At 37.2% G+C, this 57671-nt stretch carries 45 protein-coding genes (2 of these 45 cut by a window edge); 25 read left to right on the top strand and 20 right to left on the bottom strand.

Going from position 1 to position 57671, the window contains the following annotated elements:
- Positions 1-438, bottom strand: partial view of a methylmalonyl-CoA mutase gene (gene scpA / locus K5G00_RS15110; RefSeq protein ID WP_238767017.1) — the beginning only. 1716 nt of this gene lie to the left of the window's left edge; 438 of the gene's 2154 nt are visible here — the first part of the coding sequence; it begins with the start codon at positions 436-438; the stop codon falls past the left edge of the window.
- A gap of 12 nt (positions 439-450) precedes the next feature.
- Complete coding sequence (locus K5G00_RS15115; protein ID WP_238767018.1) at positions 451-2313, bottom strand: methylmalonyl-CoA mutase family protein; 1863 nt, start codon at positions 2311-2313, stop codon at positions 451-453.
- A gap of 406 nt (positions 2314-2719) precedes the next feature.
- Between K5G00_RS15115 and K5G00_RS15120 the strand changes: the two genes are divergently transcribed.
- The gene (locus tag K5G00_RS15120; RefSeq protein ID WP_238767019.1) at positions 2720-3673 is read left to right on the top strand and encodes a fasciclin domain-containing protein; all 954 of its coding nucleotides are present in this window, start codon (positions 2720-2722) and stop codon (positions 3671-3673) included.
- Positions 3674-3717: 44 nt separating this feature from the next.
- Entirely contained in the window at positions 3718-4218 is a 501-nt protein-coding gene (locus K5G00_RS15125; protein WP_238767020.1) for a fasciclin domain-containing protein, read from the top strand.
- Positions 4219-4274: 56 nt separating this feature from the next.
- Here the strand turns inward: K5G00_RS15125 and K5G00_RS15130 are convergent, their stop codons facing one another.
- Positions 4275-4727 carry a hypothetical protein gene (locus tag K5G00_RS15130; RefSeq protein ID WP_238767021.1) on the bottom strand — a complete coding sequence of 151 codons (453 nt, stop codon included), beginning with the start codon at positions 4725-4727 and terminating at the stop codon, positions 4275-4277.
- Positions 4728-4950: 223 nt separating this feature from the next.
- On the opposite strand from K5G00_RS15130, the gene K5G00_RS15135 reads away from it, so the two are divergent.
- Positions 4951-5451: a monovalent cation/H(+) antiporter subunit G gene (locus K5G00_RS15135; protein WP_238767022.1), complete on the top strand. Its 501-nt coding sequence runs from the start codon at positions 4951-4953 to the stop codon at positions 5449-5451.
- Positions 5452-5547: 96 nt separating this feature from the next.
- On the top strand, positions 5548-6996 hold the full coding sequence (locus tag K5G00_RS15140) for a hypothetical protein (RefSeq protein ID WP_238767023.1): 1449 nt from the start codon (positions 5548-5550) through the stop codon (positions 6994-6996).
- Between the two features lie 122 nt (positions 6997-7118).
- Here K5G00_RS15140 and K5G00_RS15145 read toward each other — a convergent pair whose 3' ends face one another.
- From K5G00_RS15145 to K5G00_RS29795, 3 genes are all read right to left on the bottom strand, one after another.
- Positions 7119-7568: a GNAT family N-acetyltransferase gene (locus K5G00_RS15145; RefSeq protein ID WP_158867003.1), complete on the bottom strand. Its 450-nt coding sequence runs from the start codon at positions 7566-7568 to the stop codon at positions 7119-7121.
- 33 nt (positions 7569-7601) lie between these two features.
- Entirely contained in the window at positions 7602-9635 is a 2034-nt protein-coding gene (metG, locus tag K5G00_RS15150) for a methionine--tRNA ligase (RefSeq protein ID WP_238767024.1), read from the bottom strand.
- Between the two features lie 94 nt (positions 9636-9729).
- Positions 9730-11331, bottom strand: a complete 1602-nt coding sequence (locus K5G00_RS29795) for a hypothetical protein (RefSeq protein WP_262921372.1) — start codon at positions 11329-11331, stop codon at positions 9730-9732.
- 101 nt (positions 11332-11432) lie between these two features.
- Between K5G00_RS29795 and K5G00_RS15160 the strand changes: the two genes are divergently transcribed.
- The 6 genes from K5G00_RS15160 to K5G00_RS15185 are packed head-to-tail and all read left to right on the top strand — an operon-like array spanning position 11433 to position 15129.
- Positions 11433-12086, top strand: coding sequence for an HAD hydrolase-like protein (locus K5G00_RS15160; RefSeq protein ID WP_238767025.1), 654 nt, complete (start codon positions 11433-11435; stop codon positions 12084-12086).
- A 51-nt stretch (positions 12087-12137) separates the two neighbouring features.
- Positions 12138-13043, top strand: coding sequence for a S66 peptidase family protein (locus K5G00_RS15165; protein WP_238767026.1), 906 nt, complete (start codon positions 12138-12140; stop codon positions 13041-13043).
- Positions 13044-13061: 18 nt separating this feature from the next.
- Positions 13062-13424: a YraN family protein gene (locus K5G00_RS15170; RefSeq protein ID WP_238767027.1), complete on the top strand. Its 363-nt coding sequence runs from the start codon at positions 13062-13064 to the stop codon at positions 13422-13424.
- 56 nt (positions 13425-13480) lie between these two features.
- A complete protein-coding gene (locus K5G00_RS15175) occupies positions 13481-13834 on the top strand; it encodes an MmcQ/YjbR family DNA-binding protein (RefSeq protein ID WP_238767028.1) in 354 nt (117 codons plus the stop codon).
- Between the two features lie 9 nt (positions 13835-13843).
- Positions 13844-14923, top strand: coding sequence for a C1 family peptidase (locus K5G00_RS15180; RefSeq protein ID WP_238767029.1), 1080 nt, complete (start codon positions 13844-13846; stop codon positions 14921-14923).
- Positions 14923-15129 (top strand): RNA-binding S4 domain-containing protein, encoded by a 207-nt coding sequence (locus tag K5G00_RS15185; protein ID WP_238767030.1) that lies wholly within the window; start codon positions 14923-14925, stop codon positions 15127-15129. The genes K5G00_RS15180 and K5G00_RS15185 overlap by 1 nt, the downstream gene beginning before the upstream one ends.
- A gap of 311 nt (positions 15130-15440) precedes the next feature.
- Here the strand turns inward: K5G00_RS15185 and K5G00_RS15190 are convergent, their stop codons facing one another.
- Entirely contained in the window at positions 15441-16253 is an 813-nt protein-coding gene (locus K5G00_RS15190; RefSeq protein ID WP_238767031.1) for a mechanosensitive ion channel family protein, read from the bottom strand.
- A 235-nt stretch (positions 16254-16488) separates the two neighbouring features.
- Here K5G00_RS15190 and K5G00_RS15195 point away from each other — a divergent pair, with 235 nt between their 5' ends.
- From K5G00_RS15195 to K5G00_RS15240, 10 genes are all read left to right on the top strand, one after another.
- Positions 16489-17283: a LytR/AlgR family response regulator transcription factor gene (locus K5G00_RS15195; protein ID WP_238767032.1), complete on the top strand. Its 795-nt coding sequence runs from the start codon at positions 16489-16491 to the stop codon at positions 17281-17283.
- Complete coding sequence (locus K5G00_RS30070) at positions 17283-20198, top strand: sensor histidine kinase (protein ID WP_238767033.1); 2916 nt, start codon at positions 17283-17285, stop codon at positions 20196-20198. Before K5G00_RS15195 ends, K5G00_RS30070 begins: the two co-directional genes overlap by 1 nt.
- A gap of 482 nt (positions 20199-20680) precedes the next feature.
- A complete protein-coding gene (locus K5G00_RS15205) occupies positions 20681-21232 on the top strand; it encodes an RNA polymerase sigma factor (RefSeq protein ID WP_238767034.1) in 552 nt (183 codons plus the stop codon).
- A gap of 1 nt (position 21233) precedes the next feature.
- Positions 21234-21995, top strand: a complete 762-nt coding sequence (locus K5G00_RS15210) for a zf-HC2 domain-containing protein (RefSeq protein ID WP_238767035.1) — start codon at positions 21234-21236, stop codon at positions 21993-21995.
- 76 nt (positions 21996-22071) lie between these two features.
- Positions 22072-22863: a DUF4097 family beta strand repeat-containing protein gene (locus K5G00_RS15215; protein ID WP_238767036.1), complete on the top strand. Its 792-nt coding sequence runs from the start codon at positions 22072-22074 to the stop codon at positions 22861-22863.
- A 6-nt stretch (positions 22864-22869) separates the two neighbouring features.
- Complete coding sequence (locus K5G00_RS15220) at positions 22870-23520, top strand: DUF4097 family beta strand repeat-containing protein (protein WP_238767037.1); 651 nt, start codon at positions 22870-22872, stop codon at positions 23518-23520.
- A gap of 207 nt (positions 23521-23727) precedes the next feature.
- Positions 23728-26133 carry a hybrid sensor histidine kinase/response regulator gene (locus tag K5G00_RS15225; protein ID WP_238767038.1) on the top strand — a complete coding sequence of 802 codons (2406 nt, stop codon included), beginning with the start codon at positions 23728-23730 and terminating at the stop codon, positions 26131-26133.
- A gap of 77 nt (positions 26134-26210) precedes the next feature.
- The gene (locus K5G00_RS15230; protein ID WP_238767039.1) at positions 26211-27557 is read left to right on the top strand and encodes a sigma-54-dependent transcriptional regulator; all 1347 of its coding nucleotides are present in this window, start codon (positions 26211-26213) and stop codon (positions 27555-27557) included.
- A gap of 201 nt (positions 27558-27758) precedes the next feature.
- Positions 27759-28688: a Cbp1 family collagen-binding glycoprotein adhesin gene (locus tag K5G00_RS15235; RefSeq protein ID WP_238767040.1), complete on the top strand. Its 930-nt coding sequence runs from the start codon at positions 27759-27761 to the stop codon at positions 28686-28688.
- Positions 28689-28994: 306 nt separating this feature from the next.
- Positions 28995-30635: an AMP-binding protein gene (locus K5G00_RS15240; RefSeq protein ID WP_238767041.1), complete on the top strand. Its 1641-nt coding sequence runs from the start codon at positions 28995-28997 to the stop codon at positions 30633-30635.
- 38 nt (positions 30636-30673) lie between these two features.
- Here the strand turns inward: K5G00_RS15240 and K5G00_RS15245 are convergent, their stop codons facing one another.
- Entirely contained in the window at positions 30674-31495 is an 822-nt protein-coding gene (locus tag K5G00_RS15245; RefSeq protein ID WP_238767042.1) for a mechanosensitive ion channel family protein, read from the bottom strand.
- Positions 31496-31633: 138 nt separating this feature from the next.
- Here K5G00_RS15245 and K5G00_RS15250 point away from each other — a divergent pair, with 138 nt between their 5' ends.
- Both K5G00_RS15250 and K5G00_RS15255 read left to right on the top strand, forming a co-directional pair.
- Complete coding sequence (locus K5G00_RS15250) at positions 31634-32758, top strand: acyltransferase family protein (RefSeq protein ID WP_238767043.1); 1125 nt, start codon at positions 31634-31636, stop codon at positions 32756-32758.
- 20 nt (positions 32759-32778) lie between these two features.
- Positions 32779-33693, top strand: a complete 915-nt coding sequence (locus K5G00_RS15255; protein WP_238767044.1) for a TIM barrel protein — start codon at positions 32779-32781, stop codon at positions 33691-33693.
- Between the two features lie 298 nt (positions 33694-33991).
- Here K5G00_RS15255 and K5G00_RS15260 read toward each other — a convergent pair whose 3' ends face one another.
- From K5G00_RS15260 to K5G00_RS15305, 10 genes are all read right to left on the bottom strand, one after another.
- Positions 33992-34891, bottom strand: a complete 900-nt coding sequence (locus K5G00_RS15260; RefSeq protein WP_238767045.1) for a hypothetical protein — start codon at positions 34889-34891, stop codon at positions 33992-33994.
- An 80-nt stretch (positions 34892-34971) separates the two neighbouring features.
- Positions 34972-36231: a peptidase U32 family protein gene (locus tag K5G00_RS15265; RefSeq protein ID WP_238767046.1), complete on the bottom strand. Its 1260-nt coding sequence runs from the start codon at positions 36229-36231 to the stop codon at positions 34972-34974.
- 167 nt (positions 36232-36398) lie between these two features.
- Positions 36399-37115: a hypothetical protein gene (locus K5G00_RS15270; RefSeq protein ID WP_238767047.1), complete on the bottom strand. Its 717-nt coding sequence runs from the start codon at positions 37113-37115 to the stop codon at positions 36399-36401.
- 12 nt (positions 37116-37127) lie between these two features.
- Positions 37128-41852 (bottom strand): efflux RND transporter permease subunit, encoded by a 4725-nt coding sequence (locus tag K5G00_RS15275; protein ID WP_238767048.1) that lies wholly within the window; start codon positions 41850-41852, stop codon positions 37128-37130.
- 115 nt (positions 41853-41967) lie between these two features.
- Entirely contained in the window at positions 41968-45078 is a 3111-nt protein-coding gene (locus K5G00_RS15280; RefSeq protein WP_238767049.1) for an efflux RND transporter permease subunit, read from the bottom strand.
- 32 nt (positions 45079-45110) lie between these two features.
- Positions 45111-46169: an efflux RND transporter periplasmic adaptor subunit gene (locus K5G00_RS15285; protein ID WP_238767050.1), complete on the bottom strand. Its 1059-nt coding sequence runs from the start codon at positions 46167-46169 to the stop codon at positions 45111-45113.
- A 21-nt stretch (positions 46170-46190) separates the two neighbouring features.
- A complete protein-coding gene (locus K5G00_RS15290; RefSeq protein WP_238767051.1) occupies positions 46191-47672 on the bottom strand; it encodes a TolC family protein in 1482 nt (493 codons plus the stop codon).
- A gap of 33 nt (positions 47673-47705) precedes the next feature.
- A complete protein-coding gene (locus tag K5G00_RS15295; RefSeq protein ID WP_238767052.1) occupies positions 47706-51050 on the bottom strand; it encodes a golvesin C-terminal-like domain-containing protein in 3345 nt (1114 codons plus the stop codon).
- A 21-nt stretch (positions 51051-51071) separates the two neighbouring features.
- Positions 51072-51965: an ABC transporter ATP-binding protein gene (locus K5G00_RS15300; RefSeq protein ID WP_238767053.1), complete on the bottom strand. Its 894-nt coding sequence runs from the start codon at positions 51963-51965 to the stop codon at positions 51072-51074.
- A gap of 720 nt (positions 51966-52685) precedes the next feature.
- The gene (locus tag K5G00_RS15305; RefSeq protein WP_238767054.1) at positions 52686-53270 is read right to left on the bottom strand and encodes a hypothetical protein; all 585 of its coding nucleotides are present in this window, start codon (positions 53268-53270) and stop codon (positions 52686-52688) included.
- A gap of 365 nt (positions 53271-53635) precedes the next feature.
- Here K5G00_RS15305 and K5G00_RS15310 point away from each other — a divergent pair, with 365 nt between their 5' ends.
- Genes K5G00_RS15310 through K5G00_RS15320 form a run of 3 tightly spaced genes read left to right on the top strand, consistent with a single transcriptional unit; the run spans position 53636 to position 56690 of the window.
- Positions 53636-54781 carry an acyloxyacyl hydrolase gene (locus K5G00_RS15310; protein WP_238767055.1) on the top strand — a complete coding sequence of 382 codons (1146 nt, stop codon included), beginning with the start codon at positions 53636-53638 and terminating at the stop codon, positions 54779-54781.
- Positions 54781-55470: a 2-phosphosulfolactate phosphatase gene (locus tag K5G00_RS15315; protein WP_238767056.1), complete on the top strand. Its 690-nt coding sequence runs from the start codon at positions 54781-54783 to the stop codon at positions 55468-55470. The genes K5G00_RS15310 and K5G00_RS15315 overlap by 1 nt, the downstream gene beginning before the upstream one ends.
- Before the next feature lie 44 nt (positions 55471-55514).
- Positions 55515-56690: a MalY/PatB family protein gene (locus tag K5G00_RS15320; RefSeq protein ID WP_238767057.1), complete on the top strand. Its 1176-nt coding sequence runs from the start codon at positions 55515-55517 to the stop codon at positions 56688-56690.
- On the opposite strand, the gene K5G00_RS15325 is transcribed toward K5G00_RS15320, so the two are convergent.
- Positions 56691-57446, bottom strand: coding sequence for a LytR/AlgR family response regulator transcription factor (locus K5G00_RS15325; protein WP_238767058.1), 756 nt, complete (start codon positions 57444-57446; stop codon positions 56691-56693).
- Positions 57427-57671, bottom strand: partial view of a sensor histidine kinase gene (locus K5G00_RS15330; protein WP_238767059.1) — the 3' portion only. Its footprint extends 826 nt past the window's final position; only the last 245 of its 1071 coding nucleotides appear in the window; its start codon lies beyond the right edge, outside the window; its stop codon occupies positions 57427-57429. Before K5G00_RS15330 ends, K5G00_RS15325 begins: the two co-directional genes overlap by 20 nt.

Raw genomic sequence — 57671 nt, forward strand, 5'->3', positions numbered from 1 at the left:
CAGGATTTTCATATCCAAGATAGAATCGATAGCCACACCCGCTTTACCTACGTCGCCAATTACCCGCTGGTGATCGGAGTCGTAGCCACGGTGTGTAGCAAGGTCGAACGCAACCGACAAACCTTTCTGACCGGCAGCCAGGTTACGACGGTAAAATGCATTTGATTCTTCAGCAGTAGAAAAACCTGCATACTGACGAATCGTCCAGGGACGCATTGCGTACATCGCAGAATAAGGTCCGCGAAGGAAAGGAGACAAACCTGCCGCATAATTCAGGTGTTCCATTCCTTCCAAATCTTCTTTGGTATAAACCGGTTTTACCGGAATTTGCTCCGGTGTTAGCCAGTCTTTTTTGATATTGTTTTTCGCCATCCAGTCAGCGGTATCTGCTTTTGCTGAACCGGCTTTTATATTTATATTTTTAAAATCTGGTTTCATTTTTCCTGCTTTTTAGATTCCCAATTTAGTTTGATATGCCTTCAAGTCTTCCAGAATATTACTTTTCACGTGAATGAAATTCGTAATTCCCTTTTCCTGAAGTTCTGCCATACAAGCCGGAGCACCAGCAACAACCAGAATTCCGTTATCCATTTTTTCAGCAGCTTCGGGAGCAAGTTCTGCGTATTCGTCATCAGAACTACAGATAACAATGATGTCGGCATTTTTTGCTTTTGCAGCAGCAAGACCTTCTTCAATTGTTTTGAATCCGTTATTGTCGATAACTTCGAACCCGGCAACAGCAAAAAAGTTACAGCTAAACTGGGCACGCGCTTTACGGAAAGCAAGGTTTCCAATAGTAAGCATAAATGCAACCGGACGTTTGTTTTTCTCAGCGTAAGCATCTGTTTTCCGTCTCAGCAATTCAAAAACCTGAGCTCCACGGTATGGTTTCAATGTTTCAACTTCTGCACCTTCAACCGTATAATCAGCTGGAGTAAAAACAGCATCAGCCAATTCTTTTTCCATTTTTTCAGAGAAATTCGGGAATTGGTTGGTTCCCAAAATATTTTCGCGACGTAAAGCAATTTTCTGGTCGCGTTTGGAAGCCATTTCCTTAATTTCTTTCTGAATAAATCCTTCTTTTAAAGCAGCAACAAAACCACCTTTTTCCTGAATTTCAAGGAATAATTTCCAGGTCTGTTCTGCCAACGAATCAGTTAACGATTCGATATAGTAGGAACCTGCACCCGGATCTGAAATTTTATCGAAGTGAGATTCTTCTTTCAACAGTAACTGTTGGTTACGGGCAATACGTTCTGAAAATTCCGTTGAATCTTCGTAAATCGCATTGAACGGTAAAACAGTAATTGAATGTGCTCCACCCAAAACAGCCGACATCGCTTCTGTTTGTGTACGAAGCATGTTTACGTAAGGATCGTAAACTGTTTTGTTATAACTGTTGGTTTCACTGTGTGCAACCAGTTTGGCAGCGCAGCTACATTTCGATTCGTAAGCTTTCACTATTTTAGACCACAACAGGCGGGCTGCCCGAAGTTTGGAAATTTCCATAAAATAGTTGTTGCTGATACCAAAATTAAATTTGATGTTTTTGGCAACTTCGTCGATACTCAAACCAAGTTCAGTTAACTGAGTTAAGTACTCTGCCCCCTGAGCCAATGAAAAAGCCAGTTCCTGAACGATAGACGAACCACTGTTGGCAAACCATTTTCCGTTTACACCAATTACTCTGAATTTTGGAAGAACTGATGTTTTTTCAACAACAGCTTTCAAATTTTCAAAGGCTTTGTCACCCATTTTACCTTGTAAAACAAGTGCAGCAAGCGGGTCGATTGAAGACGAAGCAACAACTTTTGCATTGTCCCATTGGCCTTCCGAAACATATTCAGCAAAAACCTCTGCACAATTGCAATTGTCGCATCCGCAAACAAAGTTCACTTCAGCAGCTTCCAGACAAATGTCTTTTAACAAAACTGCCAAATCAGCTTTTGTCATCTCCTTACAACAATCGAAATAAAATCCGAGTGAGGTAATTCCTTTTCCTAAAACGGTAAGTGCCTTTTTATTTGCTACTTTGAGGTCTTTGACAAAAATGTCCTGACGAACGAACCAGTCGTTATTATTTTTATTGTTACCACGGACAAATGGAAATTCGCCTGGTAACGTCTCTAAATAGTTTAAACTTTCAAGGTTTTCCTGGCGATAATACGGGCGGACGTTAAATCCCTCGTAAGTTCTCCAAACCAGCGCCCTTTCATAGTCTTTGCCTTTTAAATCGGCATTGATTTTTGCCTCCCATTCTTCAGTAGTAACAGGTGGAAAATCGGTGAAAAGTTTTAGTTCTTTTTCTCCCATGTTGAAAATTGTTTAATAAAATCGAGGTGCAAAATTAGTGGATTAAAAACATTCGGCACCGGAAAAGTGCTTGTTTTTAATTGAATACCGATAAATTTTACATTAGGAAAAGATATAATCTACAGAACTGATTTTTGTCATAATAAAACCTGGTATCCAAACATCTTTTTTTCTATTCCCAAAATAGTATCAATACAATTGTTATTTATATTAACATTTATTAACTATTATCATAAATAAATCATTATCAATAATTTAAAATCTTAAAAATTGAATAATGTTTAAATATATACAATTAATACTAAACATTTTTTGTTTAAAGTTGTATTATTAAACGTAAAACAAAATGAAACATTTAGCAAGTGTACAGAAACAGAAAATGAAGAAACAATTAAAATTTCAAACAATGAAAACAACTAAAAACATGAAGACAATGAAATTAGGCTCAGGATTTTTACCATTGATCGTATCAATGGGATTACTCATTTTTACTGCATGTGAAAATGATAACGACGAACCAGTACCTCAACCCGATGAAAAAAACATTGTTGAGGTTGCACAAGAGGCCGGACAGTTTGAGACTCTGATTGAAGCTGCTCAAAAAGCAGGACTGGCTGATTTTCTCAGCACAGAAAGTAATTTAACGGTATTTGCACCAAGCGATGATGCATTTTCAGCTCTCTTAAGTGAATTGGGTTTATCCAGCTTAGATGACATTGACGCTGCATCTCTCGCTAATATTTTAAGATACCACGTAGTTGCCGGACAAGTCTATTCTGCTGATTTATCTACAGGTGCTGTTCCCAGTTTAAACACAGAATCTCCTGATGGAGAAGCAGTTTCTCTCTGGCTAAACACGGGAGATAATGTAACGATTAATAATGCTGTGGTGACTGCGGTTGATGTTCAGGCATCAAATGGCGTAATTCACTTAATTGATAAGGTAATGCTCCCTCCAACAGTTGTCGATATCGCAACTTACGCAAACGATTTTAGTTCGCTGGTTGCAGCAGTGGTGAAAGCAGATCTCGTTGAGACGCTAAACTCTGTTGGCCCATTTACTGTATTTGCACCAACAAATGCTGCTTTCTCAGATCTTTTTAGCGCACTCGGGATTTCGGGATTAGATGAAGTTCCGGTTGAAACGCTATCTTCTATTCTTACCTATCACGTTGTGGGCGACAACGTTCTTTCAACAGAACTATCAAATGGAATGGTGACAACTGTTTCAGGCGAATCGTTTGACGTTTCACTTGGCTCAGAAGTTTTATTAAATGGAGAAGCTAAAGTGATTGTTACCGATATTCAGGGAACGAATGGAATAGTGCATGTAATCGACCAAGTGTTACTGCCCGAATAGAATAAAAAGAGTTTTTACAGTTAACATTTATAAATTCAGAAATCATGAAAAAATCGTTTCAAAAACTATCATCAATAGTACTTATCATGGTACTTAGCTTTGGAATAAGTGTGAATTCCTTTGCAGCAAAAGATTCCGGCTCATCAACCGTAGTAGAAATTGCAGTGTCAAATCCCGACTTTTCAATTCTGGCAGATGCAGTAAAAAAGGCAAATTTAGTTGATGCATTAAGTGCAGATGGCCCTTTTACCATATTTGCGCCTACCAACGAAGCATTTAAAAGCCTGTTCGTCAAATTGGAGGTTAGTGGAATTGATGATTTAACTGCGGAGCAACTAACGCCAATTTTAACCTACCATGTAGTTTCGGGAAAAGTTATGTCAGGCGACTTATCGAATACAAGTGTAACTACATTAAATGGCAAAAAAATCAAAATCGATTTAACTGAAGGAGTTAAAATTAACGATAGTAAAGTTGTGGCAGCAGATGTTGAAGGGAAGAATGGAGTAATCCATGTAATAGACAGGGTTTTGCTGCCCAACTAAAACATTAAAATACGCCATGAAAATGCCGGCCACAATAAGGTCGGCATTTTTCTTGTTTACGATTTCTTCCCAAAAGAATACCTGATTCCCCACATATATCTGAGATTAACATACTCCTCAAAATAAACCTCCGGTGAAAGCTCAAACAAAAATGAAAAACGTTTAAACGACTGAATAGGGAAAACTTCTAAAGCCACAGGAACACTGAGCCATGCATCTCCTTCATACGGATCAATACCCAACCCTATCCCGGCATGAAACTGGTGAAAATCTCCGGCTTTAAAATGATAAAAACAATCCAACTCCAGATCAACATGTTTGAGCATTCCACGGTTGGGAAAAGTCTTTATTTCCGCACTGATTTTTTCATGTATCGGAGCAGATACTCCTAAAACATAGGTTGAATAACTGGTTACTTTTACCTGAGAAAATAACGATATCGAAAATGATAAAAACAATAGAGTAAAAAATACTTTGCCGACATTCAAAAATAATTTTCCTGATTTCATTTGTATTGAGAGCTTTTTATTTAAGATTCTAAAGTTAGAAATATAACTTCAATCCCCGGAAACAACATATATATTACAAAACATCTCCGCCTGAATCAATAATATGAAAAGCCGATAACGAAAGTTTACAAAAATTAACATTTTGGGTGTTTTTTGGATACGATTTGAGTTTACAGCCACAAATTATTTTCCTAAATTGCATCTCCTTAAAGAAAAAGTTGAGATGGACAAGTTGCAGTGGACAAAAGAAATTTTTGGTTCGAAACTGGAATTAAAAAGAGGGAACGAACAGATCGGGAAAATTCAGTGGGAGAATATGTTGAGCTCAAAAGCACAAGCCTTGATAAACGGAAAACTTTTTACACTAAACCGTGAATTTTTCCTGTCGAAACTAGAAATTTACGATGCCAACGATCAGTCGTTACTGGCTACGGTTATGGTTAATTTGTTTAACCCGAAAAGTGACGTTGTAATTAACGGAAAACGTTTCGAATTGGAAATAAACAACTTTTGGCAATCGCAGTGGTCGTGGAAATTTAACGGAGAAGAAATCATCAAATACAGTTCAAACGAATTTATCACAAAAGACAAAGGCGAAGTTGAAATTAATTCTCCTATGAATGAGGAAGTTGATATCCTTATCCTTCTCGGCTTATTTGTACGGAACCAGTTTGTGCTTTTTATGCTTTTGATTTTATTGATTGTATTTTTTGTCATCATATAGAAACAGACGAATCCGGGTACAATTTTCTCACATATTTTTATACTGTTTCCCCATACAATTTAGTTGAATTGTTTCGTTTGATTTGAAAAGCAGATCATGAAAAAAATTATACACTTCATCTTTCTAATCTTTTCAGGCGTTCTTATTTTTTCCTGTAATGAAGAGGCAATCACTACAAACCCAAATGTAAAACTGGAGTTTTCCACTGATACAGTTTCATTTGACACTGTTTTTACAACAATAGGTTCAACCACCAAATCTTTCAGAGTAAAAAACCCTGAAAACAATTCGGTAAACATTTCAAACGTCAGGCTTGCCGGAGGCGACAATTCCCCCTTCCGGCTGAATATCAACGGAGTGCAAACCAACAACGGTGATAATTTTACTATTTACGGAAAGGACAGCATGTATATCTTTGTAGAAGTAACAGTTGACCCTACCGGGCAGGATTTGCCGATGGTTGTGCACGATTCCATCGTATTTAGTTTAAACGGCAACACACAGGATGTTGATTTAATTGCTTTTGGACAAGACTTTCATCTTTTTGATGGTGAAACAATCAAATCGCAGCATTGGGCAAATGACAAACCTTATTTAATTTACAATTCGGTTCTTGTAGATTCGATGGAAACACTTACAATTGATGCCGGGTGCCGAATACATTTCCATGAGGGGTCGAGTCTGTTTGTTCAGGGAACTTTGCTCGTAAACGGAACTACTGGTGAACCTGTAAATTTTTTGGGCGACAGGCTCGAAGAAATATACAAAAATATTCCGGGGCAATGGGGCGCTTATACTACGCTTAGCAGCGGAAGTATTTATGTTTTTGGCGGGTTACATTTTCTTGCCGGAAGTACAAACAATCATATTAATCATGCAAACATCAAAAATGCAGAAAAAGGTATACAGGTCGACACGCTGGGTGCTTCAGATAATCCTGTGTTGACTTTACAAAACTCAGTAATCGAAAACATGACACTAAACTGTCTGGATGCGCGAACAACTTTTGTAAAAGCTTCAAACTGTATTTTTGCCAACAGCGGTTCATATACTGTTGCACTTCGATTTGGCGGCCATTATGAATTTAACCACAACACAATAGCAAACTACTACACCGGTAGTACCCGAACGGTTCCGGCACTCTTTTTAAACAATTACTATAAAATTGACGAACAAACTTTTGGTTTTGATCTGAATGCAGAGTTTAACAACTGTATTGTTTATGGAAGTGGAAATAACGAAGTTTCATATAGCATGGCAGAGAGTAGCCCGTTTATCGTAAATTTTAATACCTGTTTACTCAACTCTCTTTTTAATACCGTTGAAAACGATATGGTTTTTACAAATTCTCTGTTTAATAAAGACCCTCTGTTTGAAGATCCATACGATTATAACTATGCCATTGATTCATTATCTCCTGCCAGAGATATCGGAAATTCCGACATTGCCAATCTTTTTCCTTTCGACTTAAACGACAACTCTCGTCTTGCCGATGATGGCCCGGATTTGGGTGCGCTGGAGTGGGTCGTAAAGGAAGAGGAATAAAAAAACCGCTCTTGCGTACAAAAGCGGTTTATATATGTTGAGTAAGCGCCTACCCGATTTAACCCGGCAAGGCAACTTACGGAAAAGCACCAACAAGAGTTGATGCTTGTTACTCTTTGTTTCTATAGATGTTTTTCAAAACAAACACTATTTTGCATTGTAGCATATTGACCAAAATTCGGAATTTGCCGGTAGCCATTCTTTTTATAAAGTCTTACCGCTTCCGGTTGTCTTTTCCCTGTTTCAAGAATACACTTCGAAAATGCAAGCTCCTTTGCCCATTCTTCCAACTCCGCTAAAACGAGTGAAGCGATTCCTCTCCCCCGGTATGCCTCGTGTGTAAACATTCGTTTGACCTCCATCGTGTCCTTATCATACTTTTTAACCGCCCCACAGGCAACAGGGATTCCATCATCGTAGGCGACTACCACATATTTTATTTTATCAATTTTATTAAACTGATTATAAAAATCATGCTCACGTCCATCCAAAACTGAAAGCAAAGCATCCAAAGAGGAAACCAAATCGATAAAATCCTTATCCCCTGAATTGGTTCTTTGTGCAGTTATCATTCCCAAATATTAAAAAGCTCCCTCACTCCAAGGCTAACGAATCTCTGAACCACTTTTTACCTTTTTGTCAGGTTCCACAATCGACAATGAACCATCTGCATTTTCGGCACACAAAATCATTCCCTGCGATTCAATGCCCCGAAGTTTTTTGGGTTCCAGATTCACCAGGATTGACACCTGTTTCCCAATCAAATCTTCTGGTTTATAATATTCAGCAATTCCCGAAACCACCGTGCGTTTATCAAAACCAGTATCGATTTTCAACTTCAAAAGCTTTTTGGTCTTTGCCACTTTTTCAGCTTCCAAAACGGTTCCAACGCGGATATCTATTTTCCCGAAATCATCAAACTCAATACTATCTTTTGCAGGTTTTGCTTTTGCCTCGGCTAATTCGTTGGCTTTTTTGGTATCCATCAATTTTTTAAGCTGAAGTTCAATTATGCTGTCTTCAATTTTTTCAAAAAGTAATTCCGGTTTATTGAGTTTGTGGCCTTCCGGAATCAGATTTGTCCAGCCAAGTTTATTCCAGTCTTGTTTTGTAAAATTCAGAAAACCACGCAGTCTCTCCATACTAAATGGGAGGAATGGCTCTAAACAAATCGTTAGATTTGCGGAAATCTGCAAACAAATATTCAGGATGGTTTTAACACGTTCAACATCCGTTTTATAAACTTTCCACGGTTCCTCATCGGCCAGATATTTGTTCCCTAAACGGGCTAAATCCATTGCATTCTTTAGCGCTTCACGAATCCGGAAACTGTCAAGACTTTTTTCAACTTCAGCTTTTATTGCTGAAATAGATTTGAGAGTCTCTTTATCGTAATTTGTCAGTTCGCCCGGAGCAGGTACTTCTCCGTCAAAATACTTATGTGTAAGAACCAGTGCACGGTTCACAAAATTTCCAAGAATAGCAACCAACTCATTGTTATTCCGGGTCTGAAAATCTTTCCAGGTAAAGTCATTGTCTTTTGTTTCGGGCGCATTTGCGGTAAGAACATATTTTAGCACGTCTTCTTTTCCCGGAAATTCCTCCAGATATTCGTGCAACCAAACCGCCCAGTTTCTGGAAGTTGAGATTTTATCGTTTTCAAGATTTAGAAATTCATTGGCCGGCACGTTTTCCGGGAGGTTAAAAGTTCCCTCAGCTTTTAACATCGTCGGAAAAATAATACAATGAAATACGATGTTATCTTTCCCGATAAAATGCAACATTCGTGTTTCAGGGTCTTTCCAGTATGTTTCCCACTTCGGTGTTAATTCTTTGGTAGCCGAAATGTAGCCAATTGGTGCATCAAACCAAACATACAACACTTTTCCTTCCACTCCTTCCACGGGTACCGGCACCCCCCAATTAAGGTCGCGTGTAACGGCTCGTGGCTGCAAACCGCTGTCAATCCACGACTTTACCTGACCATATACATTGGGTTTCCATTCTTTATGCCCTTCCAAAATCCATTCTTTTAGCCAGGTCTCATACTGGTCAAGCGGTAAATACCAGTGTTTGGTCTCCTTCAAAACCGGCTGGTTTCCGCTAATCATTGAAGTTGGGTTTATCAGCTCTGTAGGGCTGAGCGAGGTTCCACAGCTTTCACACTGGTCGCCGTAAGCTTTCTCAAAACCGCATTTCGGACAGGTACCGATAATATAACGATCGGCCAAAAACTGATTATTCTCCTCATCGTAATATTGTTCCGAAGTCTTTTCAATAAACTTCCCTGTATCGTACAGTTTTTTAAAAAATTCAGCAGCTGTTTCGTGGTGAGTTTTAGAACTGGTGCGGGAATACACATCAAACGAAATCCCAAATTTCTGAAACGATTCTTTTATGATGTTATGATATCTGTCAACAATATCCTGCGGAGTTACTCCTTCATTTTTTGCTTTCAAAGTAATAGGTACACCATGCTCATCCGACCCGCCAATCATCAATACATCTTCATTTTTTAAACGAAGGTAACGGGCATAAATATCAGCCGGAACATAAACACCGGCCAGATGACCAATATGAATGGGCCCATTAGCATAAGGCAACGCGGTTGTAATCAGTGTACGCTTAAAGTCTGTCATTTTTGAAAAGCTTTAAAATTTCGTTTTGGGCAACAAAGATAGTGGAAATTTCTTGTGGTTACTTTTATAAATGAGTCTGATTCTTTTAATTCCTTTAATAAATACTTGTGTCAAACAGTGAAGTTTTTTCAGCAGTCGTTTCTTCAGTTGGCTGAATAATATAAAATTCGTCTGTTGTTTCCTTAAAAACTCTTCCTTCCGGACCACTTGATGCCCAACCAAAAGCAGAGGCCCCATCTGCTCCACAATACCCTCTTTTACCGCTGGGGTCTCCGAACCCGCCTCTTCCACCGGTACCACCTAGACCACCACTGCCATTAGCGCCACCGGAACCGCCATTATTTATCGCAGTAAATAAGTTTTCGAATACCCATCCGTCTTCGCTAAAATAAAAGTAGACATCTCCGCCAGCACCACCGGAACCGCCAAAACCACCACCTCCTCCATTGCCTCCATTGCCTCCGTTTCCCCCCGGTTCTCTGTTTTCCACAGTTATAACATGCCTTTCAACAACTTCAACATAGTAAACTTCATCAACCATCACCGTTTTTTCCACTTCTATTACATTGCCATCTTTGTCCTTTGTTCTCGTTTTAACTGTTTTTGCGACTTTCCTGGTACGAGGCTTTTTTACTTTTTGTTCCACGGTTTTATATGAAAACCACACATCCCCGTCAACACCTGTACCACCCTCACCTCCATCGCCACCGTTTCCTCCTCTGCCACCATCTCCGCCAACAGAAGAAACTGTAAAACTTCCGCCATCAGGGTTGATAAGATATCGAAATTCCTCTCCCGACTCAAAATTCTCCACAAATACGTAGAGCAAATAACCATTTATTATCGAATCCATATAAAGATCAGCCCAAACGCCAATATCCGGTCCCTTGTAACCCGACTCGCCGTTTTGGCCAAATTCCCCGCTCATCCCATTCCTTCCTCTTCCTCCATCTATTCCGTCACTTCCCGACATTCCTGAAAAACCCCATTGCCCTTTAAAATTCAATTTATAATGATGTTTATAGTCGAGCTTTATATTAAAAGTATCAGCTACCGACTCATTCCGCAACGACTGTACAATAAGTCCGGCCAAGTGGTTCTCAATATTCATAAAATCAGGATCAATTCTGAATTTCCCATTGATAAAACTACCACCAAACGCTGTAAATTGATATCTTTCAGCTTCCGTATTTTTGGCCAGCTTTTTTAAAACCCTTATTTTCCCATTGTCGAATTTTGAAACAATTTCCCCCTTAAGAACACTCCCTGGCGCTTTATCAAAATTACCAACAGGGCGAAACACCACCTCCGTTTCATAGTTAAGCGGAATCAAAATCTGTTGTATAAGTTTTGGGCGTCTTTTTGGAAAAACCTTTATTTCTACATACTTACCTTTTGAAGGCATCAATCGTTCATTTACGGTAATTTTACCCGATGAAAATGTTCCCCCCGTGACTTCAACTTCATAATGCCACCAAAACACAAAACCACCTTGCATCCCAAGTGTTTTTCTCACTTTCCCTTTTCGGTGATATGAAGTTACACCGAGATCAAACGATTCACCGGGGAGAATAAGTTGATCTGTATCAATTTCTATTTGAATGGAGTCGGGTTTAAAGAAAATTCCGGAAGCTTTGTTCGCAAAACTTGTTGTTAGCAAAAAAGCCAAAAATGATATTGCGAATTTTGTTTTCATCCTGTTTTGTTTACATAACTTATTTTGAGAATTACCAAAAACCATTCCGATGTTTTCAATTTTTTCAATCTATTGGCGTACCTTCGTATTTTTAAAAACATATGGCAAACTTTTCACACATTATTTTCGACCTCGACGGCACACTAACGGACAATACCCGCGGTATACGTAACTCATTGTTGTATGCTTTGGAGCACATGCAGATACATGGTTATTCAGAAGATGTACTTGATAAATTTATCGGTCCGCCTTTACAATGGGGATTTAGCCAGCTGTTTGGATTAAACGAAAGAAACACAAAACTGGCAGTTGAATATTTTCGCGATTATTACAGTGAAAACGGCTGGCACGAGAATGAACCATATCCGGGCATTTATCAGTTGCTGGAAGATTTGCACTTTGCCGGTGTTAAAATGTATGTGGCAACCTCGAAGCTTGAAAAATTTGCCCAACAAATCATCGAGCATTTCGAATTCGACAAATATATAATTCAGCTGAAAGGTGCAGATTACGGCGGGCACAGCGCGAACAAAACATCAATCATCTCTGACATTTTAACGGTACACCGGATTAAACCTTTCCTAAATGTTGCAATGGTTGGCGACACGGTTTATGACATTGAAGGAGGGAAAGCAAAGGGACTTACAACGGTTGCTGTAGCTTATGGTTTTGGCAAAGACGAAGATTTAAAAAATGCCAATCCCGATTACTATGTTGAAACCGTTGAAGAGTTGTACGAGGTTTTGATGGGGTAAATTTCATTTCGGCATTTCAATTTTGTAACTTTCCTTTTTTCTCGAAAACCAATGAAAACACCACCCTACATAAAACCCGGTTCAAAAATCCGGATAGTTTCACCGGCCGGTAAAATCGATAAAAAATATGTGCTCCCCGCTGTTGAATGGTTTCAAAAACAAGGGTATAAAGTTGAAATTGGAGAACATGCTTTTTCCCAACATTTTCAGTTCGCGGGAACGGATTCACAACGTTTGGAGGATTTGCAAAATGCTTTTGATGATGCGGAAACCGACGTAGTGTTGTGTTCCCGCGGTGGCTACGGGACAGTAAGGATTATTGACAAACTAAATTTTGAAAGTTTTCAGAAAAAACCCAAGTGGCTGGTAGGTTTTAGCGATATTACGATTTTACATTCCTGCCTTAATAAATCAGGTTTTGCAACGATACACGGAGCAATGCCGCGTTACTATTTTGATGAAAACGGAGAACCTGCCGCAAATCTGAATTCGCTCATAAAAATCCTGTCAGGTAAAAAAGTTGCATACTCATTCAAAAACGGGGAACATAACAAGGGAGGAAAAGTTGAAGCAGAATTGGTCGGAGGAAACCTTTCGATTATTTCCAGCTTACAGGGTACGAAATATGAATTGGAAACCGATGGCAAAATTCTTTTCCTCGAAGACATTGATGAATTTTTATATCACTCCGACCGGATGATGCACCAACTTAAGCTCGCAGGTAAACTGGACAACCTCATCGGTCTGATTCTGGGAGATTTTACGGATATGAAAGATAACGAATCGCCATTTGGAAAAAATATTTATGAAATTATATCGGAAACTGTTCAGGAATTTGAATATCCTGTTGCATTTGGATTTCAAGCGGGCCACGACAAAAAAAATCTGGCGCTCGCTTTTGGAAAAACCTGGCAACTTGACGTTTCTTCTGTAAATTCAACATTAAAACTTCTTTAAATACCCAAATTTGAACAAATGGTCTCGCAACGTGAAATAGGAGAAAAAGCTGAAGGAATTGCAGAACAGCATTTAGCTAAACTCGGCTACACGATTTTGGATAAAAACTGGCATTACGGACATTTGGAACTTGATATTATTGCCCGCGATGGTGAACAGCTGGTTATTGTAGAAGTAAAATCGCGCAATGGCATCCGTTATGAACACCCTTCAGAAGCTGTTACCAACTCAAAAATGAAACGTATTGTTGAGGCCGCCGATGCATATATCCTCAAAAAAGATATTGATTTGGAAACCCGCTTTGATGTTGTTACGATTATTTTCTTTAATCAGCGGTATGAGCTGGAACATTTTAAAGATGCTTTTTATCCTACGCTTTAAATTTTGATTTCAAAAGGAAAAAATTACTTTTAACCCGTAATTCTAATTTTACAAACATGAATATTGAGGAGTTGCGGGAGTATTGTCTTTCATTAAAAGGCGTATCAGAAGAATTTCCCTTTGGTGAAACTACCTTGGTTTTTAAAGTAGGTGGCAAGATGTTTTGTCTCACCAGTTTAGAAGGTGACTTATCGATAAGTGTCAAAAACGACCCCGAAAAAAACATTGAACTTCGTGAAGAATATCCTGCAATTATACCGGGATACCACATGAACAAAAAACACTGGAACACCATTTCTGTTGATGGCTCGATTTCTGACGACATGATAAAAAACTTTGTTGATGAATCGTATGATCTGATTGTAATGGGATTGACGCGTAAACAACAACAGGAAATAAAAAATTCATAAACATTCAGAATGAGAAAAGTTACGCTGTATTTTATCCTGATTTTTTTTCTGTCGGCACAAGTCCCGGCACAGGACAATCAGGAAGAATTTGAAATTATCAAGGAATTAAAACATACTCCGGTTATAAGCCAGGGAAGTACAGGAACCTGTTGGAGTTTTGCCACAACCAGTTTTTTGGAATCAGAAATCATGCGAAAAGGTTTTCCCGAAACTGACCTCTCGGAAATGTATTTTGTATATATGGCATATCTTGATAAAGCTAAAGATTATTTGCTGTATTACGGGAAAAACAATTTTAGCGAGGGGGGACAGGCGCACGATGTTCTAAATGTTCTAAAGGAACATGGAATGGTTACATTTGAATCTTACCCAGGAGTAAAAACAGATGGAAGATACAATCATCACCAGTGGGCAAGAGATTTAAACGACGATGTTGAGAAACTGAACAAAAAGAGAAAAAATTTTTCTGCTGCTGACGTAAAACCCGTAGAAAAAATATTAAAAGAAAAAATTGGTAAACTTCCCAATAAAGTGAAAACCGATGAAGGAACTTACACTCCTTCAAAACTTCGCGATAAATTCAAACTCAACGCTGATGATTATGTTGAACTGACATCCTACAACCATCATCCTTTTTATTCACAATTTGTGTTGGAAGTTCCGGATAACTGGTCAAACGATTTGTATTACAACTTACCTATCGATGAATTAATGGAAGTTATAACTTATGCCATTGATAACGGTTATACCGTTGCATGGGATGGAGACACAAGCGAAAAAACGTTTACCCACAACAAAGGAATTGCAAATCTCCCTGAAAAACAATTGGGAAAAGTGGACCAGAAAATGAGACAAGAAACTTTTTTTGACAGAACAACGACAGATGATCATTTAATGCATATTGTCGGCCTTTCAAAAAACAGTTCCGGACAGACATGTTTTTACACAAAAAACTCGTGGGGTGCCGACAGCAATAATTTTGGAGGTTATCTTCATATGACAGAGGACTATGTTCGGTTGAAAACAATTGCAATAATGGTTCACAAAAATGCAATTCCAAAATCAATTAAAAAGAAAATCAAGTTATAATGCTGGAATTTCAGTTAAAATCAGAGTATATTGAATTGGTTAAATTGCTAAAATTGCTTGGTCTGGCCGAAACTGGAGGACATGCAAAAATTCTTGTTGAGGAAGGTGAAGTTTCTCTGAACGGAACCAGGGAATTCCGAAAACGTGCAAAACTGCGTAAAGGAGATATTATTTCAGTTTTCGATAAAAAAATCCGGATTATTTAGCCTGGCATATAAAAAAAGCCGGGATTTATTCCGGCTTATAGGACAATTTGTGCGAAACGGAGAAGTTTCATTTAGGACGGAGTTTACCGTGAAAAAATCACAGTATTTTGCACGTAAGTAACAAAAATACAACTTTCAATTGTCTTATACCTCATGATTATCAATTAATTTCCATTATTCTGCAATTTTCTAATTTCAATAATCACCAAAAAAGGCTTACACACAATTTACGATTGCTTATGTTAAAAATACAAATCAAGCAGTTAAAAGTTCAAAGTAATCAGTAATAAAGCCTAATTATTTTGTATTCCTCATTTTTGAATATGTACATCCATTTGAGGGAAAGGAATATTAAGGCCTTCTTTATCAAATGTTTTATAAACATTTTCAGTCATATCAAAATAGATGCCCCAATAATTCGACGCTTCGGCCCATACACGTACAACAATGTTAACTGAACTGTCTCCAAGTTCAGAAACAGCAATAAATGGTTCCGGTTCTTTTAAAATTCTTTCGTCTTTATCAATCAATGTGCGCAATACTTCTTTTGCCTTGTCTACATCGTCGCCATAACCAATGCCAAATAAAAAATCGACTCTTCGTTTTGGCTCGGCCGAAAAATTTACCATGGACGAAGTGGAAAGTCCTCCATTGGGAATAATAATGGTTTTATTATCCGGAGTTTTTAAAATTGTATTAAAAATCTGAATCTCATTAACAATACCTTTGTGTCCCTGGGCATCTATAAAATCGCCTACTTTAAAGGGCTTGAACAACAAAATCATTACACCACCTGCAAAATTTTGAAGGGTACCGGAAAGAGCCATTCCAATTGCTAAACCCGCAGCACCTAAAACCGCAATAAAGGAAGTCATTTGAACCCCAAGCATTCCAACCACACTAATTATCAACATGGTTTTCAGGAGTATCCCAATCATACTGTTTAAAAAACCTCGTAAAGATGGGTCCATCTCTCTCTTTTCAAAACCTTTACGTAGCGCCTTTTGAATAACTTTAATTATCCACCAACCAATAATTAATGTAATAATAGCACCAACCAACCGCGGGCCATAAAACAAAATTATGTCACTAAACTTTTCCGAAAAACTTCCGACTGAATCCATAATCTATTGTTTGTTAAATTTTAAGTTAATTTACAAAAATCGGTACAATTTTGTTCAATTCCAGAAAAACTTCTCCAAACTGAATTGTTTTGATAGTTATCGTCGGCTTTTGTTAAAACGGGAAATACAAATTTAACAGCCACCATTGGTTAGGATTTTTAAACCGCTGGCTAAATAAAACCTACCGTTCATCTGCCAAATATATTAGTTCTAATTTATGTTATATCTTTGCTTTATGACTCGAATTAATGCCATTATTGTTGATGATGAAATGAATGTCAGGCAAACGCTGGAGATACTTTTACGACATTATTGCCCGGATATAAGATTATGCGGAAGCGCAGAATCTGCCGCTACTGCCAGGCAGTTATTAAAAGCATTTGAAGTTCATTTAATTTTTCTGGATATTTCAATGCCAAACGAAAACGGTTTCGATTTTATCGCTTCCATCCCAAAAGAAAAATATGCAATTATATTTACAACTGCACACGAAGAATATGCTTTAAAAGCCATCAAGGCCAATGCGATTGATTATTTACTAAAACCCATTAATCCTTCAGAATTAAAAGAAGCCGTTGACAAAGCCACATCGTTTTTAAATTTGCGGCAAAAACAAAATAATGTACAGAATATATACAGTGAGTCACTCGAAAATTTACTCCAACAGGTAAAAGGAGAAAATAAACAGGTAAAAAAAATCACAGTTGTTGAGAAATTTGGTTTTCGTATTGTTGAGGTTGATACAATTCGTTACCTGGAAGCCGACAGCAATTATACAATTTTACACCTTTCGGGCTTGGAAAAAATTATCTCGAGTAAATCGTTGGGAGAGTTTGAAAAAGTTCTGGATTCAAACCAATTTTTCAGAATACATAAATCAAACATTATCAACCTGAATTATTTAAAAGGATTTTCAAGTTACCAGGGATATTTTGCCGTTCTTAATGATGGCACAAAACTTCCTATATCAAGAAGGCGTTTTAATGAATTCAGGGAATTGGTAGGAACGCATTCAAAATCTATCGATTAGTGAAAAAAGAGTATTTTCTATCCGTTATCTTTTTATTGTTCCTCCATTCTGTTTTTGCGGCAAATCCGTTTGTAAAAAATTACACCATCGCGGAAGGACTTCCGACCAATAAAATCATATACGCATATCAGGACACACGAGGATTTATCTGGTTTGCTACTGATGCCGGTGTGATTCGTTTCGATGGAACCAATTTTAAAAATTATTCTGTAGAAGAAGGGCTAAGTGACAACATCGTAATGCGAATCAAAGAAGACGCATCAGGAAGACTCTGGTTTATGAATATGAACGGAACTCTGAATTATCATTTAGACAATACAATCTATAACGAAAAAAATGATACCCTGCTCAGTCAGTTAAAAGCCAACTTCTATTTTATTGATTTTTATGAAGACGAAGATTCTACTCTCTACTTTTACAATTCAATATCAGATGTTTATGTTTTTAAAAAAAATGACACGGAGATAACGAAATTAAATTTTGGTCTTAACAATCAAAGAGATTTGAGTCTGTTCCATTTAAACAAGTCTTCGGATAAAAAATTCCTACTATGGTCGGCAATCGGTATTTACGAATCAGATGTGCTTGGAAATAGTGCATATCTAACTCCGTTCACCGACTATCTTATAGAAAAAGCTTTTAGAATAGATAGCCAGAACAAAACAATCGCGTTTGAACGAACAGGAGACGCGAACATCTACCAGGGTAAAAAACTTATCGCCAAACACATTTTACAGTCAAAATCAAGATACGTCAATTCCTTCACAATAGATTCAGAAGGACTTTTTTGGCTCGCCACCTATGACGAAGGTTTATATTGTTATGATGGCAAGGAAATCATCTTCCACCTCAATGTTAATCAGACCCAAGGTGTTATGACAGACAATGAAGGTAACATCTGGGTCACTTCAGCGTCAGAAGGAATTTACAAGATAAATCGTGAGATTTTAAGATATCAATACTGGGCTACCGAAAGTTTTGAAGAGTCAGGAATAAAATCGCTGGCACCAACCAACAACGGCAAACTTTGGGCAACCAATGGTAGTTCGTTATATACAATTAACGGAGAGAAACTAGCCCGGATGAATCTTGATTTGGACGAAAATAATCTTTCAAACATATACCACTTCAAAGACAACACGTTATTAACAAGCTCAATAGGAGAAGAACTTCATTCAATTAAAGAAACCATTTATGATGAAAAAACCAATACAATAAAATTCGGCGCGTATAAAAAACTACCTTATAAAGTTAAAAAGTTAGACGTACCCTTTGATGAAAAGACAATATATTCATATATCAATGATCGGCTTTTAATTATTGATTACAATGAACGACTCGATTGTAAAGTTATCGGGCTAAGAATCGGAAGAATAAATAATGTTTTTGTAAACAAAGATAATCATCTGGTTATCAATGCAGATAAAAACTATATTGCTATTGACGATAAACTAAGTCTAAATCTTCCGTTGCAACCATTCAATGGAAAAACAATTACTTCACATCTGGCAATCAATGAAAATTATGAAATATACAATGTAATTGGAAATCAGTTAATATTGAGAGAAGATCAAAATATTTATGACTTAACAGAAGCTTTCAGAGCGCAAATCGACTACCGGATAAAAGGAATTGAATACAATGAAAACATATTGTTTTTTTATACAACGAAAACCGTCTATTTCATAAAAAATCCGTTAAAAATCATAAGCCGGCAAGCTCTTGAACTAAGCCGATTGAATATTGACTTTAATAATATTAATGATATCATTTGTCACGACAACAGATTATATATTGCCTCAGATGATGGACTAGTATCGATACCTGTATCCGACTGTGTTAATGCGGCAATTCAAATCCCGCAACCCTATTTTTATAGTTTATCAATAGGAGAGAAAGAGGTAAACCTATACACCGAAGTAGTCAATTTCAAAAGCAAAAAAAGTTTTAGCATCAATTTTGCCAGCTTAAATTATTCCTCAACTCCTTCAAATTATTCCTACATGCTTGAAGGGATCGATCGGGAATGGATCAATGGAAAAAATACACAAGTAACCTATTTAAATCTCCCCCCCGGGCATTATACATTTAAACTAAAGGCTCGAAAAAGTCTGGAGGAGTATAGCCAGGCTGTTGAACTTCCGATTGTGGTTCAGCCAACTTTTTTTCAGCGTACATTAACAAAGATTGGAATCTTGCTTATCATGCTCAGCGGTATAGTCCTTATTATCATTTTCTTTTACAAACGGAAAATAAAACAGAAGGAAACCGATAACATGATAATAACGCTCGAACACAAGGCATTACAGTCGATGATGAATCCGCACTTTATTTTCAACGCTTTGGGTTCTATACAACGATACCTTTTGCTAAATAAGGCGGCAGAGGCTGGTATTTATCTTTCACAATTTGCCCGTCTGATAAGACAAAACATGAACTCGTTAAAATCAAACTCAATACAAATCGATGACGAACTGGAACGCCTTAGAAATTATATAGAGTTGGAACAATTCAGAATGGATAATAAATTTGATTTTGAAATTGAATTAGATGATGAAATTGACGTGGACCAAGTTGCCATACCTTCAATGATTATACAACCTTTTGTTGAGAATGCGATTTGGCATGGTGTATCTTCTCTTCCCGATAAAGGAAAAATATGGATTAGAATAAAATCAGTCAATGAAAAAAGTATTAAAATTACAGTTGAAGACAATGGGATTGGAATAAAACAATCAAAACCTTATTCACAATCGGACCAAAATCTAAATATGGGAGTTTCTTTAACAAAGAAAAGATTACAACTCATTGGTGACCGCTACGACGTGAAATCAGAGATTATTACAGCGGAACTAACTCCGGGTGCAAAATATCCGGGCACCCGGGTTGAGATGTTAGTGCCCGTTATTATTTAGTGGTAAACCAATTTCTAATAATCCATTAAATAATTAAAGTTAACCACATATCTGAAATTCTATACCATACAATAATTGCAAAAAAAATTACTGAAATTTAGTTGTAATATTGAATTACAATAATGAAGGTTCTTTATTTGTTATAAATATCAATTAACGGAATAAGTAAAGGTATTACCCCAAATTATTAAGTTCTTTTAAACTGTGCGCTCCCCATACGTAATTAAACTTGGATGACTGTTTTCTAACCACCATGGAAATCCACATTGCAGTTTACCCAAAAGATAAAAATGTTAATAGCACAGAAGACGTCGAATAGGACTTGAACCGGTTCAACAGTTGAGCCGGTTTTTTTATTTTCTAATATGTTCCAACTATTTAAAAAAAACAACTATTTTTTATTTCCACAGTAACCATTCCTATATTTTGCAGGTATTCATATCAGATAAGCAATTTAGAGGAATATTTTCCTGAAATAAAGAATGAAAAAACAGTTTAGTGACGAAATGCTGATGAAGAAGCTGGCCGCAGGAGAAAAAAGGTCAGCAGGTATTCTATATGACAGAAACTATAAAAATGTGTATGGTTATTTCTATAGAATGACCAGAAATGCAGAGGCAAGCAGGGATTTGACACAAAATGTATTTGTAAAAATTCTGAAATACAGTCATAGCTGGAAAGATGACAAAGTTTTTGCTTACTGGTTGTTTCGGATTGCAAGAAATATTCTGATTGATTATTACAATGAAAAACGAAAATTCTATGGTGAAGATAACGATCTGGAGGTAGCAGAGTTTGATCAGGAAGAGTCAATGCGGGAGCAAGACACAAAAGAAAAGTTTGAATTTCTGATTGAGGCAATGTCTCAATTGCCTCCGGCATACCGCGAAATGATAGAGTTAAATCGATTCCAGGGCTTTTCATACAAAGAGATTGCAGACACAATCTCGTCAACAGAAAATGCGGTGAAGGTGAAAACCTTTAGAGCCATTCAAAAACTAAAAGAAATTTATACTAAAATAATAATTGAATAAGATGAAATGTGAAGAAGTAAAAATAAACCTCCCGGAATATATCGATAAAAAACTGGATAAGGATACAACAGAAAAAATCGGTATTCATATTCAAAGCTGTGAGTCGTGTCGGGAGCTTTACTCCGAGTTAAAATCATTTCTGAAATTTACCGACTCTTTCCCTGAGGTTGAGCCGCCGGGAGATATGAAAGAAGAATTCTTAAAGTTGGTTGAGGCGAACGACAACTTCACAGATAAAAGAATAATTCAGTTACCGGATTGGATTAAGGTAGCAGCAATACTGATCATTGGTGCAGGTACATTTATCGCCGGGTATTTTACCGGTTCTGAAAACACAGAGATAGCTCAATTACAATCCGAACTAAATTCGATGAAAAAAGAGGTTTTGCTCGCAGGGCTGAAAGATTATTCCGGGCCACAGCGAATCGAAGCTGTTCACAATATAAAAACAATGGGAAATGCAGATGATGCATTGGTAAACGCACTGGTTTATACCATGAATAGCGACAAAAATGTAAATGTAAGACTGGCTGCAATCAATGCTTTATCCGAAATAATGGATAAAAACCCCGGCATAAAAAATGAGCTCATTCATTCCTTGTCACTTCAGGACAATCCGCTTTTGCAGATCTCATTAATACAAGTTCTTACAGAATCAGGAATTAAAGAAGCAAAAGACAAGATAGAATCCATTTCAAAAGACGAAAATACAAACGAACAGGTCAGGGAATATGCAAAGAATATGATAAAAACAATCATATAAACACGGGATGAGTGATTTATTGGCCGGCAAAAAATCAACATTCCAAAAAATGTGAAACAAAAAGAAAAAGATAATTATGAAAAAAGTAACTGTTCTATTAGCAGCATTTGTCCTTCCTCTTTTAAGCATGAGCCAGGAGAAATATGAATATTCACCAAAGGTGAAAAATCGCGTGGAAATTACAAACCTTCTAGGTGAGATTTCTTTAAAAAACACAAGTGGAAACACTATTGTAATTGAGTCCGACGCCAACTTTGAAAAACCCGAGCGGGCTGAAGGATTACAATTGTTGGGAGCAATGGAAGATAATACAGGCCTGGCAGTAAATGTAAGCGAAGAAGATGGAATCGTTAGCATTACCGGGATAAGCAAACAGGTAAGAGACTTTAACTACTCCATTTCAATTCCCGCAGGTATAGCGGTAAGTATCGATTACCACAGCCCTTTTGCAAGCGGCGACCTGGATATTGATTCATATAACGGCAGCCTTGAGATTAAAACGCTTAGCTCGGACGTAAAACTAAACAATTGCAGCGGACCATTTACGGTAAATTCCGTTAGTGGCGATGTTGAAGTCATATTTAGCAATGTAAGCCAGGGAGAACCCACCTCGCTCGCTTCTGTTAGCGGATTTGTTGATGTTTCAATTCCAGCGGGGAACAAAGCAAATATTGAAATCAGCAATTTAACGGGAAATGTATACAATAACCTGAATTTGGAAAGTGCTGGAAAAGAAGACCGTGACGAACGTTCGGAAGGCCTTGGAGCCATAAAACGAAAAGGGAAAACAAGTTACAAACTAAATGGCGGAGGACAGGAAATCTATTTGAAATCAGTATCAGGAAATATTTATTTACGAAAAAAATAGACTACCATGAAAAAAATAATCATCCTTGTTCTGATGCTGATTTTTGGTAACGATTTAATTCATGCTCAAAAGATCGTTAACGAAAAAGTTGATGTAAAAGGTTCAAAAGTAGAAATGAAGCTAAGTTTTGCCGATAATATCAAAATAGAAGCCTGGAAAAATAACTTTATTGAACTTCAGGTTACGGTTGATATCAAAAACAATACATTTAACGACTATTACAGCCTGGAAGTTAAAAACAAAAACGGGAAAACAAGTATTGAGGAAGTTGTTGACTTTGACGGAATCAAAAAAAAGATAGGAGAAAGAGATCAATACAACTTTAATACTGATATTAATTACACGCTAAAAGTTCCCGGCAATCTCGAGTTCAGTCTGAACACAATCTCGGGAGAAATTGAACTGATGGGGTGTGTGGGAGAGATGGAAATTAAAACCGTGAGTGGTTTTATAGACTATTCTGTACCGGAAAGTCATAAAGCAAATATTGATTTATCGACTGTAACAGGAGACGTATATTCAAACCTGGTTTTTGACAACAAACCGCCAAAGGAAATTTCGTGGGTAGGCACAAATCGCGAATTATCATTAAACGGAGGGAATACCGGTGTTGAATTGAAAACAGTAAGCGGAGACATTTTCCTGAGGAAATATTAGAGTTAATTTCTCATTTTACAAAAATAACTGATTGGTGAATTCCGGTCAGTTATTTTTTTATATTCTGCTATCAGTTACCTAACTAAGCAGACCTGACAAAACACTGATTTCCAAAAAAAACAGCGCACGTGTGCTTAAAAATATATAATATTGCTGGCAAAACAAACTGATGGGATCAAGCGTTCAATAAAAAAATTGATTGGCCGAATGTCAAAATTCAAAATTGAAATACAAATCACTCTTCTTTCTTTAATTATTGGCGCCGCTGTTGTAACATCGGGGTATTATGCGTATAAAAGTCTGTCCAACATTGTCCAGTCCATCCACCAGGAAACCATACCGGATTACCAGCTTTTCCTGGTAAAAGATTTAACAGCCGATTTAGCTTCACTTGAAAACAATGCAAGGCTCTATATTCTTACCAATAAAAACGAAGACCTGGCCCCCTATCAAACGCTGCAAAAACAGATTGTTTCAAAAATTGAAGATCTCAATCTGCTTACGGCCGAAAACGAAATTGGTGTGCCGGTGATTGATTCACTCACTTTTCTGGCTTTTCAAAAGATTGAACTGTGGCAAAAAATCCTGAACTTACATCAATCAATGCAGAATGTTGATACAACATCGTTTATAGAAATCTATTCAAAACTTGAAGAGGAAAAATTAGACACGATAAGAACGGAAACGGAAAAAAAAGGGATATTCAGAAAAATATTTGGCGGTAAAAAAACCATTGTTGACACCACCATTGTTAAACGGGAACTTGAACCGGAAGAAATAAGAGAACAAATTCAAAGTCTGGAAACAGAAATAAATGAAATCAGGGAAAAAGGAGAAGAAAAAAATATTCTCGAATCGAAATTGATAGAGGAGAATATGGTAATAGTACATCAGATAAACGAATTGGTTGCATTAGCTGAAAAAAATGAAAGCGACAAACTCATCGCAAAAACCGATGAAGCTGACCGCCTTGCAGAATTAACATATAAACGATTGGCTGGTTTTACCATCCTCGCAGTAATTCTCCTGTTGGTTGTTTTGTTTGTTCTGTTCAATTATCTGAAAAAAATGCGAGACTACCAGCGGGCTTTAAAAAAAGCCAAGTTGGAAGCTGAAAACCTTGCGGTTGCTAAAGAAAAATTTGCTGCAAATGTTAGTCACGAGCTAAGGACTCCGGTAAACGCTATTTATGGTTTAACCGAACAACTCCATCAAAAATCTTTTGACCATACAACCAAAGAACTGGTTTCTGTCCTTTCAAAATCGGCAATTCATCTAAAAAATGTAATAAACGATACGCTCGACTTTTCTAAAATTCAGGCAAACAAGCTAAAGCTCGAAAAAACAGATTTTTCACCCGAAGAGGTTTTTAAAGAAGTAATCGCTCTTCAAAAATTTGAAGCAGAGAAAAAAAACAACGAGTTAAAATTTGTTTGGTCGGGAGAGCGACCGGAAGCAATAGTTGGCGATCCACTCCGGTTAAAACAAATTCTGATCAACCTGTTGGGAAATGCAATCAAATTTACACAAAACGGAAAAATTTCACTGGTTGTCGAAACTCAAAAAACAGAAACCAGCTTTTTCCGGTTTAACATCCGTGTAATTGATACCGGTATTGGAATTTCAGAAGAAAACCTTAACATCATTTTTGATGAATACGTACAGGCAGAAAACACTGAAGGCATAAAATACCAGGGCACCGGGCTTGGTCTTTCCATTGTTAAAAAACTGGTTGAATTACATGATGGAACTATTAGCATAGAAAGTACCCCGGGAAAAGGAACAACTATTATGCTTGAAATTCCTTACAAAGAGGGGAAAAAACAAAATATTCCCGGAACTGATTTTAAAACAGTTGAAGTACCGGAGGCCTATAAAAATCTAACATTCCTGATTGCAGATGACACGGAATTCAATCGTTTTCTTCTGAAAGGAATCTTAAAAAAATGGGGGACAAAATTCGAAGAAGTTACCAATGGCAACAAAGTGGTTGAAGCTGCTCTTTTAAATAACTTTGACCTTATTTTTATGGATTTAAGGATGCCGGGCAAAAATGGTTTTGAGGCCACGAAAGAAATCCTTCACAAAAAGCCGGAAGCTAAAATAATAGCCATTTCAGCTTCAAATGAAGAAACTGAAAAACAAAAATGTCTGGATGCAGGAATGCGTGGATTTCTTTCCAAACCTTTTTCCGAAAACACGCTGTTCTCAACATTAAGTTCAATCATTAAGATTGAGGAAACAGCTAAAAATCCGAAGCCGGTTTCGCCGGTAGATATTTCAGAACTGAAAAGACTTGCGGGCGATGATGACACTTTTTTAAAAGAACTGATCGAACTTTTTATTAAATCGAGTACAAATGGTTTGGCAGCTATTGAAAAAGCTTTAAAATATTACGACTGGAATACCATCAGGGAAACCACACATAAAATGGCGGTTCCATACAAACATTTAGACAAAATAAGTTTATATGAAAAAGTTAAAGAAATTGAAAAATTAGCAGAAAAGAAACTAAATATAAATACTATTCGTTCGTTGTTTACTGAAGTTAAAGATGAGACAGAAGAAATAATCATATTTTTAAAAAAATATTTAAATGAAGCTCCTGAATAAAATCTTTTTTTTAACCAACTTTGCATCAGCAGCAAAAATCAGGGAAAAAAATTCATTAACCGGTTTAAATAAGTAACATGGACGAAAGACCATTTAAAATATTTGTTGTTGAAGATGACGAATGGTATAACAGATTGCTGGTACACAATCTTTCCATGAATCCGGATTATGAAATAGAGTCGTTTTCTTCAGGAAAAGAATGTTTAAATAATTTACATAAAAATCCGGATGTCGTAACGCTCGATTATCGCCTGCCCGACATGAAAGGGTTGGAAATTCTAAAACAGATAAAATCGGAAAACGAAGAAATACAAGTTATTTTAATTTCAGAACAGGATGAAATAGAAGTAGTTGTTGAACTGCTAAAATACGGTGCCTACGATTATATTGTAAAATCGAAAGATATTCGGGAGCGTTTGTTAAATACAGTAAACAATATCCGAAAAGGAGAGCGCCTGAAACGTGAAATTGTAACCTTGAGAAGTGAGGTTAAAAAGAAATACAATTTTGAAAATACGATTATTGGAAACAGCGCTGCTACAAAAAAAATATTCAGTTTAATTGAAAAAGCCACCCGAACAAACATTTCGGTAATGGTTACCGGCGAAACCGGAACAGGAAAAGAGCTGGTTGCCAAAGCAATTCATTATAATTCTCAGCGAGCCAACAAGCCTTTTATCGCCGTAAATATGGCAGCTATCCCAAAAGATTTAACCGAAAGTGAGTTGTTCGGACACGAAAAAGGTGCTTTTACAGGTGCTAACATCCGCCGGATTGGAAAGTTTGAAGAAGCGAATGGCGGAACACTTTTCCTGGATGAAATAGCGGAGATGGATATTTCACTACAAGCCAAGCTTTTAAGAGCACTCCAGGAAAAAGAAATTGTGAGAATAGGAAGTAACAAGTCAATAAAAACCGACTGTCGGATTATTGTTGCAACCAACCAAAACCTCCAGGATGCTGTTCTGAAAGGAAATTTCAGGCAGGATTTGTATTACCGGTTATTTGGATTATCGATTGAACTGCCGGCATTACGCAACCGGGGCAACGATATAATTATTCTCTCAAAACACTTTATAAAAGAATTTTGTACCGAAAATAAACTTCCTGTAAAAAGCCTCACCGCGTCTGCAGTTGAGAAACTACGATCCTACTCATTTCCGGGAAATATCAGAGAATTAAAATCGGTTATTGAGCTCGCCATTACACTCTCCGACAATGAAGAAATTACGGATGAAAGTATTGTTTTAGGAAACGACGCGCTTTTTAGCGACAAGCTTGATGGTGAAATGAGTTTGCGTGAGTACAATATCCGCATCGTAAAAAAATACCTCGATAAATACGATAACAATACCAAAATTGTTGCTGACAAGCTTGACATCGGCGTTGCAACAATTTATCGGATGCTTAAAGAAACAAAGTAGCCAAAAAAACCAAATTTATTTCTCTTCATGAATTGTTATCATTTTGATAATACCTTATCATTTTGACAACTACCCAGCCACCCTTCAAGAACATAAAACATTAAAAACCAAACAATTGTAAAAACACAAATTGCTTGGCACATGGTTTGGCATTACGTGCAGTGTCAAACAAAAATTTAATTTAACGAGGAGGAAAACGTTATGAAAACCGAAAAAAATTCAATGTTAAAATGGATTGTGATTGGAGTGTTTGCTATAGTTGTTGTAATTGCAGGTATTATAATCTATAACAATAAATCACACATTGATGAATTAAGCAATCAGAATGCTGATTTGAATATGACCATAGAAGAAAGAGATTCGTTGGTAAATGAAATGGCAAATACTTTCGATGAGATCGAAGAAAATCTGACATTCATCCGTGAAAAAAGAAGCCAACTGGTTTTAGATCAGGCCGAAGGAAAACAAGACCAGAAAAAAGTTCTGGTTGCCGATATTAAATTAATGAACGAAATGCTGGAAGAAAGCAGTAAAAAAATCGATGAGCTGGAAAAACAGTTAAAATCTTCCGGTATTGAAATCAAATCATTCAGAAACAAAATCGCCAAACTTAGTGAAAGTATTAAACAACAGGATGAAAATATCCAGGTGCTAAAAACAGAATTGGAAAAACGCGATTACCAGATTGCTGAAATGGATCTTCAGATTGAAAAAATGGACAGCCAAATGGTAGTTATGGAAACTGACCTTGTAGTTAAAGCTGATTCTATTAAAAATGCCAACAATTTAATTGCAGAACAGGATAGTGAATTGAATAAAGCATTCTTTGCATCCGGTTCGTTTGATGAATTGGCAGATAACGGAGTTCTTACCAAAGAAGGTGGTTTTCTTGGAATTGGGAAAAACAAAACGATAAAAGAGGATTTTAACGAAACTTATTTCACAGAGCTTGATAAAAGGAATACCAATTATTTTCCTCTTTTCGTAAAAAAAGCAAAAATAATTACTGAACATCCTGACAGTTCATTCCGCTTTATCGAGGAAGACAACCTGATCACTTATCTTGAAATTGAAAATCCGGAGGAATTTTGGAAAGTAAGTAAATACGCCGTTGTAGAAACAAAACAATAATTAAAAACCGGGAGTTCCGCCTTAACCGGGTGGGTTTCCTGTTTTCCCCTAAAAATACACCTGTTTTATTGAGACTCATAAAAAGGTCTGGAAAATTTCGTCTCTACTAAATATAAGTTGTTGGAAGCAAGTTAATTAATTTGGTATTACCATTAACGTGAATATAAAAGCGGAAAACAACGAACTCCGGAGGACAATCTCCGGAGTTTTTTTATTATTGACATTTATTCATATTTAATCTTACTGTATTTTAAAAACCGAACATTCAGGTAATTTTCATAAATTTATCGGTTAAATTATAAAATTATGGCATTACCTGATTTAGCTAAACTTTACACCAACGCATTCCACAAGAATTGGGATAATCTTGCATTTTCAGATTATGAAGGAAAAGATTTTAAATACAAGGAAGTTGCAGCGAACATAAAATCGCTCCATCTTTTTTACCAGATAATGGGAATAAAAAAAGGGGACAAAATTGCCGTTTTAGGGCGAAATTCAGCAAACTGGGCAACAGTCTTTCTTTCTGCGATTTCGTCACGTATTGTAATCGTTCCCATTCTTCCGGATTTTAATAAATCCAATACAAATCATATTATCAATCATTCTGAAGCACGAATTGTAATTGGGGGAAAACAATTACTTGAAAAGGTTGATTTTCAAAATGAAGGAAAGGTTGAAGCAGTTATCGCTTTGGATGATTTCTCTTTTCATATTGCTAAAGACGAAAATGTAAAATATAAACTGGAAGATGCTTTTGAATATTACAAAAAAAATAAACTAAGCCGGGAGGGATTTCAGTTTGAAAAATGGGACAAAGAAGCAACCTGCGTAATTTCATACACATCGGGAACTTCCGGTTTTACCAAGGGAGTTATGATTCCTGAACGCAGCCTGGTTTCAAACATTATTTTTGCTCAGGAACACATGCCTTTACAAGCCGACGACAAAATCGTTTCGTTTTTGCCTATGGCACATGTTTACGGATTATTGTTCGAATTTTTATTCCCGACAACTTTAGGTTGCCATATTACTTTCCTGAACAAAATACCCTCTCCTGCTGTAATAACAAAAGTTTTTGGCGAAATAAAACCTCATCTTATTCTTTCCGTTCCACTAATAATTGAAAAGATTTATAAAAAGCGTCTGTTGCCAACACTCCAAAAAACTTCAATAAAAATATTACTCGGCACTCCGCTTATATCAAAAATAATTCTGAAAAAAATCAGGGGAAAACTGGTTGAAACTTTTGGAGGGCGTTTCTACGAAATTGTCATTGGAGGTGCCCCCTTAAGTGCCGATGTGGAAAAATTCTTTAAACGAATCAACTTTCCTCTTACCGTTGGATATGGCATGACCGAATGTGGCCCGCTTATTAGTTATGATGCCTGGAACAAAACAATGCCTTCTTCTGCCGGAAAATTGGTTGACCGAATGGAAGTACGGATTGATTCAGAGGATCCCTACAATGTTGTAGGAGAGATTCAGGTAAAAGGAGAAAATGTAATGGTGGGCTATTACAAAAATGAAAAAGATACAGAAGCCGCATTTACCGAAGACGGATGGTTAAAAACAGGTGACTTGGGCATTATTGATAAAAACAACTTTATTTACATTAAGGGTCGTTCCAAGAATATGATTTTGGGACCTTCCGGGCAGAATATTTATCCCGAAGAAATTGAAGCAAAAATCAGTAATCTCCCTTACATTGCCGAATGTGTTGTAATTGATCGTAACGGAAAAATGGTTGCACTTGTGTATCCTGATTTTGAAGCTGTTCAAGCTGAAAAAATGCCAGAAGCCGAGATTCCTAAATTGATGGAAGAAAACAGGAAAAACGTTAACCATGAGCTTCCAAAATACGAGCAAATTAGCACCTTTGAGATTGTAAACGAAGAATTTGAAAAAACACCTAAAAAAAATATAAAACGATTTAAATACGTTTAAAAAAATGCCTTCTGTTCTACGAAGGCATTTTACGCAACTTAGAACTTATTTTTCATATGCACATCCACCTGCGGAAATGGAATTGTAACTCCTGCGGCATCCAATGCTAGTTTACCCTCTTCATAGACGCTGAAATAAACGTTCCAGTAATCGACAGGTTTTGCATATGGGCGAACCGCAAGGTTTACCGAACTGTCGGCAAGTTCAGCAACTCCAACAAACGGAGCCGGATCTTTTAATACATTTGGATGACTGTTTAGTATTCCCAGCAAAATATTTTTGGCTTCCTTTATATTTGATTCATAAGAAATTCCAAAAGTTAAGTCAACACGAATTACACCTTCAGTAGTATAGTTAACTATGTCGCTACTTGAAACAGCTGAATTTGGTAAAATAACCGTTTTACTTTCCGGGGTAAGCAATATGGTTACAAAAATGTGAATCTCCTTAACAACACCTAAATGCCCCTGAGATTCAATTAAATCTCCCACTTTAAAAGGTTTAAAAAGCAGAATCATAACTCCTCCGGCAAAATTTGCCAGCGTTCCTTGTAAAGCCAGGCCAACTGCAAGACCGGCTGCCCCTATGATAGCAATAAAAGAAGTAGTTTTAATGCCAACCATTTCGGCTATACTTATCAACAATAAAACCTTAAGTAAAATTCCAAACAGGCTTTTAAGAAAGCCCCGAAGCGACACGTTCACTTCTCTTTTTTCCATTACACGTCCGGTAACTTTTACAACACGCCGAATTATCCAAAGGCCGACAATTAAAATAACGATTGCCATGATTACCTTTAAGCCATAAGCTACTATAAACTCAGAAGCTCTGTTTAGTAAATCTTCATAATTTGGGTTCATGATTATTTTATTTGATGAAACATAAATCAAATTACGGAAAATAAATTTCCAATCAAATTTTTATGATTGATTGAGACTATAAAGGACAATTAAACCTATATTTTATTACATTTGAATCTCAACCAACTAAAATTTATTATGAATCCTAAAAAAGGAGTTTCATTTTCAAATGATCGTTTGTTATCTCTCGATTTTTTTCGTGGCATGACCATGTTCCTGTTGGTTGCGGAAGGGACAGCACTTTGGAATGTACTTGTTAAAGAACCGATTGCCGGAACGATTCTTGAACCCTTTTTTGAACAGTTTCACCATCATCCCTGGAATGGATTACGGTTTTGGGATTTAATCCAACCCTTCTTTATGTTTATCGTTGGTGTTGCCATGCCTTTTTCATATGCCAAACGCAGGAAGCGGGGAGATTCAAAAAGCAAAATCACAAAACATATCATCCAGCGCTGTATTTTACTCCTGGCCTTTGGTGTAGGACTACACTGTGGTTACCGTCGCGAGCTTGTTTGGGAACTCTGGAATGTATTGTCACAATTGTCGGCTACTATTTTGATTGCCTATTTTTTAATGAGATATAAATGGTCGACACAAATTATTGCTTCTACAGGGTTGTTAATTGTTACCGAAATGGCTTACCGTTTTTTTCCTTTGGAAGGTTATAACCAACCTTTTGTTAAAGACCATAATTTTGGAAGCTGGATGGATATGATTTTGATGGGCAAGATAAATCCGGGAAGAGGCTGGGTTGCCATCAATTTTATTCCAACCGCAGCGCATACTATCTGGGGCGTTGTAGCCGGGCAGGTTTTAATGTCGGAAAAAACCGGAAATCAAAAAATTAAACGTATAACAGGCGCAGGTATAATTATTTTATTACTGGGTTATCTGCTCGACTGGACTTCAGTAACACCGATAATAAAACGAATCAGTACTTCATCGTTTGTTCTGGCTTCAGGAGGCTGGGCGCTCCTTGTACTTGCCTTCAGCTACTGGTTTATCGATATCAAAAAGATAAACCGGTGGATCTTCCCGTTTCTAATTGTAGGAATGAACCCAATCTTTATCTATTTGTTTTCTAATACAATTGGAGGCCAGTGGTTTAATAATTTTGTAGCCATTTTCACCGATGGAATTTTGACTTGGTTTGGAACTTCCGAATTTGTTATGAATTTATTCGCTGCACTAACGATTTTGGCGCTGGAGTGGTTACTTTGCTATTATTTGTACCGAAAAAGAATATTCTTTAAAATATAAATCAATAAAATTTAATTGTTATGAAAAATACATCCCGCAGGAATTTCCTAAAAACAACAATTGCCGCTACCTCTGGTGCCATGCTGACTTCTCCCGCCTGGGCAGGATATGCATCAAAATCTCCTTTTAAAATATCGCTTGCCGAATGGTCTTTTCACAGGGCGCTTTTTGCCAATGAAATGACAAATCTCGATTTCCCTGTAATTACCCGTGAACTGGGGATGGAAGGTGTGGAATATGTAAATCAATTTTTTAAAGATAAGGCAAAAGATGAAAAATATTTAGCTGAGTTAAAGAAAATCGCAAAAAATGAAGGCATTGAAAATGTTTTGATTATGTGTGATGGAGAAGGAATGGTTGGTCATCCTGAAAAAGCAGAACGATTAAAAACCGTTGAAAACCACAAAAAATGGATTGATGCTGCAAAATTTCTCGGATGTCATTCGATCCGCGTAAATGCAGGAAGCAGAGGAAGCTATGAAGAGCAACAAAAGCTGGCAGCTGACGGACTCAGGATGTTATGTGAATACGGAGACAGCAAAAAAATAAATGTAATTGTTGAAAACCACGGAGGTCTCTCAAGCAATGCCGAATGGTTGGTTGGCGTGATGAAGCTGGTTGATCACAAACGCGTAGGTACTTTACCCGATTTTGGAAACTTTGTTATCGACAGACAAACCGGCGAAACTTACGACCGTTACAAAGGTATTGAACTACTTATGCCTTATGCTAAAGGAGTTAGCGGAAAATCACACAATTTCGATGCCCAGGGAAATGAAACCGAATCCGATTTTTACCGCCTAATGAAAATCGTAAAAGACGCGGGGTATAAAGGTTATGTTGACGTGGAATACGAAGGAAGTGAACTTTCGGAAAAAGAAGGAGTTATTGCAACAAAAAAATTACTTGAAAAGGTTTTTGATTCACTTGGTTAAAAAAAATAAACCCAAAAAGGAAAAGTCACTATTTCATTTTAGTGGCTTTTTTTATTCAAGTCGGCAAAAATATTTTTTATTGAATTCTGAAACCATAGATAATACTCTTCGTACATATAAAACGGCTTGTATTAATTACTTTATTTTTTGCCTGGACTTAGAGGGTTGATTGGTTTAATAGTTGGTAAAAAGTAAAAGAAAATTATTAGTTGTTTGTCTTTTTTTAAAAAAAAAGCGGTGATAATCACCGCTTTTCCTATTATATTATCTGCTACTAATTTTCACAATCAGATATGCTTTATCTTTTCTGGCGGTAGAAAGGCCGCCATGGAGTTGTCCGGCCGGTTCCTTTCACTCCGCTTCCTTTTTTGTTTTTCCCTGAATTTTTATTTAATCCCAAATCAGTTTTTGATGTAAACACAATGCCCAAACTTATTTGTGTTACAAATGCTCTGTTCCCAACTGCTTTTAAATTTTGTGTTTCCACGACATAATCATAGTTCGGAATTCCATCCAATTTATCTGTTCCAATAAACGAAACTGTTCCATCTAAATACAATGAAATCTGTTCATTCAAAGCAAAATCCAGTCCTGCTCCAAATCCATAACATACGGCAGTTTCTTTAGGCTGATCACTATTCTCAGTTCCGACAGCGTATAAAACGCCCGTTCCTTCTTCAGACCAAACTGTTTCCCAAACACTCAGATCTTCATAATTATATTCAGCCCCAACAAATGAGAGTCCTCCAAATGCTTTAAAGAATGGATTTATACTCCCATCAGGCGCAAAGTAATACCTGAAGTTCAGTATTAAATTTAATGCTGATGATTCGTAAACTATTGGTTCTGTTACTCTATGTGTTATTTCAGGAAAGTCCTGTGCCAAAATATAATTATAATAAGGAGGAATATCATTACTTCCGGAAAATTTCGAAAAATCCAGTTCTATCCCCGTTTCAATATTTGGTGACCAGAGTTGCATTATCTCGGCCTCAAATCCTGGTTCAAATGCATGAACAAATTCAGTGGCATTAGGATTTGAAAGATTTTCAATCAAAGGATGCTCTACCTCATCTTTTCCTACTTCATCATTAAATTTTCCATAATTTACGCCTACGCGATATTTAAGGATTTGCCCAAATACATTGCCACCAACGAGTGTAAGGATTATCAGGGTAAGAATCAATTTACGGTTCATACAGCGTTCATAATTAGTATAATGAATAAATAAATTAAATACTTTTTTACGAAAAACGAAAATTACAGATAATTATTATTTTAACGTCGAACTTTAACTTCCTTTGCTTCAACCACTTTAAATAATTTATCGGAACGTCGTAATTTGGTATCAACAAATACGGAAATACGCTGACCTTTCATCCCTTCCTCTACAGAAAGCAAATTATATCTGATTTCCTTTACAACAGTTTGCACAACTCCGGTTGTCGGGCCTGTCACAATTATCTCATCACCTACTCTTAAATTATTTGTTTCAAGTTTGAATTCTGCTACCTGTATATTAGTAAAGTAATTTGTACACTTACCTAGGTACAGTTTTCGTTTTGTAGCCTGAGAGCCATAGTTGGCACTCCATTCACCAAGGCGCTGGCCAAGATAGTATCCGTCCCAGAATCCCCGGTTAAAAACCATGCCAAGGCGCCGGTTCCAATCCTCGACCTTTTCTTCAGTAAATTCGTTCTTTTGCCACGCCTCAACTGCTTCGTGATAACACTCAACTGTTGTTTTTACATATTCGGGAGAACGCGCACGCCCCTCAATTTTTAATACTGAAACACCCGCATCAAGAATTTTATTCAAAAAATGAATGGTCTTCAAATCTTTGGGAGACATAATATACTCATTGTCAATCTCCAATTCTGCGCCGGTTTCCCTGTCTGTTACGGTGTATGCCCTTCTGCAGGTTTGCAAACACGAGCCACGATTTGCAGAAGAATTCATCTCATGCAAACTGAGATAACATTTTCCGCTAATAGCCATACAAAGTGCTCCGTGTACAAACATCTCCAAACGAACAAGTTCTCCTCCCGGGCCTTTTATTTGCTCTTCTTCAATTTGTTTGTTTATCTCCCAAACCCTGCCTATGTTCATTTCACGCGCCAAGACAACTACATCTGCGAAATGGGCGTAAAACTTCACTGCTTCAATATTGGTAATGTTCACCTGTGTAGAGATGTGTACCTCCAAATGAATTGACCGCGCATACTGAATTACTGAAATATCGGCTGCGATAACAGCAGAGACTCCGGCATTTTTTGCGGCGTCAAGCACTTCATGCATCTGCTGAACTTCGCCATCAAAAATTTCAACATTTAGCGTTAAATAGGTTTTTACACCGTTTTCTGATGCTGTTTTAACAATTCTATTTAGGTCATCGAGAGTAAAATTATTGGCTGAACGTGAGCGCATATTTAGATGCTCCACGCCAAAATAAACGGACCCTGCTCCTCCCTGAATGGCTGCCATAAGCGATTCATACGAACCAACCGGAGCCATTATCTCAACTCTTCCTTTATCCATAGTGAAATTAAATGCCCCGCAAAGTTAAAATTTTATCTCAAATTATTGGCTAAAAGATTTTTAGTGTAAAAAAGCAATACAGGCAACCAACCGCCACAAACTCGATCATTTGTACCAATTTTATTTGGTTGCCTGCATTGACCGGAGTATTACCCCTTCATAGACAACTAAACAAACCTCTCCCGCTTTTGCAAATTAAAAAGGCCGTATAAAATAAATACAATTATCCCGACACCAAGAAAAATTCTGTTTTTTGATATTAACCCCTGCCAAATTACTTCGTTCAAATTGTCGGGTATTTGAAAAGGATTTAAAAATACATTCCACTGTGTTCTTTCAATTACGTCCTGAAGTATTAGCAAGGCCACCCCTATTATTACCATCACAACGGCAGTTCCGTTTCCGTTTTTTATTAAAGTAGAAAACATAAAAGAAAGTGCACCCATAAATACAATCGGGTACATGAGCTGGTAGGCCATTTCAAAAATACTAATGTCGTATAAAAGCACAGACGCCAAAGCGGCAAAAAAGTATATAATGATAAAAATAAGACTAAAGATCATAAGTAGTCTTACCAGCCATACTTTATACCTGTAGTTTGGAATTCCAAACAATATTTCCAGCATTCGTGAATCATCATCATTCTGAATTCCAAAGACCGTCGGGTAAAAAATCAACAAGATTCCGGGAAATATCAGAAGTTGAAAAATGGTTCCTTCGCTAATACTTGCCCTATTTATAACTGTTTGGATGGCAAAAAACAGAAACACAGCCAATGCAGCTATCAAAAACCATATAAACTTATTGGCAAAAATTATTCTCAGATTATACCGAATCATCTTAATAAATATGATCAGTCGGTTTCTAATATTTAAGTTTTTCATTTGCTTTCAGTTTTAAACGAAATCTTTTAGTAAGCACAAGTAAGCATCTTCAAGATGCGGAGGCACGTTTACTGCATTTTCCGCTGGTTTTTCTTTTGCGAGGCAGCGAACTTTTATATTCTCACCGTCGCGCATGTGGTGAACAATCATTTGTTTATTTGCAAAACTGTCGAACTCTTTTGCCGGAATAGAAAAATGCCATACGAAGTTGTCTCCCATTTTAACCATATCGTTAGGCGTACCAAAGTATTTGAGATTTCCCCTGTTGATTACCGCTACCTGGTTACAGGAACTTGAAATATCTTCAATAATATGTGTTGAGAAGATTACAATCCTTTCCCTGCTTAACTCAACAAGCAGGTTACGGAATCGTATTCTTTCCCTTGGGTCAAGACCTGCGGTAGGTTCATCAACAACAAGAATCCGAGGCAGGTTTAGAAGAATTTGAGCTATACCAATTCTTTGTTTCATCCCACCGGAGAACGAGCCTATTTTATCGTCTTTTCTCTCAAACATGTGAACACTCTTCAGCACATACTCCAGACGCTCGTTTCTTATCTCCGTATCTTTGATTCCTTTCAAAATCGCCTGGTAATCCAAAAAGTCCCATGCAGACATATTTTCGTAAGTACCAAAAGCCTGTGGCAAGTACCCAATTAAGCCCTGCAATTCTTCCCTGTATTTCTGGGTATCCATTCCGTTGATCCATATCTTACCATAACTTTGTTCCAGGATGCCACAAACAATCCTCATCATGGTTGACTTACCGGCACCATTCGGACCGAGTAGCCCGAACATTCCGGTTTTTATTTCAAGCGATACACCATTTAACGCCCTGAACGGTTTTTTCCTTTTTCCAATTATTGGTATTTGCCGCACAATCGTAAAGAATCCTCTTCGTAAACCAGCCATACGCCCGCTAATCCTGGCAATGTTGAGGTTTTTCTTTTGAATGTATTCTCCTGAGGTATATATTACTAGTAACAATAGCCAAATTATAGCCACAAAAATTACCATTCCCAGATTATCCCACCGTTTAAAGAAAATAAACAAAAACAATAATGGAGTAAGCCAGTAAATAAGATTTTTAACGATTCGGTTTATTTTAAGATATACAGGTTTTGATGTAGATTCATATTTATTAATCATCACCTGGTTAAAAGGGACGTATAATAAAAACGAATAAAAGAAAACAACATGCGACATAACCCACATCCACAAATTATTTTCCATATAAATAAAGGTGAAATAAACCAGGAAAATAAATAAGGGGAGCTGCCAAATGAGGTCATAAAAATCTCTTATGTGTTTATAATCCTTCGTCAATCCGGCACGCTCACGAATTTTTTCACCCGATTTCCATTCACGAACAAACCTGTTGTCCCGATCATAGATCTTAACCAATCTCCTAATTCTAATCGTTATCGCTTCTTGCTCATCAATCACTTTTGAGCTGGCCTGACGTAAGCTTGTCATAACAAAAGCAGTAATACCCGGAACTGCTATTATCAGTATCATAAAATCGAGTAACTGCCAAATAAAAGTATCAACTTCCAGATATATATATATTGAGCCAACAATAAATACAATCAGTTGTCCTATTTTTAGAGGCCAACTCAATGAGTTTATCCAGTCGATTGCATTCTCTAGACCTGCATATAAAGTCGGGATAAATATAAGTGTGAGTATTGTACTAAACGCCAAGCCTCCAATCACAGTAATTGCAAACGGAGCTCCAATAGCACCCACATATTCTGCCTGTCCCATTGCCAAAGGAAACATGGCAACGATTGTTGTAATGGCAGTAATCAAAATCGGTCGCACACGAGAGAGGCCGGCTGTCATTAAAGCGCGAGACTTGCGATAACCTCTTTTACGAAGTATATTGGTATAATCAATTAATATAATACCGTTGTTTACAACTACACCAAGCAAAATAAGAAAACCCATTAATGTATTGGCGTTAAATAAACTGTTCCCGGTAAATATCAATGCAAGGAATGAACCAATAGCCGCCAGAGGAACGGAAAACATTAAGACAAATGGAGTTGAAAGCGACTCAAATACAGAAGCCAGAATCATCAAAATCAGGATAAATGCAGCCGCAATAAGGAAATAGAACTCTGAATATTGGTCCTCCTCATGAACGACTTCTACTGCCACCCCCGAAGGCAGTTTGTACGACTCAACGATTTGATCAATTTCAAGACGGTAAGCTTCCAAAAGGTCTTTTGATTGTTCTGCCTCTTCAACAAACTGGTAGCTTACTTCAATCTGTTTTTCCTGATTTACACGTGTAATCCTCGACATACCTTCATCGTAAATCAATTCTGCCAGATCCTGCAAATCATAAGTTGCACCTTCTGAATTACTTATTTGCAACATTCGCAAATCGTCAATCCCTTTATCCGTTTCCTCTTCCTCTTCTCCTTCATCAAGCTTTTCCTTAATAACAATTTCATACTCCTCAGTTCCCTGTTTAAATGTGGCACCCGATGTAAATTCGCGCGAAAATGTTGAAAGTTCCGAAGTGATATTTCCTAAGTTAATTCCATAGTCGGTTAGAAGTAACTGGTTAAAATGCAAGTGAATTTCAGGTTGGTTACTGGAAACACTTAACCTTACATTTCGTATCGATTCCAAATCCTCGATATAATATTCCAGGTCTTCTGCTACACCTTTCATTATATCGAAATCTTCTCCTTTTATAATGATTTGTTCCTGATTTGAGCCAATTCCTAAAAAGCGGCTAAAATTTTCGGTTCCACCACCGCCCATTCCACCACCTCCGCCGCGAAAGCTTGAACTGGATGTAGGTGCTGTTAAACTAATTTCTCCCTGTGATATATTATCAAACCGATCTTCGACATCGGACTTGATTTCAGCAACTGTACGATCGGCAATATCCTTATAATCCTCTTTTAAAACAATGGTTAATACTGCCTCATCTTCTTCAATTCTTGAACTGACATCTTGTTTTTCCTCCAGGTCTTCCAACCGGCTTTCTATTTCCTTAACAACTAAATCTGTCTTTTCGAGTGTTGAGCCTGTCGGCATAGTTACATACACCGAGAATTCTGTCTCCTCTACTTCCTGAAGGTTACTAACGCTAATTGCCAAAACGGTAAATACTGTTATAAAGAAAACCACAATCGCACCAATTACTGTGCCTGCGGGTTTTCTCATACTCGACTTCAGTAAAAGAATATAAATTTGAATAATCCGGTTATTTGTTGTAACCTTTTCATAAAAAATATTGTGAGACGATTTTCCTCTCAGTAAGACGTGCGCTGCCATTGGAATAAGAAGTAACGCAACAAACAGAGAAACCATTAAAGTTGAGATAATAGAAACGCCAACGTGATTTCCAAGCAATTGAATCATGTAATCGGTTGAAAATACAAAGGGTAAAAATACGGTTACCGTTGTTAATGTTGCAGCAACAATTGATCTCCAAACCTCTTGGGTTCCCTGAACTACTGCTGTATCCGCATCGTAACGTTTCCCGGAAAGCCTGTAGATATTTTCCAGCACTACAACACTGTTGTCCAGCAACATCCCTATAGCCAGAACCAGTCCAACCAATGTCAAACTGTTTAGCGAAATATTAAAGGCATAGAAAAGATTAAATGCTGTAAAAACTGAAATGGGTATTGCAAGAGCAATAAAAGAAACAATTTTCAGATTTTTCAGAAACATCCACAACACAAAAATGGCTAAAAGACCTCCCACCAGTGCCAGGTTCATTATCTGGTTGATGTTGTCTTCCATTGTTTCGGCGGTGTTGGTTTGCACAACAATCTCAACATCCTTAACGGCAAGCTCGTTATTTAAACGCTGAATTTCTTTCTGCACAGCATGAGAAAGGTCGATAAGATTGGCCTGGGAATCGGAGACCAGAATCATCGAAACGGCATCCAAACCGTTTACCCTGCTTATCGTTTCTTCTTCTTTTACACCAAAATAAATATCGGCAACATCTTTAAGGAAAATTGGCCCGTCGGCAACAACAATATTTTCAATATCCGAAACATTGTCATATTCAGCGGTTACATGTACAAAATATTGTTTTTGCGAATCATGTAAATAGCCGGCAAAAGTCCGTGCTGTTGAACTCTCTGAAATAGCTCGTTGAATTTGAGAAGGAGTAATATCGTATGCCTCACAAGCTCCGGCATCGTATGTAACTTCAATGGATTTCTCCTTTCCGCCATAAACGGTAACGGAAGCGATTCCATCTATATTTTCCATTTCCGCCGTTATCTCCTCATCAACAATATTTCGAATTCGGTCAGTACCACCACTCCCCCGGATTTGTATTTCCATAAACTGGTTGGTAAGCGACTCCAAATCAACCCTGTTTACGTTTACTATAAAATTCTCATCCAGATTATCAGTAACCTGCTGGATCTTTTCCTGTAGTTTCAAAAAAGTGTACTTAAAATTTACATTTTGTTTGAAATTTACCTGGATAGACGCCGTTCGGTTGTTTAAGGAGGATTCCATGCTCTCGATACCTTCCATTGTCCCAATTGCCCCTTCAATTGGGATTACTGCCTGGTTTTCCATATAATTCGGATCAACCTCCACCCTTGAATTAATGGATACAAACAGCATAGGGAGTTCGGCATTTGGCATTAACTCCACCTCAAGCCGCTGATAAGAGACATACCCCAAAAGAGTAAGTCCGGTAAACAGCATGGTGATGAATATTTTTCTGCTTATGATGAATTTCATGTGCCCTATGATTTTTTAAATTTTACATGAAACACACGGAACCCGCCAACAATACATTTTTCTTTTTTTTGATGATATTTAATTCCGGCTCGTTTCATCCTTAGAATTTATGAAATTAAACTTGCTCAACCGCAGTCTCTTTTTTATTTGTGAACAATCCCTTAAATCTGTCTAATACGTCGTACACACAAGGAATAACAACTAATGTTAACAGGGTTGATGTAACCAAACCTCCGATAACAGCCATTGCCATTGGAGACCTGAGTGAAGCACTCTCTCCAAAACCTATGGTAAGCGGTAGCAATGCCAGGATTGTAGTCAAACTGGTCATAATAATCGGTCGGATTCGTTGCTGGCCGGCCAATAAAATTGCATCCTTTCGGGTTACACCTTCGCGTATTAACTGGTTAATGCGATCAACCAAAATAATAGAATCGTTTACAGCAATACCTACCAGCATAATCACACCAATTATGGCCATTATATTCAGGGTTTTCCCTAATAAAAAGAATGTGATTATACTTCCTACCACCGCCAGCGGAATTGTTAATAAAATAGTAAACGGGTGAATAAGTGATTCAAACTGTGAAGCCATTACCATATATACCAATATGATTGATAGCAACAGGGCGAAACCAAGGTTTGCCATCGAATCCTGACGTTTTTCCTCTTCACCTGTTACTAAAATCCTGTAATTCTGTGGCAGCTCAATTAAAGAAGTAGCCTCGCGAATTTGATTGGCCACATGGTCAAGGGCAACTCCCTTTTCCATTTGCGCAGTAACTTTTCCTATCCTGTTTTGATTTCTCCTAAAAATCTCTTTGGGAGAAACACCGTAAGAAATTTCGGCAATTTCATTCAAGCGGAACACCTGAGCTCCGGAGGTAATGGTCAATTCATCAATTTCATTCAATCCTTTTTCAGGAATTTTAATGGTTATATCCTGCATTTCGCCTTCTTTTTCCAGCTCTCCGGCATTCATTCCTTCAAGTTGTTCCTGAAGCTGACTAATTACTGAACTTATATCAACTCCATACATTCCGGCTCGTACCCTGTCAACTTTAATTTCAACTTCGGGAGCGCCATTCTCTATGGAAGACTGAACATTAAACAAGCCAGACATTCCTGTCATCCTTTCTTTAACCTGAGCCACAATAGCTTCAATTTCTTCCATCTCTTCTCCTCTGACTTCAACAACCACAGGAGCTTCATCGGTTCCAAGAATAGACTTCAATGCGCTTTCTTCTTGTGTGAATGTAGCTTCAAGTCCTTCAACACCAGATAAAAGTTTATCAAGAGTTTCAATTACAGTCTCTGAAGTAACTGTTGATTCTTCTTTCAAAATCACCTTAATTTCAGCTGTATTTTCGCCCTGGAAGACGGAAGTCTGATCGCTGGCTATCCCACTGGAAGGGCCTGCATGAGAATATATATTATCTAAATTCTCGCCCAAATACTCTGTAAGAATGTTTTCAATATTTTTTACCGTCGATTCAGTCCTGCTTAACTCTGTTCCCTCCTGAAGTTTTAAATCAACTGTAAATTCGCGGGTTTCGGTTTTGGGCATAAATTCTGTACCAATCATTGGAACAAGAAATACTGAACCTGCTACCAAAGCAGTTGCCAAAATAATAACCAACCACTTGGCTTTTAATATTTTTTCCAGAAAACGGCCATAACCACCAACCCTAACAGACTTTTGTTTCACAGGCATTTTTTTGTTTTTATAAAACCTGTGATACATCATAGGGATTAAAAAGATGGCAACAAAAAGTGAAGATATAAGAGAAAAAGCCACCGTCCATGCCTGGTCTTTAAACAATTCACCTGAAGCGCCGTGTAAATAAACAATTGGAAGGAATACTACGATTGTAGTAATTGTTGAAGCGGTAATTGCCCCTCCAACCTGTGAAGTCCCAATTATTGCTGATTCCTTGGCGCTTAATCCGTTTTCATGGTTTCGAAATATATTTTCCATTACCACAATTGCATTATCCACAAGCATACCAGCTCCGAGCGCCAATCCCCCCAAAGTCATTATATTAATAGTGAGGTGATTGAAATACATCAAATTAAATGTTGCAATTATTGATATTGGAATTGCAACACTAACAATCAATGTAGTGCCAAACCGGCGAAGGAAAATAAAAAGAATAACGACCGCCAGTAAAATACCAAGTAAAGCTGATTCTTCAACTTCGCCAATAGCCTGGCTAATAAATCGTCCCTGGTTGGTTACCTGGGTTAATTGATAGCCGGGCAGCGCTCTTTCAATATCTTCCAGTGATTCATTGATTTGTTCTACCGCTTTAACTGTATTGTATTTTGTTTCTTTATAAACGGCAAGACCAATACAACGCTCACCATTTATGTGAACAATATTCTCAGGTTCTTTATTTCCAAAAGATACAGTTGCAACGTCTTTGAGGAAAACAGGAGCCATGGAAACAGTTGTTTCGCCATCGGCAACTTCGCGAACTGCTTTATATCCAACAATTAAATTTTCGAAGTCTTCAGTGCTCTGAAGCATACTAACTCCCTTAACAATGTATTGCATTCCCATCTCACTAATGCTCCCTCCGGAAACACTGGTATTGAAACTTTGGATGCGGGTGCTTATTTCAGCCATGGTCAGTTCCTGGGCTTCCAAACGGTAAGGATCGGTTTGGATTATTACTTCGGCTTCCTCCTGCCCTGAAAGTTCAACCTCGGCAACACCTTCCAACCGAACCAGTTCGTTACGGATATAATTTTCGGCGGCTTTTCGCAACTCATTCATATCTTTTATTTCAGAATGAGTTAAACCAATAATCATTACCGGAGAAGTATTTGGATCGTGTTGGGTTATCGTCAGCTCGTCGATTTCTGAATTCTGGGTGAGCGTATTTAAAGCTTTTTGCAAATCGAGAAAGGCTTCATCCATGTCTTTATTCCAGTCATACTCTACGGTTATTTGAGCAGAACCCACTTTCGAAACAGAAGTAACCTGAATAACGTCTGACTGGCGAATGGCCAGTGCTTCGATATCTTCCACAAACTGCTTTTCCATTTCTTCCGGGGGGCGCTCTCCGGACTGGACTTCGACAAAAATCCGCGGAGAATTTAAGTCGGGGAACAAGTCAACACCCAGCTTATCAAACGAGATGTATCCAAGGAGAACAACTCCCAGAACGACCATCAGTATTGTAACCGGGTAATTGACAGAAAATTCGGTTAATTTCTTCATGCTAATAAATTTTCTTTGTTACCGGTCACTTTCTAAAGTATAACTTTTACTTTCGAACGATCGCGCAATGTTTCATACCCGTCAATGATCAACCTGTCGTTAACACTTAAACCTTCCAGTACCTCAACCGACTCCTGATTTTGAAGACCAATGGTTAACCACCTATCCTCGGCAGTGCTGTTACGCCCTACAACAAAAACATATTTTCCCCGGTTGCCGGTCATAATAATTTCTTTTGGAATGACTATGGTACTATCCTTTTGTGCGGTAATAATATCAGCCTTAACAAACATACCCGGACGCAACTTTAATTCTGGATTGTCAATTTCAAGAACACCTTTGAATGTTCTTGTTTCTGTACTGATAATGGGTGAAAGTTCGGATATGTGTCCGATCAATGTATCTTCACTAATTGTATAATTGGTAATTAAAGCTTCCTGCCCAATTTTAACATCTGAAATATTTTTTTCAGGAAGATTTATTTCGAGATACATCTTGTTGTAACTCATCAAACTAACTACTTCTGTTCCTGATGGAACCAATGTTCCTGCAGTATAATACGGAAGATCAACGATAACTCCGCTAAAAGGCGCAACTACATTCATTTTGGCCAGTTGCAACTGGGCATTTTCGTAATTGTATTGGGCGGTGGTTTTTGATACTTCGGAATTGCGAAGTTCATAAAGCGTTACACCACCTTTTTCATACAGTGATTTTTGTTTGTTGTATTCATCCTCTGAAATTTCGAGATTTAATTTCGCTGATTCTATAGCCACACTGTTTTCATACTCTTTATCTTCCAGACGCACAATTACCTGACCTTCTTTAACCCTATCACCAAGTTTAAAAGGTCTTCCTGTTTGCGGATTTGTCATTACACGATATTTTCCGCTCATTTCGGAACTTAGGGTTGTTTCTGATTTTGCGTTTGCTGTTCCGGTAGTGTTTATAAATTGCATGATACCTCCGAGCTTAACATTCTCTACCGACACTGGTGATGCCAATTCAGTATCAGCATTTTGTGATTGATTGTTACAGGAAATTATCACTGCGACAATTCCCAACATGAATAGTAATTTTATATTTTTCATTTTTGTTTGATTTTTCCTGGTTTATTTTTCTTCATTTATATATAACTCGGTTGGTATAATTGCCTGATTTGTTTGAAAATCATACAAGCTCTGTATTTTAAGATTCAAAAGTTCGATTTTGTAATTTATTAAAGCTTGAGCGTAAGCCACCTTCATTTCAGAAAGCTGTTGCTGATAGAGATTTAAATCCATACCCGTCAGGTCGCCGTTTTCATAACGTTCCTGGTTAATCTCGTATGTTAACTGTGCATTTGTTTCGTTTTGCCTGGCAATATCAATCTGGTTTAGCTGATTTTGTATATTACGATAAGCCTGTCGTATACCAATGATAATTTCATTTTTCTGATCTTCGTAATTCAACTGTTCAGATTGAATAGCTGCTTCCTGAGCCTGAATTCTTGCCTTTCTTTCCCCCCAGTCGAAAAGTGGAATACTAAAAGAAAGCGCTACTGAAGGACTCTTTGTTGGATTATCGTACACCTGAGTAAGATTTCCGTTATCGCCGGTTATTCCATATCTTACGTTTAACGAGCCCTCAAATTCATTTAACGCTTTTGTTTCAATCATGGCAAACTGGCTTGTTTCAATATCGATTTCACGTTGCCTGAGTTCCATTCTTGAAGCCAAACCATTATCAATCGCCTTCTCGAGATCAACACTAACAGGATTTGCTTCAACATCAGCAAAAACCAGTATATCTGTGTATAAATCCATACCCAAGTATAATTTCAACTGGTCTTTTGCATTTTCAAATGATACTTCAGCATCCTGAACTGAAGATTTTGACTGGGCTAAGTTTAATTCGGCTTGGTACAACTCTTCTTTAGCTGCCAATCCCGCATCAACTTTATTTTTTATAATATTGTAGCTGGTTTGTGTATTCTCCTGTTCATCTCTGGCAATGTCGAGATTCATTTGAGACAAATAAACATTGTAGAAGAATTGCGTTACACTCCTTTCCAGGTTCAACCTTTGCATGGCGTAACTGATATTTGCATTCTCCAGATTCAATTCCAGCTCTTTTAACTGAAGTTTCAACCGGTTATATGTGAACAGAGGTTGATTAAAATTTAAATATAAATTATTATAAAAAACTTTACTTTCCGAGTTATTCGCATCAGATAAACTTTTCTGCCAGCCAAACTCATTATTTAAAGAGATTGTTCCATCTGTAAAAAGAATGGGTTGTGCTACACGAAACAAACTACTGGTTTGCAAATTCTCGTTAGTGTACCATTCTGAAACCCTGCTATCGAACATCCTGCTTCTGCTGAAATTAAGTGGCTCAACATCTAAAGAAAACCTGGACTTTAAAGCTGCTCGCTGTGCTTCAAGGTTTTTCTGGAAGCGGGTAAGATTAAGCAACGATTGTTTAATATCGGGACTTTCCGTTTCTGCATACTGCAACGCTTTGTCAAGTGTTAAAGCCTCCTGTGCTCTTAGTTCTATAAAACTAAAAACCAATAAAAGCCCCAAGATTGCAAGATTGTGTAATACTTTCATTTTTGATTTATTTATTTTCTTGATTTAATTGTTCTAAAGCTCAACTATTTTTACGGCATCAGCAAAAACAACTCTTCCTTGTGACTTGTTGGAAAGTTCAACCAGTGCAGTATCCGAGGTAAAATAAAATGCCCCAAGGTGATTCCATCCTTCATCGGCATTTTGGATACTTAAGGATTGTTCTTCCGGGCCTTCATCAGAATGTATTGTAAAATGATACTCTCCCTGCTCTCTATCTCTTCCTCCCGGCCCCCTTCTAAAACCTCTTGATTTATAAAGATAATAATACACATCATAATATCCGGGCTTTTTAACAGGCACATGCCATTTGGCCATTTGAGATCCATCGCCACTTTTTATATAATATCCGGAACGAACATAAGTACCGTAAAAATCTGTATTGGTAATCGCCGTCCAGGTTGTTGGCGGGCGCCAGCTATTCATTCCCTGGTATTTTGATCCTCCTTCATCTTCATTGATTATCCATTTTTCCAAAAGACTAACCTTCTTATTACTTGTTACCTCAAATTGCGGGTCTTCGTTATCCACAACAGTTTCGTTAGGCAATGAAGTTTGTACCGGAAGCTCGGTTAGCAATTCACCTTCAAAAGGAATGGCTTTCAAATCTTCTTCAACATCGCGAAATCCTTCGGTAATTACCTGTGGAATATTCTTCGAGGTCATCGTATTAATCATAATCATTCGTGGTTCCGAATTTAACAGATAACTTATCTCTTTTGTCTGGTGTGGCTCAAGATAGATAAGCTTATTGATTAAATCGTCGCCTCCGGGCGGACCAAAGCCTGGTCCACCACCTCCTAAGCGGAAAATCACTTTAATAAGTCCCTCTGTATCAGAAAAATTTGTTGTTTTAAACTTAATCATCGTCCGCATCATTTCTCCTGATTTTACTTTAACTGCAGTAATCGGAGAAATTAAAAAGCCGGGAAGTGCTTTGGCTTTAAACCAATCGTCCATTATAGGTATCAACTCTATTCCAAATTCATTTTTAATTCTTTGGTCAAAATCTTCAAACGAAATATTTTTAAACCGATATTCTTTGAGAACATTTTGCAGGAAAGTTGCAAATTCTTCCATACCGGCTTCATATTGAATTTTCGAGAAAAGAGCATCTCCCTTTAATTTTATCACATTATCAATTATAGCCTTTTGGTTCACATCAGCTAAAATTTCTTCAAATGTACTGTCCTGCAATGCGATGTTGGCTTTTTCGTCTTCACTGATTCCAGACATATCGCGCATAAATACCGACCTCATATCCACTTCCTGGTTTTTAAGATAAGCTTCAAATACTCGGTTGGTAATGGGCCAAGTGTCTGATTGGATATTATTTTGGAAGTTGTAAAAAAGTGGGAAAGCAAAATAGGGACTTGCAGTTGTAATTACTGTTCCTCCTCCCGGGCCACCTCTAAAATCAGTCTGTTCTTCTTCGGTAAATGCTCTTAGAAACTGCCCCAATACGCGCATTTGTATATCCTCCGGGGTTTGCGAACCTCCACGGCCACGATTCCCCCAACGTTCCATCCTTTTTTTTGAGCCTTCAAAATCTGCTTCGCGTAACATAAAACCTTTTTCAGGCATTAGTATCTGTTCGGGTTGTACATATTCCTGGCAGGAAGTCCAGGAGCGCGGATACGTTTTGAATTGAGCAGGTGCTTCAACCAAAGCCAGTCTTTCAAAAGCGTATTCAAGATTATATGTTCTTTCAAAGTCCTCAAGTTGCTCGTTAATTAAACTTGGAATCGTATCCTTAATTTCATTAAATGCTTCAGAAAAGTATTTATGCCCTTCCATCAACCAAACTCCATATTCTAAACTATCGGTTTCCATTTTCAAGTACTCATAATTTCCGATAGCAAGAGAAAGCTGGGTTAAAGGATGTTCATTTTCAAAAGTGAACTGTCCGGCAGCAACTTCATTAATTTTTCCTTGTGAGATTGCTTGTAAACCGGGAGTTGTGGTAACCTTTAAATTATAATTTACAAACTGATTATGATTCCAGCTCACATCTTCCGAGCTGTATGTTACACCAGTTCCAGGATACCAATTCGCTTCGGGTGTTAACAAAACATACTGTGGAGTGAGAAAAGCATATCTCTTATCTACATTTATTACAAATTTTCCATATTTCTCCTGAATGGTTTCTTCATCAATATCGAGATAACAAAGCGCTTCATTAATCTTCCCTGAATATTTAAATTCTATTTCAGCTTCCTCACCGGGTTGAAGATTTACATTTTCCGAAATAAAAATCAGATGTTTTTCACGAGTGAAAGATGTTTCTTTTCCTGTTAATTTAATACTTTCAATTCTTAAGCCACTGTTCAAATTAAAAATCAATTTGTTTAAAGGAACATTGTTTTCATTCTTTAACGTTATGTCCGATAAAACATCAATGATTTCTCCCTCGTGTTTTAAATCAATGGTATTGGATAAAATAACCGGAATCTTCTCTTTCACGTACTGGTTATTGAGTTCAACTACCTCTGTTCGAAATCTTTCAGTTTGCTTAAACTCATCAACATGTCTGTAAGCAAGATAACCACCTACTCCGATAAAAAGTACGCTGAAAATCAGTGAAATATATGTCATGGCTTCGGACTGAGGAAGTCTCTTTAACAAAAAGATTGTCAGGAAAATAAAACCAATTCCAAGAAAAAAGTATATCCCCCTGTGATTAAGTATAACATTGATATTGCCAAAACCAACGATATCCGAATTTAACATCGGGATATTATATGCCATGTAATCAAAAAGGTAATAGTATTTTGCCTGAAGCAGGAACAAAGTTATTCCAATGTACCCCAGAATCAAAACAAAAGTAATTGCCTGGTTACGAATGACACTCATCAAAAGAAAAGATAAGCCCATTATAAAAAGAAGCGTTGGAACACTTACCGCAACGAGATAAAATCCATAAGAAATCCAGCTTATCGAAGTTTCCTGGGCCAACAAATTAAAAATGAGGGCCATGCCAATAACCACTATATTTAAAACCAAAAATACCTGGAGGTTTCCCCATGTTTTTCCGATAACATATTCACTGTTGGTCATCGAGCGCATATAAATTACCTCGGTGGTATCCAGTTTTTTATCACGTTTTAAAAAATCGGAAGCCAGAAAAACAGCAATTACCGCCTGCGCAACATTCAGAATTAGCAAGTTAAAATAAGGGATTGCACTTGGAATACTTCGAATGGCCCATCCGTCGCCGCCACCACCTTCTATTACCATACCGAAATTTATTCCAAATAACACCAAAAGTGATAAAATACTAAAGATTCTGAAGAACCAGCTTCGGAGCAATGTTTTACGCTCGTATTTGGCAATTGAAAATATATTGTGTAATGAAATCATCTTTCTTAGTTATTATATCTGTTACGCATTAGACCACTGATTTAGTTTATTCTCCATAAAATGAACATAAGCATGCTCAAGATTAGGAGCAATTCTTTCACCTTTATAACCGTTAATATCTTCCGAAACAACCTGCACCTCCCATCCTGCAGCAACAGGAATAGTTGAAATCACCGGGTATTTTTCATTAATTTCCATATACTCAGTTTCAGTGGCTTTGATGAGCCACACACTTCCTTCGGCTTCTTTTACAAGCTGTTCGGGTGAACCGGAAAAAGCAAGTTGCCCTCTGTTCAACAAAGCCATATTGTCGCAGGTACTTGAAATATCTCCTACAATGTGTGTTGACAAAATAATTACTACATCGCGTGTACTGATATTTGAAAGCAGATTCCGGAAACGAATACGTTCTTCAGGGTCAAGACCGGTGGTCGGTTCATCAACGATAATAATTTTTGGATCGTTGATAAGCGCCTGAGCTATTCCAAGCCTCCTTTTCATACCTCCTGAAAGTTTATTGGCATTTCTGTCTCTGGCTTCGAACAGGCCCACTTCCTCTAACATCTGATCCACGGAATTTCTGCGAACCGAACCGTTTTTCATTCCAGCTAAACGGGCTGTATAATCTAAAAATTCATATGTTTTCAATTTGGAAAAAAAACTGAAGTCCTGCGGCAAATATCCAAGCATCGAGCGAATTTCTCTTCTGTTCTTTGATAAATCATAACCATCGAAAGTAACTTTCCCGCTGCTCGGTTTCATTAATGTTACCAAAATACGCATTAATGTTGATTTACCCGCACCGTTAGGGCCAAGCAAACCAAACATACCATTTGGGATTTCAAGATTCAGATTTTTTATGGCATAGTATCCGTTGGGATAAACTTTGTTCAGATTTTCGATTTTTATATGCACTGCTTAAATCTATTTTGATTAAACACTGATTTGGACTTACAAGCAATTAAATAGTTTAAATTTGGTATACATTTTTATTGAATTGTTACAAATTGACAACTCAAAAACAGAAGTAAAATAAAACATCCGTACGTTGAACCATTGAAATAAAAAACAAAGGGGCATAGATAACAAACTTATTGTTAACACATTATTAAAACAAAAGAATAAACTTTAAAACGGTGCCTTAAGATAACAATTATGATAAAAAAAGCCCCATAAAAATGGAGCTTTCTTCTACAATGCAAACTAACCCTACAGTTGCACCTGAAATGAATGGTTCAAACACTCTCTCAAAACAATTTTATATTCTCTTCTTTCGACCTGATTCAACAAAGGCAGAAGCGCCTGATTTAAATTGAACCGAAACTACCTGCTCATCTTTTGCTGCATCAGCCATTTTAGGTTTCTCATGTGCACAACTTACTGCTTACACAAACATAAAAAGCAATGTAAATAATAAATACTTTTTTTTCAAGGCTACCTTCTGTTACTTGTTTGTTCTATTAGAAACGACTCAAAAGTCAATACACAGTTACACCTTCAATACAACTTATCAACAAACAACTATTAACAGATAACAAACAACGCAAAAGCTTTAATAACCAAAATCTCCAAAACGCATAAAAAAAGGCCCTGCAACCGCAGAGCCCTAACTAAACTAAACCATTTTCTTATCTATTATTTAACCAGACTAAACGCATATTCATCGCTTAATGAACTAAGAATAACAGTGTATTCTCCGGAATCCAGTTTTGAAAGATCGTAACCTGAACTAACGGCGAAGTTTTTTCCAAGTTTTGATTTGTAAACCAAATCGCCCTTACTGTAAATAGAAAGATTCAAATTTTCTTTATCAAAATTCAGGTAAGAAAATTTCAAAACATTGTCTTTGTAATCAAAGTAAGGATCAAAGCTCAACTTTGAATCACCAACATTAATCCCCCTATGGGCAACTTCAATGTCTCTTGACAACTGAGTGTCATTCACTTTCAGATTAAGAACGTAACTTCCATCCTCCAGGTTTGCAAAGTCAAAAACTTTCTGATAATCGGTTAATGGCTTGTTTGATTCTTTATAATATACCATTGAACCATCTTCAGCTTCGATGCTCAGCTCAAAATAAGCTGCTTTTTCATTTGTAATTGCCACGATAGCTCTATCGGCTGTTAATGGAATTACATTCATTTTCGGTTTCTCAACTGCACCGGCAATTGCTGCAATTGCGAATGCTGTTACTGTAAATAATAATTTAATTGTTTTCATAACCATTCAATTTTTTTTGTTTGACATGAATGTCAGTACAAACATATATGTTTTTCAGCATAGTGTTGTAAAACATATATTAAAATTATTTGAAATAAATGTAAAATTAACATTCAAAATTAACATTGATATTTTTTTCTCATAAAACACTGATAAACAATACCAATAAAGAAATTTTGCTTTATAACAAAATTCGTGCCAAACTTGAAACAACCATATTAACTAATCAATAAATTACAAAAGAAGGCATTTTGACTATTCTCTAATTTTATAAGTTATTCGCTATTTACACTTAACAAGTATTATATTTCGCTCTGATTTATTGCGTTGAACAAACCTTAAATAAAACCAACATTGATTGTCGCATGCCCAAATCGCCACAATGGATAAATTCAGAAAAACGAGATCGTACTATTTTCATATTACTTTTCTCTTGTTTGGTCTCCGGTATTCCCTTCACAAATTTAACCTACGGACAGGAAAGCCTTAGGCTAAGTTATATGTTTGGCAATATTCATCCTCATAACAGTTTAATTACACCATTAATAAAAAAGCCTGTAAAGGGATTCACTGTAGATTACACATGGAAAAACAACCGCGGCGAAAAATGGAGACAATATTTTAATTACCCGAACCACGGTATTAGTTACAACTATATGTCATATGGAAATCCTGAAATTCTGGGAAATTCTCATTCTCTTTTATACTATCTTCAGTTTTCTTTTCTACCTAAACACAAATTTTTCGATGCCGGAATTATTGAATATACGGGGATAGGCTACTTTGAAAAAAAATACGACCCCAATCACAATCCGGAAAATCAGGCAATCAGCACCTACTTTAATATTGGGGCTACCATCAGATTTTATACAAGAATCAGAATAAAGCCAGTTTATATTGAATACTCAAGCGGACTAAACCACTTTTCCAACGCCTTAATAAAATCTCCCAATTTAGGGATAAACGTTAAGAACAAAAGTATCACCGTGGGATATGAATTTGAAGATCCTCCCGTTCGCAAAAACGCTCCAAAAACGGAAGGTAAAACAAAACCCCGCCATGAATTTTGGATTTACGGAGCCACTGGAATAAAAGAAATAAAAGGAATAGAAAACAAAAACTACTTCCCGGTAAATGCGTCTTTAAATTACACCTACCGCACTTCGGTAATTAATAAAATGGGAATAGGTCTGGATTTTGTTTACGATCCTTCCATTGAAGACTATGCATATCTAAACTATAATTACACCGGAGAGCCTCCTCTAAACTTTAGGTATGGAATAAGTTTACACAACGAATTTCTTCTTGGAAGAGCAGGAATATTTGCCTCATATGGATTAAATCTGCAGATGAACGAGTACTACACCCGCCAACGATATTATAAAGCAGGCGTAAAAGTTTACTTTAATAATCTAATAGGAGTTGTTTTATTGCGGGCAATTCCTTTATTTCGGGCTGATTTGTTGGAATTTGGTATCGGATACCGAATTGCTCCTAAAAGCAAAAAATAATGAACATTAACATCCTGCAACTTCTCGATGGCGCAAAAAAAGCACAGGGACTAACTGTAATAATTGATGTGTTCCGAGCGTTTTCAACTGCTTGCTATGCATTTGATTTTGGAGCGTCGAAGATAATTCCGGTTGGAGACATCAATATTTCTTATCTGCTAAAAGAACAAAATCAGGATTTTATTTTACTGGGGGAGCGGAATGAACAAAAACCCCCGGGGTTCGACTTCGGGAATTCACCATCGCTTCTTGTTAAAGAAAAAATTGAAGGAAAAACGCTTGTTCACACAACAAGTTCCGGCACACAGGGAATTGTAAATGCAAAAAATGCAGATGAAATTATAACCGGAAGTTTTGTTAATGCCCGTGCAATTGTTCAATATATCAGGCAACAAAAACCTCGGGATGTTTCACTGGTTTGTATGGGCTATGCCTGTGAATACCCAACCGACGAAGACACCCTTTGTGCTGAATTTATAAAAAATGAACTAAGCGGAATTTCCAACAACTATAAAAAAATGATCGAAACAATAAAAAAAGGTTCCGGTGCTCGTTTTTTTGATCCTGAAAAACAGGATTGGTCACCAAAATCCGATTTCGATCTGTGTTTAAACCTAAACCGCTTCAACTTTGTATTAAAAGTTGAAAAAGAGAATAATGTAAATTATTTGCGGAAAATTGAAATTTAATACCTTCGTCAACCGCAAATTTATACATAGCACATTCAAATAACATGAAAAAATACAATTTTGATGAAATAGTTCAGCGTGAAGAAACCAATTGTATAAAGTACGATGCACGCGACTGGGCGTTTAACACCAACGATGTTTTGCCTCTGTGGGTGGCCGATATGGATTTTAAAACTCCCGATTTTATTGTTGATGCAATCAAAAAAAGAGCTGAACATGAAATTTTTGGATACACATTTAAACCAGAATCTTACTTCGAAGCTATTATTGGTTGGATGAAACGCCGCCATAAATGGGAAATTCAGAAAGAATGGATTTCGTTCAGTCCGGGTGTGGTAGCAGGACTAACTCTGGCTGTTGAAACTTTCTCAAAACCGGGTGACGAAGTGATTGTTCAACCTCCGGTATATTTTCCTTTTTTTGAATGCGTAAAAGGCACCAAACGAAAAATGGTGGAAAATCCGCTAAAGATTGAAAACGGAAGATACACATTTGACTTTGGTGACCTAAAAGCAAAAATATCGGAGAAGACGAAATTATTAATGCTCTGTAATCCGCAGAATCCGGGAGGAATGGTGTGGACAAAAGACGAACTTGCAGAACTTTCGACTATTTGTATTGAAAACAAAATCATGGTGATTTCCGATGAAATTCATTCGGATTTGATCTTCAAAGGACACAAACATATCCCTTTTGCAGCCATTTCAGAGGAAGCAGCCAATAATTGTGTGGTTTTTATGGCGCCAAGTAAAACTTTTAATGTTGCGGGGCTTTCGTCATCCATTGCGATTATTCCCAATAAAACAAACTTTGCCCGCTACGAAAGAGCTTTGGGTGTCGGTCACCTGGGAATGGGAAACATTTTTGGCTCAGTTGCCCTGGAAGCAGCTTATGCTCACGGCGACGAATGGCTGGAACAAATGCTCGATTACCTTTGGACGAACTATCAACTGGTTAAAGCTTTTATTGAAAAGAACCTTTCAAAAGTAAAAGTTATGCCTTTAGAAGCAACTTACCTTGTTTGGCTCGATTTCACAGAGTACGGAATGAAAGATGAAGAACTTTCGAAATTTATTGTTGAGGAAGCAAAAGTCGGATTAAACAACGGCGGTCGTTTTGGTACCGGAGGCGACGGTTGGATGCGGATTAATATTGGGTGCCCGCAAAGCATTTTACTGGAAGGACTCGAGCGGCTGGGTCAAGCCTTTGAGAATAAATAATTACCGATCGAGCCACAGTTTAAAATCTTTGGCACGCTCACGACTTACAATTATATCTTCATCGGATTTTGGTACCATTTCAATTTTGAAACGACTGTTAAACCATGTGTGAATGTTGCGAATAGATTCAATATTTATAATGTATTTCCGGTTAATTTGGAAAAAAAAACGAGAGTCAAGTAATCCGGAAAGCTGCTCAATGGAATGATTTACCGGGAATTTTGAATTCTCAAATGTGACAGCAAAAGTCACGCCTTCATCAAACAAAAACCAGGCAATGTCCTCGCTTTTTACAGAGCGATACTTGTCTCCAACTTTCACCAAAAAACGCCTTTTTATTTCGGTTGTTTCCTGGAATACAATCTTTTTTAACAGATCGTTTTCCGGAGGAAGAAACATCTCCCGAAAATCGCTAAATTTATCAAGAGCCATTTTTATATCCTGGTAATCATAGGGTTTTACAATATAATCGATACTGTTCACATTAAAAGAACGAAGCGCATATTCATTGTACGCAGTGGTAAAAATAACCGGAACCTTAACTTTTACTTCATCAAAAATCTCAAAACAATTTCCGTCGTTCAGCAAAATATCCTGGAAAACCAAATCAGGAAGCGAATTTTTCCTGTACCACTGAATACCTTCTTTTACCGACCCGATAACATCAAGCACTTTTATATCAGCATCGTATTTTTTTAGCAACTGAACAAGACGATGTGCCGTATGTTTTTCATCTTCAAACAGTAAAACTTTCATAATCTGATTGTTTTAACGACGGTATTTTAACAATAAATTCACCATTCTCAGCAATAACTATAACTTGCTGCATTGAAATGAGTTCATATCTTTTTTTTAAGTTTTTCAAGCCAGTTTGTGTAGACGGTTCAGTTTTGAGCCGCAGATTCAGATTGTTTCTTACAATTATAAAATGATCTTCTGTTTCTATAACGATCTTCAAAGGAGACTCCGGATTATATTTGT

This window comes from Maribellus maritimus (genome assembly GCF_022267315.1).
Classification (GTDB): Bacteria; Bacteroidota; Bacteroidia; order Bacteroidales; family Prolixibacteraceae; genus Draconibacterium; species Draconibacterium maritimum.

Coding starts and splice junctions, on each gene's coding strand:
- K5G00_RS15115 (WP_238767018.1), bottom strand. CDS start 2,313: ATGGGAGAAAAAGAACTAAAACTTTTCACCGATTTTCCACCTGTTACT.
- K5G00_RS15120 (WP_238767019.1), top strand. CDS start 2,720: ATGAAAACAACTAAAAACATGAAGACAATGAAATTAGGCTCAGGATTT.
- K5G00_RS15125 (WP_238767020.1), top strand. CDS start 3,718: ATGAAAAAATCGTTTCAAAAACTATCATCAATAGTACTTATCATGGTA.
- K5G00_RS15130 (WP_238767021.1), bottom strand. CDS start 4,727: ATGAAATCAGGAAAATTATTTTTGAATGTCGGCAAAGTATTTTTTACT.
- K5G00_RS15135 (WP_238767022.1), top strand. CDS start 4,951: ATGGACAAGTTGCAGTGGACAAAAGAAATTTTTGGTTCGAAACTGGAA.
- K5G00_RS15140 (WP_238767023.1), top strand. CDS start 5,548: ATGAAAAAAATTATACACTTCATCTTTCTAATCTTTTCAGGCGTTCTT.
- K5G00_RS15145 (WP_158867003.1), bottom strand. CDS start 7,568: ATGATAACTGCACAAAGAACCAATTCAGGGGATAAGGATTTTATCGAT.
- metG (WP_238767024.1), bottom strand. CDS start 9,635: ATGACAGACTTTAAGCGTACACTGATTACAACCGCGTTGCCTTATGCT.
- K5G00_RS29795 (WP_262921372.1), bottom strand. CDS start 11,331: ATGAAAACAAAATTCGCAATATCATTTTTGGCTTTTTTGCTAACAACA.
- K5G00_RS15160 (WP_238767025.1), top strand. CDS start 11,433: ATGGCAAACTTTTCACACATTATTTTCGACCTCGACGGCACACTAACG.
- K5G00_RS15165 (WP_238767026.1), top strand. CDS start 12,138: ATGAAAACACCACCCTACATAAAACCCGGTTCAAAAATCCGGATAGTT.
- K5G00_RS15170 (WP_238767027.1), top strand. CDS start 13,062: ATGGTCTCGCAACGTGAAATAGGAGAAAAAGCTGAAGGAATTGCAGAA.
- K5G00_RS15175 (WP_238767028.1), top strand. CDS start 13,481: ATGAATATTGAGGAGTTGCGGGAGTATTGTCTTTCATTAAAAGGCGTA.
- K5G00_RS15180 (WP_238767029.1), top strand. CDS start 13,844: ATGAGAAAAGTTACGCTGTATTTTATCCTGATTTTTTTTCTGTCGGCA.
- K5G00_RS15185 (WP_238767030.1), top strand. CDS start 14,923: ATGCTGGAATTTCAGTTAAAATCAGAGTATATTGAATTGGTTAAATTG.
- K5G00_RS15190 (WP_238767031.1), bottom strand. CDS start 16,253: ATGGATTCAGTCGGAAGTTTTTCGGAAAAGTTTAGTGACATAATTTTG.
- K5G00_RS15195 (WP_238767032.1), top strand. CDS start 16,489: ATGACTCGAATTAATGCCATTATTGTTGATGATGAAATGAATGTCAGG.
- K5G00_RS15205 (WP_238767034.1), top strand. CDS start 20,681: ATGAAAAAACAGTTTAGTGACGAAATGCTGATGAAGAAGCTGGCCGCA.
- K5G00_RS15210 (WP_238767035.1), top strand. CDS start 21,234: ATGAAATGTGAAGAAGTAAAAATAAACCTCCCGGAATATATCGATAAA.
- K5G00_RS15215 (WP_238767036.1), top strand. CDS start 22,072: ATGAAAAAAGTAACTGTTCTATTAGCAGCATTTGTCCTTCCTCTTTTA.
- K5G00_RS15220 (WP_238767037.1), top strand. CDS start 22,870: ATGAAAAAAATAATCATCCTTGTTCTGATGCTGATTTTTGGTAACGAT.
- K5G00_RS15225 (WP_238767038.1), top strand. CDS start 23,728: ATGTCAAAATTCAAAATTGAAATACAAATCACTCTTCTTTCTTTAATT.
- K5G00_RS15230 (WP_238767039.1), top strand. CDS start 26,211: ATGGACGAAAGACCATTTAAAATATTTGTTGTTGAAGATGACGAATGG.
- K5G00_RS15235 (WP_238767040.1), top strand. CDS start 27,759: ATGAAAACCGAAAAAAATTCAATGTTAAAATGGATTGTGATTGGAGTG.
- K5G00_RS15240 (WP_238767041.1), top strand. CDS start 28,995: ATGGCATTACCTGATTTAGCTAAACTTTACACCAACGCATTCCACAAG.
- K5G00_RS15245 (WP_238767042.1), bottom strand. CDS start 31,495: ATGAACCCAAATTATGAAGATTTACTAAACAGAGCTTCTGAGTTTATA.
- K5G00_RS15250 (WP_238767043.1), top strand. CDS start 31,634: ATGAATCCTAAAAAAGGAGTTTCATTTTCAAATGATCGTTTGTTATCT.
- K5G00_RS15255 (WP_238767044.1), top strand. CDS start 32,779: ATGAAAAATACATCCCGCAGGAATTTCCTAAAAACAACAATTGCCGCT.
- K5G00_RS15260 (WP_238767045.1), bottom strand. CDS start 34,891: ATGAACCGTAAATTGATTCTTACCCTGATAATCCTTACACTCGTTGGT.
- K5G00_RS15265 (WP_238767046.1), bottom strand. CDS start 36,231: ATGGATAAAGGAAGAGTTGAGATAATGGCTCCGGTTGGTTCGTATGAA.
- K5G00_RS15270 (WP_238767047.1), bottom strand. CDS start 37,115: ATGAAAAACTTAAATATTAGAAACCGACTGATCATATTTATTAAGATG.
- K5G00_RS15275 (WP_238767048.1), bottom strand. CDS start 41,852: ATGAAATTCATCATAAGCAGAAAAATATTCATCACCATGCTGTTTACC.
- K5G00_RS15280 (WP_238767049.1), bottom strand. CDS start 45,078: ATGAAGAAATTAACCGAATTTTCTGTCAATTACCCGGTTACAATACTG.
- K5G00_RS15285 (WP_238767050.1), bottom strand. CDS start 46,169: ATGAAAAATATAAAATTACTATTCATGTTGGGAATTGTCGCAGTGATA.
- K5G00_RS15290 (WP_238767051.1), bottom strand. CDS start 47,672: ATGAAAGTATTACACAATCTTGCAATCTTGGGGCTTTTATTGGTTTTT.
- K5G00_RS15295 (WP_238767052.1), bottom strand. CDS start 51,050: ATGATTTCATTACACAATATATTTTCAATTGCCAAATACGAGCGTAAA.
- K5G00_RS15305 (WP_238767054.1), bottom strand. CDS start 53,270: ATGAAAACAATTAAATTATTATTTACAGTAACAGCATTCGCAATTGCA.
- K5G00_RS15310 (WP_238767055.1), top strand. CDS start 53,636: ATGCCCAAATCGCCACAATGGATAAATTCAGAAAAACGAGATCGTACT.
- K5G00_RS15315 (WP_238767056.1), top strand. CDS start 54,781: ATGAACATTAACATCCTGCAACTTCTCGATGGCGCAAAAAAAGCACAG.
- K5G00_RS15320 (WP_238767057.1), top strand. CDS start 55,515: ATGAAAAAATACAATTTTGATGAAATAGTTCAGCGTGAAGAAACCAAT.
- K5G00_RS15325 (WP_238767058.1), bottom strand. CDS start 57,446: ATGAAAGTTTTACTGTTTGAAGATGAAAAACATACGGCACATCGTCTT.